Source organism: Pseudomonas inefficax (assembly GCF_032164165.1).
GTDB lineage: Bacteria > Pseudomonadota > Gammaproteobacteria > Pseudomonadales > Pseudomonadaceae > Aquipseudomonas > Aquipseudomonas inefficax.
Genome location: NZ_CP134401.1, coordinates 2,682,292 through 2,738,992, shown reverse-complemented (window position 1 = coordinate 2,738,992; position 56,701 = coordinate 2,682,292). Strand labels below are relative to the sequence as shown.

Below are 56,701 nucleotides of genomic sequence, written 5' to 3'. Positions count from 1 at the left end.
GGCGGCGAGTGGAACGCCTATACCAGCAGCGCCGACACCACCTTCGTCATCGAAGCCCCGGCGCGCAACCAGCGCAAGGTTCTCGACCTGCTGCTGGCAGTGATCCATGACACCCGCATCGATGCCAAGGCCCTGGCCACTGCCAAGCGCATCATCGAGCGTGAGGATGGCGGCCACTATGGCCATCTGCAGCGCTGGCTCGACCGCCAGGACATCGGCCACCCCGCCAGTGACCAGTTGGCCACCGAACTGGGCCTGAAATGCCCGGAGCGCTCCAACCTCGACGACATGACCCTGGAGCAGGTGAACACCTTGCGTGACCGCTGGTACGCGGCCAACAACATGACCCTGATCGTGGTCGGCGGACTCGACCGCCTGCTGCCGGCCTATCTGGAACGCACCTTTGGCGAACTGCCCGCCACCGAGCCGGAGGAACGCCGCACCCTGGAAAGCATCGGCCAGCAAGCTGAACAGCGCCGCGACCTGACCCGCGGCTGGTTAGGTGACAGCGTCAAGCTGCACTGGTTGTTCGTCGAGCCAGTGCTGGACAACGACCACCAGGCCACCCTCGACCTGCTGTCGCACTACCTGGACTGGGCGCTATACGACCAACTGCGCCTGCGCAACGGGTTGTCCTACGGCCCCTCGGCAAAACGCGAGAGCTTTGGCGACACCGGTCTGCTGAGCCTCAATGCCGACCTGGAGCGCGAGGACATCGACCAGGCGGTCGAGGTGATGCAGAAGTTGTTCGACCACCTGCGCAAGGAAGGACTCGACCCGGACATCTTCGAGCGCATCAAGTACGCCAGCGTCGCCAAGGAAAGCTGGAGCACCCAGGGCAACAGTGCCTTGGCCGACTACTACTGGGGCGCGTTGAACGACTATAGCGACGGGCGCTTCGCCAACCCGGTGCGCAAGTTGCGCCAGGTAAGCCTGGCGCAGGCCAACGAGGCGCTCAAGGAACTGCTCAAGGAAGATGGCTATGTGCGTATCGAAAAACCGTTCCTTGGCTATGATGAGCTCTACGGGCTGGTTGCCTTGCTGTTGGGGCTGATCCTGGCGGCGGGGCTGTTGCGCTGGCGGCGGCATGGTCCGGAAAAGCCGGGCGGTGCTACACGCTAGCGGTGAATCGGCGGTATCCTTTTGCCAGTACCGGCCCCTTCGCGGGTAAACCCGCTCCCACAGGGTTAGTGCAATTCCTGAAAGCTGCACTAACCCTGTGGGAGCGGGTTTACCCGCGAAGAGGCCGGCACAGCCACCCATCCTTTCTGTTGTAGCCCCCAATGCCCCAAATCCCCCACATCGTCCAGCGCATCATCGAACTGCTCAAACGCTACCCCGGCATCATCGCGCTCGGCGGTTTCCTATCCGGCATCGGCAGCTTCATCCTGGTCGACCGCCAGGCTGGCCTGGCCAGCTGGATAGCCGTGCTCATGCTGGTCAGCTGGCTCTGGCTGATGCTGGAAAACACCCTCACCGGCCTGTTCGCGCGCACCTTCAACCGCGAAATACCACAGCCATTGCTGCGCTACGCGACGCAGATGATCCACCAGGAATCATTGTTCTTCGTACTGCCGTTTTTCTTCATCACCACCACCTGGAACAGCGGCCAGCTGGTGTTCACCGGCCTGCTCGGTGCCGCCGGGCTGATTTCGATCATCGACCCGCTGTACTACAAATGGCTGGCACCGAGGCGCTGGCTGTTCCTGGCGCTGCATACCCTGACCCTGTTCGCCGCCCTGCTGACTGCACTGCCAATCATCCTGCACCTGACCACTGCGCAAAGCTTCAAGCTGGCCCTTATCGCAGCCATGGCCCTGTCGTTCCCCAGCCTTGTCAGCAGTTTCCCGATCAACAACTGGCGCCGCGCCGTGGCCCTGGTGGTGGTCACCCTGTCGGTCGGCGGCGGGGGCTGGCTGCTGCGCTCCTGGGTGCCACCAGCGACCTTGTGGATGACCGAAGTGGCGGTCAGCACCGAAGTACTGAACCGCCAGCCGGGCGACTCGCTGGACGAGATTGCCGCCAGCCGCATCCGTAGCAGCGGCCTGTACGCCTACACCGCGATCAACGCACCACGCGGCCTGAATGAGCGGATCTATCACGTGTGGCAAAAGGACGGCCAGGAAGTCGACCGTATTGCCCTGGACATCCACGGCGGGCGCAAGGAAGGCTACCGGGCCTGGACCCACAAGCAGAACTTCCCGCCGAACCCGGTGGGCAAGTGGCAGGTGAGGGTGCTGACCGAGGATGGCCAGGTCATCGGCGTGCTGCGCTTCAAGGTGGTCGACGAAGCGCCCGCGGGGTGAGTGAAAGGGGGCCGCTTTGCGGCCCCCAAGGTCCGTGAAGACAGCACATAATCACCAAACAGCCCATGCCCGCTGCGCTATGATCAGCCCCTAAGCCTTAGCGCCGAGTCAGTAGCATGGAGCCGATGACCACCCCCAGCGCCACCCTGGACACCAGTAGCCAACCGGCCTGCCTGCGCATTACCGGTGACTGGACCTTGGCGCATTACACCAGCCTCAAGCGTGAGAGCGAGCGCCTGCGCGCGCAATACGCTGCCGATACCGTCGCCGACCTCAGCCAACTGGGCCGCCTGGATACCGCCGGCGCCTCGCTGCTGGCCGAACTGCTCGGCTCCGAGCGCCTGTCTCGCTGCACCCACGAACTGCCCGAAGCCAGCCGCGCGCTACTAAAGAACGTCTACTGCTCTGTGCAGGACTACTGCATCCCGGTCAAGGAACCCGAGCGCAACGTGCTGCTGTTGCTGCTGGAACGCATCGGCTGCGCCGTCGGTACCCTGTGGCAAGACACCATGCAGGTACTCGGCTTCGTTGGCCTGATCCTCGAAACCCTGCTGCGCCGGGCCCTGCAACCCCATCGCTGGCGCTTCACCCCGGTCGTGGCGCACATCGAACAGACCGGCCTGGACGCCGCGCCAATCGTCGCCCTGCTGACCTTTCTGGTGGGCGCAGTGGTGGCCTTCCTCGGCGCCACGGTACTGGCCGATTTCGGCGCGACCATCTTCACCGTCGACCTGGTGGCATTCTCGTTCCTGCGCGAGTTCGCCGTGCTGCTGACCGCCATTCTCATGGCCGGCCGCACTGCCAGCGCGTTCACCGCGCAGATCGGCTCGATGAAAGCCAACGAGGAAATCGACGCCATACGCACCCTGGGCCTGAACCCCATGGAGCTGCTGGTGGTGCCGCGAGTACTGGCGCTGTTGATTTCGCTACCCTTGCTGACCTTCATCGCGATGATCTGCGGCATCGTTGGCGGCGCGGTGGTATGCGCGCTGACACTGGACATCTCGCCAGCCATGTTCCTGTCGCTGCTGCAAAGCGACATCGGCGTGCAGCATTTCCTGGTCGGCCTGGCCAAGGCACCGTTCTTCGCCTTCCTGATCGCCGCCATTGGCTGCCTGGAGGGCTTCAAGGTCAGCGGCAGCGCCGAATCGGTGGGCGCGCACACCACCTCGGCGGTGGTGCAGTCGATATTCGTGGTCATCGTGCTGGATGCGGTGGCTGCACTGTTCTTCATGGAGATGGGCTGGTGAATGGCCAGGAACGCGTGATCGAGGCCCGCGGCATCTGCAACCGCTTCGGCCGCCAGAGCGTGCACGAAAACCTCGACCTCGACCTGTATCGCGGCGAGATCCTCGCCGTGGTCGGTGGCTCGGGCAGCGGCAAGTCGGTGCTGCTGCGCAGCATCATTGGCCTGCGGCGGCCCGACGAAGGGCAGATCAAGGTGTTCGGCCAGGACTTGGCCGGCCTGCGCGAAGAGCAGCGTTCGCTGGTCGAACGGCGCTTCGGCGTACTGTTCCAGAAAGGCGCGCTGTTCTCTTCGCTTACCGTCACCGAAAACGTGGCATTGCCGCTGATCGAGCACGCCGGTCTGTCCCGTGCCGATGCCGAGCACCTGGCCGGAGTGAAGCTGGCCCTGGCCGGGCTGCCGATCTCGGCCGCCGACAAGTACCCGGCTTCGCTGTCTGGGGGCATGATCAAGCGCGCCGCGCTGGCCCGTGCCCTGGCGCTGGACCCGGACATCCTGTTCCTCGACGAACCCACCGCCGGCCTGGACCCGATCGGCGCCGCCGCCTTCGACCAGTTGATCCTGACCCTGCGTGACGCCTTGGGCCTGTCGGTGTTCCTCATCACCCACGACCTCGACACGCTGTACACCATTACCGACCGCATCGCCGTGCTGTCGCAGAAGAAGGTCCTGGTGGCCGGTCCGCTGGCAGAGGTCGAGCAGACCAACGACGCCTGGATTCAAGAATACTTTCATGGCCCACGCGGGCGCGCAGCCGAGCAGGCCGCCACCCGTGCCGGGCAGGAGCGCTGAGCAATGGAAACCCGAGCCCATCACGTTCTTATCGGCCTGGTCACCGTCCTGGTGGTGGCCGGCGCCATGCTGTTCGGCCTGTGGCTGGCCAAGTCGAGTGTCGACGACGCCTTCAAGGACTACGAAGTGGTGTTCAACGAAGCCGTCTCCGGTCTGTCCCGCGGCAGCCCGGTGCAGTACAACGGCATCAAGGTGGGTGATGTGTCCACCCTGCGCCTGGACCCGAAAGACCCGCGCCGGGTATTGGCCCGGGTGCGCCTGAGCGCCGACACCCCGGTGAAGGAAGACACCCAGGCCAAGTTGACCCTGGCCGGCGTGACCGGCAACTCGTTCATCCAGCTCAGCGGCGGCACCCCGCAAAGCCCTGAGCTGAAAGGCAAGGATGGCAAGCTGCCGGTGATCATCGCCTCGCCCTCGCCAATTTCGCGTCTGCTCAATGACAGCAGCGACCTGGTGACCAACATCAACCTGCTGCTGCACAACGCCAACCAGATGTTTTCCGAAGACAACATCGGCCACCTCAGCAACACCCTGTCCAACCTCGACAAGACCACTGGCGCCTTCGCTGGCCAGCACGGCAGCATCACCCAGGCCATCGAGCAACTGGTGCAGGTGGGCAAGCAGGCCAGCGCCACCCTGGCCGAAACCCAGGCACTGATGCGCAATGCCAACGGCCTGCTCGGCAGCGAAGGCAAGCAGGCAATCGGCAGCGCCGAGCAAGCCATGCAGTCACTTGCCGAGAGCACCGCCACCATCAACCGCCTGCTCGAGGACAACCGCGAAGCCATCGGCGACGGCGCACAGGGCCTGAACCAGCTGACCCCGGCGATTCGCGAGCTGCGCGAAACCCTCAACGCACTCAAAGGTATTTCCCGGCAACTGGAGGCCGACCCTAGCGGCTACCTGCTCGGCCGCGACAACAACAAGGAGTTCCAACCATGAAACCGTCGCTGCGCCTGCTGGCCCTGGCGGCCGCATTGAGCCTGGCCAGTGCCTGCTCGATCCTGCCACAGAGCGAGCCCGTCGACCTGTACCGCCTGCCGGTGAACCAGCCCGGCCGGACGGCGCCGGCGCTGGATTGGTCATTGCGCCTGAACAAGCCGCTGGCCAGCGAAGTGCTGGCCGGGCCACGGATTGCCGTGATTCCCCAGGGCGATGTGGTCAGCAGTTACAAAGGCGCGCGCTGGAGCGACGCAGTGCCGGTGCTGCTGCGCAACCGACTGCTTGACGGTTTCCAGCGTGACGGCCAGGTGCAGCGCCTGAGCGCCGATGACAGCAACCTGCAGGCCGACTACGAGCTGGCTGGCGAGCTGCAGGCATTCCAGACCGAGTACCGCACGGACGGGGCGGCGGAGGTGGTGATCCGCTATGACGCACGCCTGGTGCAGGGCCGCACTCAACGGATCCTGGCCAGCAAGCGCTTCGAAATCCGCCAGCCATTGGCCGATAAGCAGGTGTCAGCGGTGGTTGCCGGCTTTGGCAAGGCCTGTGACCAACTGACCGGGCAGGTGGTCAGTTGGACCATTGCGCAAGCAGCCAGCGTTCCTGCTCACTGAGGCCTGCCTGCTTTTTGTGGGGGCGTCAGGCGAAGAACCAGTAGCAGACGAAGATCGCTGCGACGACACCGGAGAATTCGGCCAGCAGCGCACACCCCACCGCATGCCGTACGCGCTGGATCCCCACCGCACCGAAGTAAACCGCCAGCACGTAGAAGGTAGTTTCGGTACTCCCCTGAATCGTCGCAGCGACCAGCGCCGGGAAGCTGTCCACGCCTTGGCTCTGCATGGTCTCGATCAGCATCGCCCGCGCCGCGCTGCCGGAGAACGGCTTGACCAGAGCAGTGGGCAGGCCCTCCACGAAGCGGGTGTCCAGGCCCATCCAGTTCACCGCATGGCGAATACCGTCCAGGGCCAGCTCCAGCGCGCCTGAAGCACGCAGCACTCCCACTGCCACCAGCATCGCCACCAGATAGGGCAACAGGTTCTTGGCCACATCGAAGCCTTCCTTGGCGCCTTCGACAAAGGCTTCATAAACCTTCACCCGCTTCAAGGCACCAATCACCAGGAAAAGGATGATCACGCCAAACAGCGTGAGGTTACCCAGAATCGACGACAGGCTGGCCAGCGCCGCTGCCGACAAGGTGCCAAGAAAAGCCATGAAGCCACCCAGCAGCAAGGCGCCGGGGATGAAGTAGGCGAGCACAACCGGGTCCCACAGGCGCAGGCGCTGCATCACCGCCACCGACAGCAGGCCGACCAGGGTCGAGACACTGGTGGCCAGCAGGATGGGCAGAAACACCATGGTCGGGTCCGCCGCGCCTTGCTGGGCCCGGTACATGAAGATGGTTACAGGCAGCAGCGTCAGCGACGAGGCGTTGAGCACCAGGAACAGGATCTGCGCGTTGCTCGCCGTGGTGCTGCTGGGGTTAAGCTCCTGCAGCGCGCGCATGGCCTTCAGGCCGATCGGCGTGGCGGCGTTGTCCAGGCCCAGCCCGTTGGCGGCAAAGTTCATGGTGATAAGGCCCAGCGCCGGGTGACCGGGTGGAACTTCCGGCATCAACCGGGCGAACAACGGGCCGAGCACCTTGGCCAGCCACTCGACGATGCCAGCCTTCTCGGCGATCTTGAGAAAGCCCAGCCACAGGGTCAGCGTGCCGAACAGCAGCACCATCACCTCGACCGACAGCTTGGCCATGGCGAATATGCTCTCGACCATCGCCGCGAAGATGCCGGCGTTGCCGCCTACCAGCCATTGGGCCAGGGCGGACACTGCCGCCACCAGGAAAAAGCCAAGCCAAAGGCCGTTGAGCATCCGAGTGTTCCCCCTGAAAAATGCCCGAATGATAGCGTATCGGGGCTCAAGGCTGGAGACCGCAGCCCGTACACAGGCCCCTGTGGGAGCGGGTTCACCCGCGAACACCGGCAAAGCCGGTGCCATACACCGTGTTGCCTGATTCGCGGGTGAACCCGCTCCCACAATGGCCACTGCTCGGCCCCAGGATCTCACAGGCAACAAAAAGCCCCGACAGGTCGGGGCTTCTTGTTCAGCTCATCAGGCTCAGCGCTTGGCAGCTTCGCCAACCATGGCCGCTTCCTGCTTGCCGGCCATCAGCGAGGCGTAGTACTTCTCGCCCTTGGCGGCGTCGTACATGCCTTCCCAGCGCGCGATGACCAAGGCTGCCAGAGCGTTGCCCACAACGTTCAAGGCAGTACGGGCCATGTCCATGATGCGGTCGACACCGGCGATGAAGGCCAGGCCTTCCAGCGGGATGCCAACGCTGCCCAGAGTGGCCAGCAGCACCACGAAGGAAACACCCGGTACGCCAGCGATACCCTTGGAAGTGACCATCAGGGTCAGCACCAGCAGCAGCTGCTGGCTCCACGACAGATCGATACCGTACAGCTGGGCAATGAAGATTGCCGCGATGCTCTGGTACAGGGTCGAACCGTCGAGGTTGAACGAGTAGCCGGTCGGTACCACGAACGAACAGATCGACTTCGGTGCACCGTACTTTTCCATCTTCTCGATCACGCGCGGCAGCACGGTTTCGGAACTGGAGGTGGAGTAGGCGAGGATCAGCTCATCTTTCATGATGCGCATGATCTTGATCACCGAGAAGCCGAACAGGCGGGCGACCAGGCCCAGCACCATGAAGGCGAAGAAGGCGATGGCGAAGTACACCAGCAGCACCAGCTTGGCCAGCGGCAGCAGCGAGCTGAAACCGAAGTTGGCGACGGTCACGGCGATCAGGGCGAACACGCCGATAGGGGCGTAGTTCATGATCATGTGGGTGACCTTGAACATGGTCTCGGAAACCGCCTGGAAGGTACGTACCAGCGGGTCGCGCAGCTCTGCCTGCAGGCTCGACAGGCCCAGGCCGAACATTACCGAGAAGAAGATGATCGGCAACATTTCGCCACGCATCAGCGCTGCGAAGATGTTCGACGGGATCAGGTTCAGCAGGGTTTCGATGAACGCGTGCTCATGCTGCACTTCGGCCGCGGTGGCTTGGTACTTGGAGATGTCCACGGTCCCCAGGGTGCTCATGTCGATGCCGGCGCCCGGGTGGAACAGGTTGGCCAACACCAGGCCGACGACGATGGCGATGGTGGTCACCACCTCGAAGTAGATGATGGTCTTCAGGCCGATGCTGCCCAGTTTCTTCGCGTCGCCAACCCCGGCGATACCCACGATCAGCGACGAAATCACGATCGGGACGACGATCATCTTGATCAGGCGAATGAAGATGTCACCAGCAGGCTGGAGAACATTGCTGATCCACCATGCCTTTTCTGCACTGAAATGATTCAGTAGCGCGCCGATTGCAACACCCAGGACCAGACCGATGACGATCTGCCAGGCGAGGCTCAGTTTTGCCTTCTTCATGTCTTTACCCTTTGTTCTAGTGGTCATGGGCACCCAACGGAAAGGCCCGTAACAGAGCCGTTGGCTAGGTCACGAGCAATAGCTGCTTCCGTCCGGCGACTTCATGTAAGGACACCGCAGGCGAGCGACAGGGCGCCCGGCCGGCGAAAAAGGCGGCAACTATTGCGATGGCAAAGGGGGAAATCTAATGCCGGAAGCGCATGACCCATGCCGTTTACGCATAACGTTTCTGACCGAAACTGGGGGTTCGCAAGTGCTTGATTTACAACGTTCGGAATCCCGAACAAGACCAAACCGCCATATTTAGGCAGATTTGGCAGGATAGAAAGGACGGGGAAGATGGCCTGTTCGACAATCCGAATGGCTGAAATGCCGCTTGAACAAGCGTCGGGGTGATCGAAAAAAAATGATGTGCGGTCGAGACAAAATGTGTCTCGAAGAGAAAATCGTGCAGGGAAGAGACGTTTCCTACATGGCTCCTCGGAAGCCAGGTCTGGTCAAGTGCCCCTATGACACCGCCGACCTGAAACTTCCGATTCCGCCTTTCCTGACCCGGCCCATTGCTGGAGGTACTCCCTGTACCCCTAGGCCACTCCGATCCTGCAACAATCAGAACGGCCCGGCCCCTTGGTCATGTGCAGCCCCTCCTCGGGGCGGCGCATCATAGAAGGCTGAAATATAGAAAGGTTCAGCTTCTATTATGTGACAGTGCATGACCTTTCATCCGTACCGGGTACAAACGCTCAGTACCAGTTCGGGTCACGCTTGAGCTGCTCCTGCAGCATCGCCTTCATGCCGTCGTCCGGTTCACCCAGCCAGCGGTACTGCGCATGGCGGGTGGGCGACTTGTCGTTCGGCAAACCTTCGGGTACCTCCACGAGCATCCCGTAGGCATCGTCCTTGTCCCAGCTGAACGCCACGATCAGGCGTTTGTAGGTGCAGTTGTCCGGGCCTTCGCATAATGGGCCGACCAGATACTTGTCGCCGTCTTCGGTAACGGCAGACATCTGCTGCTGGGCACTGCCGGTCAGATTGACCACCCAATCAGGCAGGCGTTCCTCGCCTTTGATCGTGTCCTGCCAGGTTTCCCGGTACTCAGGGTCCGAGCCGAGCAACTGGTCGACCCGGATCTGGCCGTCATTGGCCGCCATCGCCGCCGCACTGCCGCCCAGTAACAGGGCGGCAGCCAGGGATGTCCAACGCTTCCTGCCCATCTTCAACCTCGTCCACGTCCAAAGAAGAAGGAGGCTACGAACAGCACCAGGAAGACAATGAACAGAATCTTCGCGATACCGGTGGCAGCGCCCGCGATACCACCGAAGCCCAGTACGGCGGCGACAATGGCGATGATGAGGAAAGTGATAGCCCAACTCAGCATGGTGGTTCTCCTTTCTTTTTCAGAATCGGTCTGGTCGGCGGTCAGAACACCCAGCGGTCCTGGGGTACGACATTTTCCAGCGTGGCCGGTGAAGTAGTGGCCTGGCCGGTTGGCAGCGGGTCGACGGCCTTGACCAGGGTGTTGGCACGGGTTGCCTGAATCTGCGTCAACAGGGCGGTCTGCGCCGCCACTTGCTCGGCCAGGCGCGCGGTCTGCCAGCTGTAATAGAAGAGGCCAGCGGCCAAGGTCAGCAGCAACGCCAAGCCGAGTGACAGCATCTGGCGCAGGGGCAGTGCGGCGCTCTGCAAACGGTTGACGGATTGGCGGTTCATGCCGGCTCCTCCTGCTGTAATTCTTGTTCAAACCTGAACAGGTAATTGCAGCCTGCATGCCAGCCTTTTGATTCAGATAAAATTCAATTAAATCAATTAGTTATCCTAATCTACCGAAAACGGCAAGGACGTATCCTGCACGATGCGGTCCGTGCGGCCGTGCGAATTGCACGATCAGCCCTCGACCTTGGTCGCCACCTTGAGCAGGTCGGCATCCACCCCGCGCACGCCGATGATCTGCCGGGCGATCTCCACGGCGATGGTTTTCTGCTCGCTGCTGACCACTTCGCCCGAAAGCCGAACCAGCCCCTCTTCGCTGGCCACCTTCAGGTTCAGACCATCAAGGTTGCGGCTGAAGCGGTAGCTGTTCTGGATCTTGTCGATGATCCAGCTGTCGCTCGGCTGCGGGCCGGTCGGCACCCCCACCGGAGTTTCCCGGGCCTTGGCCATGGCGGCACTATCGAGGCTGACCAGGTTGTTGACCAGGTGCACGCCCTCGGTGGTACGCGCCACCACGCCAGCCAGCTCCTTGGCCTCGGCACTGTCGACCTTGCCGCGCAGGGTCACCACGCCTTCGCTGCTCTGCACATCTATAGGCGCCTTCTCGGTGGTACGGCTCCATAACAGCCGCGCACGGATCACCGCAGCCAGGGTGGCATCCTCCAGGCGCTGGGCGTAGGCACGCAACTCCAGCGGGCGCTCCACGAGCTGGGCATTGACCTGCAGCTGGTTGTCTACTTGCTCGATGCCACGGGTAGCCAGGGCCACATGCTCGGCCAGCTGGCGCTCGACGTCGTTCTCCACCTCCCCGGAAAGCCGCGCCTGCTTGCCGTCCACCTCGACCTGGATACGGAACGGGTCGAGCATGCGGTTCAGCGACAGGGCGGTTTGCAGCGCCCCCTCCAGGCGGGCGTCCTGTACCGGATCGGCGAATACCGGCGTGAACCCTGGTAGCAGGGTGGCTGCCAACATGGCGGCGCGGATGGAAAAGCGCATGACAGTGCCTCCTCTTGTAGGCAAAAACTGAAAATCCTCGCAACCAATGTGCCACCGTGACCCTCTAAGAAAATCATCTGAAAAGCGCGGCCTCCAAGCGCTGATTGGCCAGTGGCTAGCATGCAAAGGACAGGTTCCTTCACAATGGACCATGCAACTTGCCCGATTTTTCCCACACTAAATGAAGATCTTTCCTAAAGGAGCGCAGCACATGGAGTCAGCCCAGGACAACCAAGGCCGCATTCTGCTGGTGGATGACGAGTCCGCGATCCTGCGCACCTTCCGCTATTGCCTGGAAGACGAGGGCTACAATGTGGCAACGGCCAACAGCGCCGCCCAGGCCGAAGCCTTGTTGCAGCGCCAGGTCTTCGACCTTTGCTTCCTCGATTTGCGCCTGGGCGAGGACAACGGCCTCGATGTGCTGGCGCAGATGCGTATCCAGGCCCCTTGGATGCGGGTGGTGATCGTCACCGCGCACTCGGCGATCGATACGGCGGTAGACGCGATCCAGGCCGGTGCCGCCGATTACCTGGTCAAACCGTGCAGCCCCGACCAGCTGCGCCTGGCTACGTCCAAGCAGTTGGAGGTGCGTCAGCTTTCCGCTCGGCTGGAGGCCCTGGAAGGTGAAGTACGCAAACCCAAGGACGGCCTCGACTCGCACAGTCCAGCGATGATGGCAGTGCTGGAAACCGCCCGCCAGGTCGCTACCACCGATGCCAACATCCTCATCCTTGGCGAGTCGGGCACAGGTAAAGGTGAGCTGGCCCGGGCCATCCATGGCTGGAGCAAGCGCGCGCGCAAATCCTGCGTGACCATCAACTGCCCGTCACTGAACGCCGAGTTGATGGAAAGCGAGTTGTTCGGCCATACCCGCGGCGCCTTCACCGGCGCCAGCGAAAGCACCCTGGGGCGTGTCAGCCAGGCAGATGGGGGCACGCTGTTTCTCGACGAGATCGGCGATTTCCCACTGACCTTGCAGCCCAAACTGCTGCGTTTCATCCAGGACAAGGAATACGAGCGCGTCGGCGACCCAGTCACCCGTCGCGCCGATGTGCGTATCCTCGCCGCCACCAACCTCAACCTCGAAGAGATGGTGCGAGAGAGCCGCTTCCGCGAAGACCTGCTGTATCGCCTGAACGTCATCACCCTGCACCTGCCGCCGCTGCGCGAGCGCAGTGAAGACATCCTGACCTTGGCCGACCGCTTTCTCGCCCGCTTCGTCAAGGAATACTCCCGGCCTGCCCGCGGTTTCAGTGACGAAGCCCGCACAGCCCTGCTCAATTACCGCTGGCCCGGCAACATTCGCGAACTGCGCAACGTGGTAGAGCGGGCCAGCATCATCTGCCCGCAGGAACGTGTGGAAATCAGCCACCTGGGCATGGGCGAGCAGCCTGCAGGCAATGCTCCGCGCGTCGGCGCCGCACTGAGCCTCGATGAGCTGGAACGCGCCCATATCGGCGCGGTGCTGGCCGCCAGCGACACCCTTGACCAGGCGGCCAAGACCTTGGGGATCGATGCCTCCACCCTGTACCGCAAGCGCAAGCAGTACAACCTGTGAGGTGGCGTCCCATGAAGCTGCGCACGCGGCTTTTCCTCAGCATTTCGGCATTGGTCACCGTGGCCCTGCTCGGGCTGCTGCTGGGCCTGGTCAGCGTGCTGCAGATGGCCACGGTGCAGCAGAGACTGGTGCGCGATACCACCCACACCCTGGAAACAGGACTGAAGTTGCGCCAGAACCTTGGCGAACAGTTGACCCTGATCCTTGATGAAGACACCGCCCCGGAGAACCTGCGGCTGCTGCAGGAAAACTTCCAGAAACTGCTCGAGCAAGGGCTGGACCAAGGCGGCGAGCGCACCGGCTTCAGCAAGGCCAGCAGCAATTACCAGGCCTTCCTCCAGGCCTACCGCGATAGCCCGGCGCCCTCCCGCAGCATGGGGGTTGAGCAACCACTGGGGGCCGCGTTCAACCAGGTCCGCACCGACCTGATCGATTCCCACAAGCAGGCCCTGGAGTACATCACCCGCAGCGAGGAGCACACCCGCGACCACGCCCTGCTGGTCAGCGGTGTACTTGGCCTGATGGGCCTGGTGGTACTGGTACTGGGCTTCATCACCGCCCACAATATTGCCCGGCGCTTCGGCCAGCCGATCGAAGCCTTGGCCAAAGCAGCCGACCAACTCGGCAAGGGCGATTTCGACGTTACCCTGCCGGTCACACAAGCCACGGAACTGAACCAACTGACCCGACGCTTCGGCCTGATGGCCGATGCCTTGCGCAAGCACCAGGCCACCAACGTCGATGAACTGCTGGCCGGCCAGCAACGCTTGCAGGCCGTACTGGATAGCATTGACGATGGCCTGCTGATCATCGACCGCCAAGGCCGCCTGGAGCACCTCAACCCGGTGGCGCAGCGCCAGCTGGGCTGGACCGATAGCCGCGCTGGCAGCAGCCTGGCCGAAGCCCTGCAGCGCCCGGAGCTGGAACAGCAGCTACGCCAGGTACTGCGCGGCGGCAACCTCGACCGTCAGCCGGACGACCTGAACATGGACGTCGATGACGAAACGCGCCTGCTCGCCTACAGCCTGACCCCGGTCAGCCACCCGCAAGGACCGATACTTGGCGCAGTGATGGTGTTGCACGATGTAACCGAGCAGCGAGCCTTCGAACGCGTGCGCAGCGAATTCGTGCTGCGCGCTTCCCATGAGCTGCGTACGCCGGTAACCGGCATGCACATGGCCTTCGGCCTGTTGCGCGAGCGGCTCAAGTTCCCGCCCGAGTCGCGCGAGCATGACCTGCTGGAGACCATCGGCGAGGAAATGCAGCGCCTGACCCAGTTGATCAACGACCTGCTCAACTTCAGCCGCTACCAGAGTGGGATGCAGAAGCTCGATCTGGCTCCCTGCGCCATCGACGAACTGCTGGAGCGTGCACAACAGCGCTTTGCCGAACCGGCGGCGCACAAGCAGATCGAGCTGATCACGGAACTGGAGCCGCCGCTACCGCGTATCCAGGCAGACGTCACCCAACTTGACCGGGTGCTGGACAACCTGTTGCACAATGCCATCCGCCATACCGCCAGCGGCGGGCGTATCCGCCTGCACGCACGACGGCATGCGGAGCGGGTGATCATCAGTGTCGAAGATAACGGCGAAGGCATTGCCTATGGGCAACAAGGGCGCATCTTCGAGCCCTTCGTACAGGTAGGGCGCAAGAAAGGCGGCGCGGGGCTGGGGCTGGCGTTGTGCAAAGAGATCGTGCAGCTGCATGGCGGGCGCATGGGCGTGTTTTCCCGACCGGGGCAGGGGACCCAGTTCTACATGGCGCTGCCGGTCTGAATGTTGCCTGTCACGGCCCCATCGCCGGTGCAGGATCACTCAATGCTCAACCCGCCGCGGCAACCGTCCGCGGGTCACCAGTTCGGCAAACTGCCGGGCATTCAGTGGCCGGGCAAAAAGCCAGCCCTGGCCATAATTGACCCCTTCGCTGTTCAGCAGTACCGCTTGGTCTTCACACTCGATGCCTTCGGCAATCACCCGCAGGTGCAGGTCGTGGGCCATGCGGATGATATGCGGCGCAACACCGCTGCTGGCGGCGTCGTGCCCCAGGGCATCGATAAAAGCCTTGTCGATCTTCAAGCAGTCCACCGGCAGGGTTTGCAGGTAGGCCAGGCTGCAATAACCCGTACCAAAATCGTCGATCAGCACCTGATGCCCCACCGCGCGCAGCGCCTGCAGGTTGTCGCGCGCTACCACCACATCGATCAGGCCGCGCTCGGTCACCTCGAAGGCAATCTGGCTGGCCGCTACCCGGTGCATGGCCAGCAAGCGTGCCGCCACCCGTCCAATGCGCGGCACCATCACATCGCAAGCCGCCAGGTTCACCGATATGTACAAGTTGGGGTGCGAGCGCAGCAGTTGCCCTAACTGTTCCAGCACACGCTGCAGGACAAAGTCGGTGATCTGGCGGATCTGCCCGGTGTTTTCCGCCAACGGGATGAACAGGTCCGGGCTGGTCAGGGTGCCGTCCGGGCGACGCCAGCGCACCAGGGCCTCCGCCCCGACACAGCGCCGGCTGTCGAGCTCGAAGATCGGCTGGTAGAGCACCTGCAGTTCGCCGCGACGCAGGGCATTCTGCAATTCCGAGCTCATCGACCGCCGCTGCAGGATCAGTTGCAACACCAGCCAGCCGATGCAGCAGGCCGCCAGCACACTGCCGGGGAACAGAAGCCAGAGCATGCCGTTCATTCTCAACGGCAGGCTCGCCCTCGGGGCAATCAACACCAACTGGTAGTCCGGTGACTTGGTCGGCATTCGGTAGATCAGGCGATCGCTGAGTTCGAGCAGCGACTTGTGGCTGGTCGACCAGGCCGAGGGTGGCGGCCATACCTGCGGGGGGCCCAGCACGGGGATAGCCCGGGTGCCGTTGTCCAGCACCACGACCAGGCTACCGCCCGGGGGCAGGTCGACCACATCGGTCAGGTGCCCACGAGAGGTGGACACCACGAACTTGCCCCTCCCCAGCATCAATGCGGCCAGGTTCTCGTTCGGCTCGGTCGTGGTGTTCAGCCAGTAGCTGTAAGTCGGCCCCTGGATGTCGGGGATGCGCAAGGGTTCGAACGCCCGCTCATCACCGCGGTTCGAACAGGCGATATCACCATCCACGTATGCCGCTTCATATATGAAGCGTGAGCTCAGGCCTACCTGCTGCAATGCCGTCAGCATCGCCGGGCTGCAGCCGCGCAAGGGCTGCGCCTGCAACAGGTCGACCCCTTCGCGCAACTGGCCGAACACCTGCTCAAGGCGCTCGAGAAAGCGTTCGCCTTGGGCGTTCATCTGTGCACTCTCGCTTTGCTTCATCTGTTGCAGGGCAATGCCGATACTGGCAGAAAGCAACAGAGCCGCGCTGGCCAGTGCTGCCAATGTGGCCAGCATCCAGGGACGGTAAAAAATTTGGCGCAGCAAGGCGATGAAGGCTGACATCGAAGGCATCCAGTTGATAACTAAGGTATAGCAACTGGATCAGGAATCACCTTTGCCGTTTGGCGCTTCGTTTGCTTGTTGGGAGATGGCCATCTCCCAAGGTTGCGCTGTCGCGCAGAGAACTCGATTTGCAGGCGCTACGCGGACTCTGTGGGAGCGGGCGTGCCCGCGAAGAAGCAAACGCGGTGGCTGGCACCGCGTTGGATTCTTCGCGGCTAAAGCCGCTCCCACAGGGCACGAGGATCGCTTGCGAATTCAGTTATCTGTGCGACAGCGCAGCCCAAAGGGCTGGGCAATCTCCCACAGAACCTCGCTGGCGGCTCAACGCATCCGGTTAAGCACCTGCAGCATCGCCGCCGTCTGCGCATCCGGCATGCCATCGAAGCGCTGCGGGCGGAAACGCATCTGGAACGCGGCGATCACATGGCGGGTGGCAACATCCAGTACCCCGGTTTGCTCGATCGCATAGCCAAACCGGGCCAGCTCCTGCTGATACCAGCCAACGCTCGGCGGGTTGACGCTGAAATAGGCTTGCTGCCGTGCCACGGCATTGGCATCCGGCCAGACACCCAATCCGGCGTCGGCCAGGCGCTTCCACGGGAATAGCGGCCCCGGGTCAAGCTTGCGCAGCGGTGCGATATCGCTGTGGCCAATGATGTGCCGTGGTTCGATATTGTTACGTTTGACGATGTCCTTGAGCAGCGCGATCAGCGATTGGACCTGCGCTTCGCTGTAAGGATGCCAGACCCGGCCATTCGGCGTGTCGGTAAAACCCGGGTTGACGATTTCGATACCGATGGAGGAGGAGTTCAGCCAGGTCCGGCCCTGCCACTGGCTATCACCAGCATGCCAGGCGCGGCGGCTTTCATCCACCAGCTGGTACACCGTCGCCGGGCCGTCACCAATCAGGTAATGGCTGCTCACTTCGCCATGGGTGAGCAACGCCAGGGAACGCTCCAGCGAAGCATTGGTGTAATGCAGGACAACGAACTGGATGCGGTTGTCCTGGTTGACCGAAGGGTGGCTACGGTCGACGCGCAGGCCGGTCGAGCAACCGGCGACAGCCAACAGCAGGAAGGGAATCAGGGTTTTTTTAAGCGTGGAAAGCACGTCAGTGGCCTCAGCGTATGAGCGCTACAGTATAACGTGCTCCCCAAGGGCCGTGCTTGCCGCGAGTCAGCGGCTGCACATCAGCATGAACTCCAGCGCGTTGTCACCGCTTGCGCTTTCAACATCCACCAACTGGGTCATGACGGTCACATGGCTGGTTAGCGGAGCACCGATGACCTTGGCTTGGCCATGCAGTTGCCGCTCATAGCTACTGGCATCGATAGGTGAAGCCACACAGAAACGAGGGTTACCTGACACGGCGGAAGGCTTGAGCAGAATCTTGTACTGGTTGAAGTAGTTGGGCTGTGCCTGCAGTTCGATACTGCTGATCCATTGCGGCGACTGCTGCATCAGCGTGCCATCCGCAGCAATATGCGCTGTCAGGATGGTTTGCTTGGCGTGGGCGCTGGCCTGGAAAGCCAGCCCGATCATGAGCGGCACGTACCATGCTCGAATTTTCATGTTCCGGTTCCTTGTATGGAGCGACGAAGGCCGGCCACCTGCTGGCCAGCCTTGCCAGTTTCGATCCACACGCCACCATTAGCGCGGTAACTATCTACCCCTGCTCGACACGATTGCGCCCCAGTTCCTTGGCCCGGTACAGCGCCGCATCAGCGCGCTTGAGCACCTGGTCGCCGCGCTCGCCGGACCGGAATGCCCCCAGGCCGATGGAGGTGGTGATCACCACCCGTTCGCCCTTGAAGTGGAACGGGCACGCCTCGACCGTGGCTCGCAGCACCTCGGCTATCTGGGCAGCGGCGGCCGGCGAGGTCTGCGGCAGTAACAGGACAAACTCCTCGCCGCCAAAACGGGCGATGAAGTCACCGCTGCGCAGGCGCTTGCGCAACTGGTCGGCGACGATCTTCAGTACTTTGTCCCCAGCCAGGTGCCCATAGCTGTCGTTGATACGCTTGAAATGGTCCAGGTCGAGGATCGCCATCGCCAGATGGCCGCCATGTGCCTGCCATTCGAGCATTTCGCGCTCGACCCGCTCGCTCCAGGCCGCTCGGTTGGGCAAGCCGGTGAGGGGATCGAGCAAGGCCTTCTGGCGCTGTTCTTCGAGGTGCTCGCGGTAGCCGAGTGCCTCGTGCTCCATGCTCGCCACCCGCTCCGAAAGCCCTTGCAGGCGCCCAGCCAGCTCCTGCTCGCGGCGATCACGCTCATGCTTGTGCTCGTCCATGGTCACCAACAGGCCTTCCAGGCGGTTTTCCAGGATGTGCTTGAGGCTGTCGACGTCGGCGGCGCCTTGCACACTGCTCTGCAGCCCGTCGACGTGCTCACGCAGCTGGGTATCCAGCTCGCGGGCGGCCGAGCTGTTGTCGGCATGGCCGGCGCTGGCCTCGTGCAGGTGGCTCTGGAAACCTTCCAGGCGTTCGTTGAGCTGCTGCAGATAGGTTTCGAATTCGTGCTGGCCGCTGTCAGTGATTGCCAGCATGAGCACGGCCAGGTCATCCAGCACCGGGATCAGCTCATACCAGTTCAGGCCGCGGGCGACCCGTTCTCGCATCTCGAGCGCCTGGGCCTTGTGTCGCTCCGGCAGGCTGAGGTCATCGAGCAGGCCGATCAGGGTGTGCTCGATGTGCTCGGCAACCTGGCTGTAGGGCGGTTCCACAGCGTAAGGCAGGGCGTAGGTGCCATCTTCGCCGAAGGTTTCTTCGAGTGTTTGTGCCGGTTCTGCTTCAGCCGGAGACTCGCTGGTGACAGCTTCCGGTGCCGGCACATCGTCCGGTAGCGGCTGCGGTAGCGGGGCCGGTGCCAGTTCGGCCGTTTCGATCAGCGCCGGGCCAGGAGCCTCCAGCACGGGCTCCGACGCTACGGGTGCTTCGACAACAGAAGCTGAAGAGGCTGGCAGCGGCTGGAGCGCGTCCACATCGTCGGCCTGCGGGGCATCGACGGCGGCCGGTGCCACCAAGGGCTGCGCCTCGACAACCGGAAGCGCGAGCGGCACAAGCTCTGGCTCGCCTTGCAGATCATCCTCGCGGCTGCCGAACAAGCGCTGCAAGAAGCCGGGCCGGGCGTCCTCAGCCGACTTGCCCAAGGCTGACAGCGCGCGGCCCTGCAAGCCGCTCAACTCGCCCAGCAACGGTGGCAAGTCACGTGACTGGGCCACCCCGCCATCGAGCTTCTTCGCCAGCTTTTTCAACGGCCGCGACACATCGTTTGGCAATGGCAGGCCTTGTAGTTGGCCCACCAGTGCGGCCAGCGCATCGCTGACCTGGTTCATGCGGGCTTCCCGGCGCTGCTCGGAGTCCAGCACCGCCTTCTCAAGACGTGGAATCAACCCTGCAAGGCCGGCGTCCATGTTGTCGCTGCGGATGACCTCGCGCATTTCCTTCATGCACTGGTCCACCACCTTGTCGCTGCCTTCGGCAGCCAGGGTGCTGCGTACCAGGCCGCGACGCAGCAGGTCGAGACGGGCGTCCCAACGGCGCTCGAGCTTTTCCTGCTGCTCGATGCTTTTCAGGTATTTCTCTTTCCAGCGCTCAGCGTCTTCAGTCATGCCCGGGTCCGCAAACGGTGATGGCAATTAGCTCAGGACCGGCAGCGTATCCACAGTCAATGCATCAGGCAATCGAATCTCGACAGCAACGGGAAGGTGGTCGGAAATTGGCTGCGCCAGCACCTCGACACGCTCCAGCGTGAGGCTCGGGCTGAGCAGGATGTGGTCCAGGCACCGCTGTGGGCGCCAACTGGGGAAGGTGGCTTCCACTTGTGGGGCAACCAGGCCGAGGTCGCGCAACGGCGAGTGCTCCAGCAGGTCGGTTGCATGGGTATTCATGTCACCCATCAGCACTTGGTGGCGGTAGCCGCCAATCAGCTCGCGGATGTAGCCCAGCTGCAAGGCGCGGGTCTTGGCTCCCAGGGCCAGGTGCATCATCACCACGATCAGCGCATCTTCACCCTCGCCAAAGCGCACCAGGATCGCACCACGCCCAGACGGGCCGGGCAACGGGTGATCCTCCAGCAGCTGCGGCTTCAGACGGCTGAGCACGCCATTGCTGTGCTGGGCAAAACGCCCGAGGTTGCGGTTGAGTTGCTGGTACCAGTAGGGGAAGGCCCCCAGGTGGGCAAGGTGCTCGACCTGATTGACGTAGCCCGAGCGCAGGCTACCGCCATCGGCCTCCTGCAAGGCCACCAGGTCAAAGTCGCCCAGCAGTTGGCCAATTTTCTGCAGGTTGCCGGCACGCCCGTTGTGCGGCAGCAGGTGCTGCCAGCTGCGGGTCACGTAATGCCGGTAGCGCTCGGTGCTGATGCCCACCTGGATGTTGAAACTGAGCAGCCGCAGGCGACCATCCTCGGGCAGGCCAGGGGCCTGCAGGTGATGCTCGTTGACCTGCGGCTGGTGCAGGCCAATGCCACGCGCGGTTCTGAAGCGGCGCATGGGTTACGCCGCTTACTTAGCGGCGCGCTCCTTGGCGATCAGCTGGTCGGCAACGTTCAGTACGCCTTCCGGCCCGCCGGCAGTACCCAGGTCGAAGCGGTACTTGCCGTTGACCACCATGCTCGGTACGCCGGTGATCTCGTACTTCTTCGCCAGTTCCTTGGCCTGGTTGACCTGACCCTTGATGGCGAACGAGTTGAAGGTGGCGAGGAACTTGTCCTTGTCCACGCCTTGGGTGGCGAGGAAGTCGGCCATGTCCTGCGGGTCGGTCAGGCGCTTGCGCTGGTTTTGAATGGCATCGAACACCGCGGCGTGCACCTTCTGCTCGACGCCCATGGCTTCGAGGGTCAGGAACATCTGGCCGTGCGCGTCCCATGCGCCACCGAACATGGCCGGTACGCGCTTGAAGTTGACGTCCTTCGGCAGTTTTTCGACCCATGGGTTGATGGTCGGCTCGAAGTGGTAGCAGTGTGGGCAGCCGTACCAGAACAGCTCGACCACTTCGATCTTGCCAGGCACGGAAACCGCAACAGGGTTGCTCAGCTCGAGGTATTCCTTGCCGGCGACAGGCTCGGCGGCCTGGACGGCAGTCATACCGAATACGCTGGCAGCGACCAGCGCGGCGCTGAGAATCAGTTTACGCATGCTTTACTCCTGGACAGTCATTGGTCGCCACGACGCGACCTGCACTGAGACAAGCCGCGAAGGGGTCGAGTTCTGTAGTGTAACGGCTGCGGACGGAAAAAAGGGCGGTCCCGCCGCCCTTTAATCATTGGCCTACAACATTAACTGAAAGTTAATACGCCGCCTGTAATGGCCCATCGCCGGCTACCCAAGGCGTCAGTGCAGACCCTGGATGTAGCTGGCCAACGCCTCGATATCGTGGTTGCTCAACTTGCCGGCGATGGTGCGCATGGTCATGGCATCGCCATCGTTGGTGCGGTTGCCTTCGCGGAAGTCGGTAAGCTGCTTGGTCACATACTGCGCGTGCTGCCCGCCCAGGTGCGGGAAGCCGGCCAAGGCGATACCCGCGCCGTTAGGCGAGTGGCAACCGGTGCAGGCAGGCATGCCTTTTTCCAGGTCGCCGCCGTTGAACAGCGCCCGGCCACGTTCGACCAGCTTGGGATCGGCGGCACCCACGCTGCCTTTCTGGCTGGAGAAGTAGGCGGCGATATCGGCCAGGTCCTGGTCGCTGAACGCGGCCAGCATGCCGGTCATCTCCAGCACGGTACGCTTGCCCGACTTGATGTCGTGCAATTGTTTTTCGAGGTAGCGCTGGCCTTGGCCGGCCAGTTTCGGGAAGTTCGGTGCCAGGCTGTTGCCGTCGGGGTTGTGGCAGGCGCCACAGACGGCCGTCTTGGCCTGGCCGGCGGCGGCATCGCCTTTGACGGGTTGCGCAGCAGTGGCCGCACCTGCGACACCCAGGGTCAACAGCAGACTCACGACTAGTTTGTTCATCAGCTAATCCAACACGGCTAAGGGTGAAATGTTATGTATCGGGACTGCCGCTCATCCAAAGGATGACCAAACGGTAGTCCTCGGCACTGCAGTCCATGCACAATCCACGCGGCGGCATAGCCTTGAAACCCTGGGTAACGTGCTTCACCAGTACATCCATGCCTTGCGCCAGCCTTGGCTCCCATGCTGCCCGGTCACCCTGCCTGGGTGCCTGTGGCAACTGCCCGGTGTGACAGGCCGCACACGTGCGGTTGTACAACACCTCGGGATCCTGTGTAGCCTGTGCGCTGAAAAACGGCAGGAACATACCGACAGCAAGCAGCCATTTCGCCATGCGGAACGACCTTCAGGGTTGGGGGCCGCGCTGCGTTCTGTTGCGCGAGCTATTGTTCGACACCCCATGCCCGTTCTCCTTCGCTGGGAGAATGAGCACACAAAAACTGGGGCATTATATACTTCCGCCATCCAAACGGAAACGACACCGCTTGCCAGGCTCGGACCTGAAGAGTCAGGCAACACCCACATCGGATATCCCATGCAAGTCAAGAACCCCATCCTCGGCCTCTGCCAGAAAGCCAAATTCGCCCTCAGCGCTGCCAAGGTCGAACAATGCCCGGACGACCAGGGTTACGAGGTGGCTTTCGCCGGCCGCTCCAACGCCGGCAAATCCAGCGCCCTCAATACCCTGACTCATGCCAGCCTGGCACGCACCTCGAAAACCCCCGGGCGCACCCAGCTGTTGAATTTCTTCAGTCTGGACGATGAACGGCGTTTGGTCGACCTGCCGGGCTACGGTTATGCAAAAGTCCCGATTCCGCTCAAGCAACATTGGCAGAAACACCTGGAAGCCTATTTGGGCAGCCGGGAGTGCCTGCGTGGCGTGATCCTGATGATGGACGTTCGCCACCCGATGACCGACTTCGACAAGATGATGCTCGACTGGGCCAAGGCCAGCAGCATGCCGATGCACATCTTGCTGACCAAGGCCGACAAGCTGACCCACGGCGCGGGCAAGAACACCCTGCTCAAGGTGCAGTCGGAAATCCGCAAGGGCTGGGGCGACGGCGTGACCATCCAGCTGTTCTCGGCGCCCAAGCGCCTGGGCGTGGAAGATGCTTATCGCGTGTTGGCGGACTGGATGGAGCTGGAAGACAAGCCAGTCATTTGAAGGCTTGCTCGTAACCTGTGGGAGCGGGTTTACCCGCGAATGCGGCGGTGCATCCGACATCGCATTCGCGGGTAAACCCGCTCCCACAGGGCTCTCCACTAGCCATAAGTCAAATTCCGGGCAAAAAAAACCCCGGACTTCGTATGGGGAGGGGGAAGTTCGGGGTCCAAGTCCGGACCGCTAGGGCGGGGTCCAGATATCTGCCAACACTTAACACAACATAGGAGCATCGAAAGGCTTCACCAGCCATTCAGTTACTCTGAGTTCCGCTTCACCGGTTTAGTTCCAAAGCCCTGAAAACTATTTGCGATAGTTTCATGAAACCTCAGCACCACTGGCACTGAGCAGTGCCAGGATCCGCATCCCTATGTCACGGATCCTACACAGCTTTCCCCGTCGGATCAGTGAGCTTCGTCCCAATTCGCACCAATTCCTGCCTCGACCAGCAGCGGCACATCCAGTTGCGCGGCCTTGCTCATGTGCAGGCGAATTTCATCTTTAACCTGCTCAACCAGGTCCTCGCGCACTTCAAGTACCAGTTCGTCGTGTACCTGCAGGATCACCCGGGCATCCAGCCCGCTCTCGCTCAGCCAGTTATCCACATTGACCATGGCCCGCTTGATGATGTCGGCCGCAGTGCCCTGCATGGGGGCGTTGATCGCCGTGCGTTCGGCGCCTTTGCGCAGAGCCGGGTTCTTGGCATTGATGTCAGGCAGGTACAAGCGGCGGCCGAACAAGGTTTCAACAAAGCCTTGCTCCGCAGCCTGGGCACGGGTGCGCTCCATATAGGCCAGCACGCCCGGGTAACGGGCAAAGTAGCGGTCAATGTAATCCTGCGACTGTTTGCGGTCGACACCGATCTGCTTGGCCAGGCCAAAGGCGCTCATGCCGTAGATCAGGCCGAAGTTGATGGCCTTGGCACTGCGACGCTGGTCGGTGGTGACGTCTTCCAGAGCTACGCCGAATACCTCCGCGGCCGTGGCGCGGTGCACATCCAGGTCGTTACGGAAGGCATGCAGCAAGCCTTCGTCCTTGGCCAGGTGGGCCATGATGCGCAACTCGATCTGCGAGTAGTCCGCCGCCAGCAGCTTGTAGCCCGGGCTGGCGACGAAGGCCTGGCGGATGCGCCGGCCTTCGGCAGTACGGATAGGGATGTTCTGCAGGTTAGGGTCGCTGGACGAAAGCCGGCCGGTGGCCGCAACCGCCTGCTGGTAGGAGGTGTGGATACGCCCGGTGCGCGGGTTGATCTGCCCCGGCAGCTTGTCGGTGTAGGTGCTCTTGAGCTTGCTCAGGCTGCGGTACTGCATCAGTACCTCAGGCAGCGGGTAGCCTTGCTCGGCCAGCTCATCGAGCACTGCTTCTGCCGTGGATGGCTGGCCCTTGGTGGTCTTGCTCAGCACCGGCATGCCCAGTTTGTCGTAGAGAATCGCACCCAGCTGCTTGGGCGAGCCGAGGTTGAACTCCTCACCGGCCAGCTCATAGGCGCGCTGCTCCAGCTCAGCCATCTTCACCCCCAGCTCACCGCTCTGCACCTTCAGCAGCGCGGCATCGACCAGCGCACCCTGGCGCTCGATCCTGGCCAGCACCGGCACCAGCGGCATCTCGATGTCCATCAGTACCGGCTGCACGCTCGGTGTCTGCGCCAGGCGTGCCTGCAGCGCGTGATGCAGGCGCAGGGTGATGTCGGCGTCTTCGGCGGCGTAGGGGCCGGCCTTGTCCAGGTGGATCTGGTTGAAGGTCAGTTGCTTGGCGCCCTTGCCGGCGATGTCCTCGAAGGCGATGGTGGTGTGGTCGAGGTACTTCTGCGCCAGGCTGTCCATGTCGTGACGGGTGGCGGTAGAGTTCAGCACGTACGACTCGAGCATGGTGTCATAGGCCACGCCGCGCATTTCGATGGCGGGTGAGCCGTTGGCGAGGATGTTGATATCGTACTTGGCGTTCTGCCCGACCTTGGCCTTGGCCGGGTCTTCCAGCAGCGGCTTCAGCGCCAGTAGTACGGCTGCGCGGTCCAGCTGAACCGGCGCCCCCTCATAGTCATGGGCCAGCGGCACATAGGCCGCTTCATGCGGCTCGACAGCGAACGACACACCAACCAGTTGCGCCTGCTGGGCGTCCAGGCTGGTGGTTTCGGTGTCGAAGGCGAACAGTGGCGCCTGGCGCAGCTTCTCCAGCCAGAAGTCGAGACGGTCCTGGTCGAGGATGGTTTCATACCTGGGCTCGGCCTTGGCCGCTTGCTCCACGATCGGCGCGATGTCGTCACCGGCCTTGGCCGCGTCACGCTGCACCTCGGCGACCCAGCTCTTGAACTCCATCTCGGTGTACAGCGCCAGCAACGCTTCACGGTCCGGCTCGCCGCACACCAGGGCATCTACTTCGATATCCAGGGGCACATCGACCTTGATGGTAGCCAGCTCATAAGACAGGAACGCGGCGTCGCGGTGCTCTTCCAGCTTGGCCGGCAGGGTCTTGGCGCCGCGAATGGCCAGCGCCGGGACCTTGTCCAGGTTGGCGTACAAGTCGCTGAGGCCACCGCCGATGCCGGTCAGCAAGCCCACTGCGGTTTTTTCGCCCACACCTGGCACGCCGGGAATGTTGTCGACCTTGTCGCCCATCAGGGCCAGGAAATCGATGATGTGTTCCGGGCCGACGCCAAATTTCTCGTGCACGCCAGCTACGTCCAGCACGCTTCCGGTCATGGTGTTGACCAAGGTAATGTGCCCGTCCACCAACTGCGCCATGTCCTTGTCACCGGTCGAGATGATTACCGGCCGGCCCAGGGCTGCACTGCTGCGCGCCAGGGTGCCGATCACGTCATCAGCCTCGACCCCTTCCACGCACAGCAGCGGGTAGCCCAGCGCCTTGACGCTGGCATGCAGCGGCTCGATCTGTACCCGCAGGTCGTCCGGCATGCTCGGGCGGTTGGCCTTGTATTCGGCGAACATGGCATCGCGGAAGGTACCGCCCTTGGCGTCGAACACCACCGCGAACAGGCTGTCGGGGTATTGCTTGCGCAGGCTCTTGAGCATGTTCAGCACCCCCTTCACCGCGCCGGTCGGCATGCCCTTGGAGGTGGTCAGCGGCGGCAGCGCGTGAAAGGCGCGGTACAGGTAGGAGGAACCGTCCACCAGGACGAGGGGCGCTTGGCTCATGAGCAGAATCAACCTTTTCGACGGGTCCGGCGCTAGAATAGCCAGAATCATTGACGACAAAGGGACAAGGTTATCATGCGTACACTCAATCGCCTGTTACTGCTCGGTCTGTTGGCAACCATGCCTGTCGTCACCCTGGCGGCGGACGACGCCCCCTCGGCCGATCCCGAGGTGACCATTCGCACGGAAGGCGACAAAACCATCCAGGAGTACCGGCAGAACGGGTTCCTGTATGCAATCAAGATCACGCCGAAAAACGGCAAGCCTTATTTCCTGGTACGCGCCGATGGCTCTGATGGCAATTTCATTCGATCCGACCAGCCGGACATGCTGATTCCGTCCTGGAAGATCTTCGAGTGGTAATCTGACGCGCACCGTTCACATCAACCCGGCACTTCCCGGCGGAAGTGCCCGTATGGGCAATTCTTCATCATGTCAGTCTTCACCCCCGTGACCCGGCCTGAGCTGGAAACCTTTCTGGCACCGTACGCGCTGGGCCGTCTGCTCGACTTCCAGGGCATCGCCGCCGGCACCGAAAACAGCAATTTCTTCGTCAGCCTCGAACAGGGGGAGTTCGTCCTGACGCTTATCGAGCGCGGGCCCAGCGAGGACATGCCGTTCTTCATCGAGCTGCTGGACACCCTGCACGCGGCCGACATGCCGGTGCCCTATGCGATTCGTGACCGCGACGGCAACGGCCTGCGCGAGCTGTGCGGCAAGCCGGCGCTGCTGCAGCCACGGCTGTCGGGCAAGCACATCAAGGCACCGAACGCCCAGCACTGCGCCCAGGTCGGCGAGCTGCTGGCCCATATTCACCTGGCCACCCGCGAGCACATCATCGAGCGCCGCACCGACCGCGGCCTGGACTGGATGCTGGCCTCGGGTGCCGAGTTGCTGCCGCGCCTCAGCGCCGAGCAAGCCGCGCTGCTGCAGCCGGCGCTGGACGAAATCAGCGCGCACAAGGCTCAGATCCTGGCGCTGCCACGGGCCAACCTGCACGCCGACCTGTTCCGCGACAACGTGATGTTCGAAGGCACACACCTGACCGGTGTGATCGACTTCTACAACGCCTGTTCCGGGCCGATGCTGTATGACATCGCCATCACCGTGAATGACTGGTGCCTGGATGAACACGGCGCGATCGATGTGCCACGCGCCCAGGCGTTGCTGGCAGCCTATGCGGCGCTGCGGCCGTTCACCGCAGCCGAAGCCGAGCTGTGGCCGGAGATGTTGCGGGTAGGCTGCGTGCGCTTCTGGCTGTCGCGCCTGATTGCAGCAGAATCGTTTGCCGGGATGGATGTGATGATCCATGACCCGAGCGAGTTCGAAGTGCGTTTGGCGCAGCGTCAGCAGGTGGCCTTGCACCTGCCGTTTGCCCTCTAGACCGCGTTTGCTTCTTCGCGGGTAAACCCGCTCCCACAGGTATGGTGACAGGCTTGAGATTTGTGCTGTCCCTGTGGGAGCGGGCGTGCCCGCGAAGAGGCCGGCACAGGCTTACAGCTGCTCCAGGCACCCAACCAGGTCGCCACCCAGTTTCTCCAGCAAGCGCTCATAGCCCTTGCCATCCACCGGGTCATTGCCGCCCAGCGCATCCAGCTCGGCCAGACGCACCGGCAAGCCGGCAGTCAAGGTCTCGGCCAGGCGCGGCCGCAACGGCGGCTCGCTGAACACACAGGTCTTGCCCACTTCCTGCAGGCGCTTGCGCATGGCTGCCACGTGCTGCGCGCCGGGCTGCACTTCGGCTGCCACGGTGAACACCCCGGTGTGCTTCAGGCCATACTCGGCCTCGAAATAGTCGAACGCTTCGTGGAACACGAAGTACGGCTTGCCGGCAATCCCGGCCACCCGCGCCTTGATCCGTCCATCCAGCGCGTCCAGGCGTGCGTCGAAGGCCTTGAGATTGCTTTGGTAGCGTGCCGCATTCACCGGATCGACCTGCGCCAGGTCAGCGGCCATTTTCGCTGCAATCACCCGCGCGTTGACCGACGATAGCCACAAATGAGCATCAAGGCTGCCTGGGCGGTGGTCGTGGTCATGGTCGTCGTGGTCTTCCTCTTCATGGGACTGGCTGTCCTCGCCAAAATGGCGCAGCTTCATGCCCGGCAGCGACTGCACGGCCACCGTGGGCTTGCTGCGATTGCTCAGCAACCGTGGCAGAAAGTTCTCCATGTCCGGGCCGATCCAGTACAGCAGGTCGGCGTCCGCCACCCGCCGCACGTCGGACGGGCGCAGCGCATAGTGGTGCGGCGAAGCACCCGGCGGCAGCAATACCTCTGGATTGCCGACACCATCCTGGACGGCGGCGGCGATCTGCTGCAGGGGTTTGATACTGGTCAGCACACGCACGTCAGCCTGGGCGGAAAATGCGATGAAAGCGACAAAAAGGACTAGGAATCGGGACACGGTGAATACTCGAGTCGTCAGAAACAGGTAACATAATAACGTCTCCATCCAGAACCGTCGCTGCCCATGTCCATCACGCCGCTGGCAAACCGTCCTCACGACCATTCCCATTGCGTACACAGCGCACTGGCTGAAGCCGATGCCTTGTGCACCCGCCAGGGCCTGCGCCTGACCGCACTGCGCCGCCGTGTGCTGGAACTGGTGTGGCAAAGCCACAAGCCGCTGGGTGCCTACGACATCCTCGCCGTACTCAGCGAGCAGGACGGCCGCCGCGCTGCACCACCGACGGTGTACCGGGCACTGGACTTCCTGCTGGAAAACGGCCTGGTGCACCGCATCGCCTCGCTCAACGCCTTCATCGGCTGTAGCCACCCCGAGCACGTGCATCAAGGGCAGTTCCTGATCTGCCGGGCCTGCCATGTGGCCATCGAGCTGGAACAGGACAGCATCAGCGAGGCCATCATCAGCAGCGCCAAGGGCGTGGGCTTCACGGTCGAGACCCAGACCGTGGAGGTGGTCGGCCTGTGCAGCAACTGCCGGAGCGCGGCATGAGCGACGCACTGATCCGCCTGGAGCAGGTCGGCGTCACCTTCGGTGGCGAGGCGGTGCTCGACAGCATCGACCTATCGGTCGCACCCGGCCAGATCGTTACCCTGATTGGCCCGAACGGCGCGGGCAAGACTACCCTGGTGCGCGCCGTGCTCGGTCTGCTCAAGCCGCACCGCGGCAGGGTATGGCGCAAGCCGAAACTGCGCATTGGCTACATGCCGCAAAAAATCCAGGTAGATGCCACGCTGCCGCTGTCGGTGCTGCGCTTCTTGCGCCTGGTGCCCGGTGTAGACCGCGCGGCAGCCTTGTCGGCGTTGCAGGAAGTGGGCGCCGAGCAGGTCATCGACAGCCCGATACAGACCATTTCCGGCGGCGAGATGCAGCGCGTGCTGCTGGCCCGCGCCCTGCTGCGCGAACCCCAGTTGCTGGTGCTCGACGAGCCGGTGCAAGGCGTAGACGTGGTCGGCCAGACCGAGCTGTACAACCTCATTACCCGCCTGCGCGACCGCCACGGTTGCGGCGTGCTGATGGTTTCCCACGACCTGCACCTGGTGATGAGTGCAACCGACCAGGTGGTGTGCCTGAACCGCCACGTGTGCTGTTCGGGCCACCCAGAGCAGGTCAGCGGTGACCCGGCATTCGTCGAGCTGTTCGGCCAGACCGCCGCCCCCAGCCTGGCCATCTACCACCACCATCACGACCACAGTCACGACCTGCACGGTTCGGTGGTCGCCCCTGGCACCCATGTTCACGGAGCGCACTGCAAGCATGGCTGATTTTCTTCTCTACGCCTTGCTTGCCGGCTTGTCCCTGGCGCTGGTGGCCGGCCCACTGGGCTCCTTCGTGGTGTGGCGGCGCATGGCCTATTTTGGCGACACCCTGTCCCACGCCGCCCTGCTCGGCGTTGCCCTGGGCTTTGCCCTGGACGTCAGCCCGGCACTGGCGGTAACCGTAGGCTGCCTGTTGCTGGCGATCTTGCTGGTGACCTTGCAGCAACGCCAGCCACTGGCCTCCGACACCCTGCTCGGCATCCTCGCACCCAGTACCTTGTCGCTGGGCCTGGTGGTGCTGAGCTTCATGCACGATGTGCGCATCGACCTGATGGCCTATCTGTTCGGCGATCTGTTGGCCATCAGCACCACCGACCTGGCCTGGATAATTGGCGGCAGCGTGCTGGTGTTGCTGCTGCTCGCTGCGTTGTGGCGGCCGTTGCTGGCAGTCACCGTGCACGAAGAGTTGGCAATGGTCGAAGGCCTGCCGGTGGCCGGGCTGCGCATGGCGCTGATGCTGCTGATCGCGGTGGTGATTGCCGTGGCCATGAAGATCGTCGGCGTGCTGCTGATCACCTCGCTGCTGATCATTCCTGCCGCTGCGGCGCAACGTCACGCCCGCTCTCCCGAGCAGATGGCCCTGGGCGCCAGCCTGCTGGGCGTGACCGCGGTATGCGGCGGCCTGGCCATGTCCTGGTTCAAGGACACCCCCGCCGGCCCGTCGATCGTGGTCTGCGCGGCAGTGCTATTCTTGCTGAGCCTGGCCCTGCCGAAACGCTGAAAAACAGGGCGCGTGAAGGCGCGCCCTGCAACCTTTTCGCACGTAAAGGGTCTGTAAGACTTGTTTTCGAGCGTGCGCACCTGGGTGTAGACTTGCTCGCTTTTTGCGCAAATAGAGAGTCGCAGGAATGAAGCCGTTCGCCTCCCGTTATCTGCTTGTTGCCGCGTTTTCCCTGTTCCTGGCTGCGTGTTCCAACGCGCCGGTCGAACAGGCCACCGCACCTGCTCAAGCCGATGCCTGGCAGCAGTTGCAACAAAACATCGCCAGCAACGAGCTGGCCACCGCCGAAGACCAGCTGGCTGCCCTGCAGGGCCAGGCGCCGGATGACGCGCGCCTGGAGCAATACCAGCGCCAGCTTGCCGAAGCCTACCTGCAACGTAGCCAGATCTTCCTGCAGAAGGGTGATGTGAACGCTGCTGCAACCGCCCTGGCCCGTGCCCGCGCGCTGATGCCACAGGCCCCGGCGGTGACTGGTGGCGACGCCGTGACCCAGGCGCGCAAGGCCGAGCTGGAAAAGGCTGAAGCGGCGTTGAAAGCGGCCGAGGCCAAGCCCAAGGCGCGCATCATCGACCCGGCTGCACCGAGCACCGTCGTGGCCTTGAAGACCACCGATAGCCGCGCCATGCGGCGCCAGCTGGATGACATTGCCGCCGATGTAGTGAGCTATCAATGCGATGTTGTGTTCCAGGTGCCGCGCACCGAGGATGCGCCTTGGCTGAAGACCTTGCTGGAGAAGCGCGTGCGCAAGATCGACAGCGGGTTCGAGCTGAAGCAGAAGCATGAAATCCAGCGGTCGCTGCCGGCGCAGGTAGTTCTGGTTCCGCATCAGCGTTAAGAATCTGGGGGCGCTGCGCGCCCCTTTCGCGACACAAGGCCGCTCCTACAAGGGAATGCGATCTCCTGTAGGAGGGGCCTTGTGTCGCGATGGGCTGCAAAGCAGCCCCTTAGGCCGGCACAGCCTCCGCAGCCGCCTCCCGCTCCCACACCCGATGCCCCTCTACCGCTTTGACGAAGGCATCCACGGTCTTCTGCTCATCTCCCAGCAGCAACCCCTTGTCTTCTTTCAGCCCCAGGCTGCCCAAAAGCTCTTTGGTCAACACCATCGCTTTCAGGTGCTTGTAGCCCTCCAGCAGGAAATGCCTGGCCAACCCGCTGGCCGCCAGCGCATCGGTCGACGCCTTGCCACCCGGCACGACAATTCCGTCGAACATGATCGATGGCATTCCCTCCATGGAAGCATCCACCGGCAGTTGCTTGCCGTCCGCAGCCTTCACCGGTGCTGAGGTTGGCCCCAGAAGCAATGGCCGGGCACTGTGTGCTTCCAGGGCCTTGACCAACTTGTCCACGCTGGCAGCGTCTACGCCATCTGCCACCAGCACGGCAATCTTGCGCCCCTTGATGCCCACCGAACCAGGGTGGTTCATCTGGCTGAGGGCAGGCGACTGCGCAAGCTGGCTACCCTTCACTTGCACTGTGCCCGCGCTCGGCGCTGGCAAGCCCAGGTTGGCAGCCACCGCAGCCGCCAGCTTCAGGTCGATGTTGGCAAGAATTTCATTCACTTCCCGAGCACGGATCGTCTCCCGCTCCACCTTGCCCAATTCAAAGCTGTAAGCCTTGATGATGTGCTGCTGCTCGGTCGGGCTCATGCTCTGGAAGAACAACCGCGCTTGCGAGAAATGGTCGCCGAACGACTCGCTGCGCTGGCGGATCTTGTGCGCATCGATACGCTCCTGGTAACTCTCGAAGCCGCCATCCTGCGCGGCAGGTGGCGTTTCCTTAGGCCAGCCGCCGTCGATGGAATTGGGCTCGTAGGATGCACGGCCCCTGTGCACCACATGCTGATGCAGGGCGTCGCGCTGGTTGTTGTGGTTGGGCGCGACGGGGCGGTTGATCGGGATCTGGTGGAAGTTTGGCCCGCCCAGGCGGCTAAGCTGCGTGTCGGTGTAGGAGAACAGCCGGCCCTGCAGCAAAGGGTCGTTGGTAAAGTCGATACCAGGCACGATATGACCCGGGCAGAACGCCACCTGTTCTACTTCGGCAAAGAAGTTGTCCGGGTTGCGATTCAGGACCATCTTGCCCAAAGGTGTAACCGGCACCAGCTCTTCCGGGATTATCTTGGTCGGGTCCAGCAGGTCGAAATCGAATTTGTGCTCGTCGGCTTCCGGCACGATCTGCACGCCCAGTTCCCACTCCGGGTAATCGCCGGTCTCGATAGCCTCCCACAAGTCGCGACGCTGGAAGTCAGCGTCCTTGCCTGCCAGTTTCTGCGCTTCGTCCCATAGCAGGGAGTGCACACCCTGGCGTGGTTTCCAGTGGAATTTGACGAAGCTGGCTACGCCCTGGGCGTTGATCAGGCGGAAGGTATGCACCCCGAACCCTTCCATCATCCGCAAGCTGCGCGGGATCGCACGGTCCGACATCGCCCACATCACCATATGAGCCGACTCCGGTACCAGCGAGACGAAATCCCAAAAGGTGTCATGGGCCGAGGCGCCGGTCGGGATCTCGTTGTGCGGCTCCGGCTTTACGGCGTGAACGAAATCCGGGAATTTGATCGCATCCTGAATGAAGAACACCGGCATGTTGTTGCCCACCAGGTCGAAGTTGCCTTCGTCGGTGTAGAACTTGACCGCAAAACCCCTCACGTCACGCACGGTGTCGGCAGAGCCGCGCGGGCCCTGTACCGTGGAAAACCGCACAAAGACGGGCGTGACTTTTTCCGGGTCCTGCAGGAAGCCAGCCTTGGTCAGCTCGGCGTGGTTGCCGTAGCTCTGGAAGAAACCATGCGCCCCGGTCCCTCGCGCATGCACGATGCGCTCAGGGATGCGCTCGTGGTCAAAGTGCGTGATCTTCTCGCGCATGATGAAATCTTCGAGCAGCGAGGGGCCTCGATCACCGGCCTTCAGCGTGTTCTGGTTGTCAGCGATGCGCACCCCCTGGTTGGTACGCAGCGCCCGGCCCGTGGCATCGCTGCGGTCAGCCTCCAGGCTCTGCAACTTGGCGTTGGTATTGGCCCGGTCCGGGGTCTGGGTGCCAGCGGCCTCGCTGTGCTTTGGCGCATCCGTGTTCTTGCTGGGCATGGTCGGCTCTCCTCATCACTCTACAGGCGTGCCCGTTCGGGCTTGTTCAGGTAGTGACCGGAGCGCTTTGCCGAGCGTTCAATCAGAATTACCGGTTGTCGCCATATGCCCGAAGGATTGGAGCATTACGAAATAAATGCTAAGAACAGCTATGGGAAAAGGCTAAAATGCGCGACCCCAGCTAACCGCTGACCCAAATTCCATGCGCCCCACAAGGTTCGCTACGTGATCGAGTTCCAACAGGTACACAAGACCTACCGCGTCGCCGGTAGGGAAATCCCCGCACTGAATCCGACCAGCCTGACCATCGAAGATGGCCAGGTGTTCGGCCTGATCGGCCATTCCGGCGCCGGCAAGAGCACCATGCTGCGCCTGATCAACCGCCTGGAAGAACCTTCCGGCGGCAAGATCATCGTCGATGGCGAAGACGTTACCGCGTTCAATGCCAGCCAGCTGCGCGGTTTCCGCCAGCAGGTCGGGATGATTTTCCAGCACTTCAACCTGCTGGCCTCCAAGACCGTCGCCGACAACGTCGCCCTGCCACTGACCCTGGCCGGCGAGTTGTCGCGCAGCGAAATCGACAAGCGCGTGACCGAGCTCCTGGCCCGCGTCGGCCTTTCCGACCATGCCAAAAAGTACCCGGCGCAGCTGTCCGGTGGCCAGAAGCAGCGCGTCGGCATCGCCCGAGCCCTGTCCACCAACCCGAAGATCCTGCTGTGCGACGAGGCCACCAGCGCCCTCGACCCGCAAACCACCGCCTCGGTCTTGCAATTGCTGGCCGAAATCAACCGTGAGCTGAAGCTGACCATCGTCCTGATCACCCACGAAATGGATGTGATCCGCCGGGTCTGCGACCGCGTGGCAGTGATGGACGCCGGCCAGATCGTCGAGCAGGGCTCGGTGGCCAAGGTGTTCCTGCACCCGCAGCACCCCACCACCAAGCGCTTTGTCCAGGAAGACGAGCAGGTCGACGAAGGCGAGCAGCGTGACGACTTCGCCCATGTGCCAGGCCGTATCGTGCGCCTGACCTTCCAGGGCGACGCCACCTACGCGCCACTGCTGGGCACCGTTGCCCGCGAAACCGGCGTGGACTACAGCATCCTTGCCGGGCGTATCGACCGCATCAAGGATGTCCCCTATGGCCAGCTCACCCTCGCCCTGATCGGCGGTGACATGGAAGCGGCGTTCGCCCGCTTCAAGGCAGCTGACGTACATATGGAGGTACTGCGTTGATGGACGCCCTGAGTTTCTTTGCCAACGTCGACTGGGCCGAAATCTGGCTGGCCAGCGTCGATACCATGATCATGCTGTTCGGCTCGCTGTTCTTCACCGTGCTGCTCGGTTTGCCGCTGGGCGTGCTGCTGTTCCTCTGCGGGCCGAAGCAGATGTTCGAGCAGAAGGGTGTGTATGCGCTGCTGTCGCTGATCGTCAACATCCTGCGCTCGCTGCCGTTCATCATCCTGCTGATCGTGATGATTCCGATCACCGTGCTGATCACCGGCACTTCGCTGGGCGTAGCCGGCGCCATTCCGCCGCTGGTGGTGGGTGCCACGCCGTTCTTCGCGCGCCTGGTGGAAACCGCCCTGCGTGAAGTGGACCGCGGCATCATCGAGGCCACCCAGTCGATGGGCGCCACCACCCGTCAGATCATCACCAGCGCACTGCTGCCAGAGGCCCGCCCGGGCATCTTCGCCGCCATTACCGTGACCGCCATCACCCTGGTGTCGTACACCGCCATGGCCGGTGTGGTCGGTGCAGGCGGCCTGGGCGACCTGGCCATTCGCTTCGGCTACCAGCGTTTCCAGACCGATGTGATGGTCGTCACCGTGGTGCTGTTGCTGGTACTGGTTCAAGTCCTGCAAAGCGTGGGCGACAAACTGGTCGTACATTTTTCCCGTAAGTAACCCCAATGGGGTCGGCCCGTCCGACCCGTTCGGGGGCCGTCGCGGCCCTCACAAGGAGTGATCAATGAAGAAGCTGCTTGCTGTTGTCGCCGCTGTCGCGGCCTTCTCGGCCCACGCCGAGTCCCTGACCGTCGCCGCTACCCCGGTGCCGCACGCCGAGATCCTCAACTTCGTCAAACCTGCACTGGCGAAAGAGGGCGTGGAGCTGAAGGTCAAGGAATTCACCGACTACATCCAGCCGAACGTGCAGGTTGCCGAAAAGCGCCTGGACGCCAACTTCTTCCAGCACCAGCCTTACCTGGATGAGTTCAACAAGGCCAAGGGCACCAACCTGGTGAGTGTTGCCGGCGTGCACATCGAACCGCTGGGCGTTTACTCGGCCAAGATCAAGAAGCTGGACGAGCTGTCCTCCGGTGCCACCGTGGTCATCCCCAACGACGCCACCAACGGCGGCCGCGCGCTGCTGCTGCTGGACAAGGCCGGCGTGATCAAGCTGAAGGACAACAAGAACATCCTGTCCACCGTGAAGGATGTTGCCGAGAACCCGAAAAGCCTGAAGTTCCGTGAGCTGGAAGCAGCCACCATCCCGCGCGTGCTGACCCAGGTCGATGCTGCCCTGATCAACACCAACTACGCGCTGGAAGCCAAGCTGAACCCAGAGAAAGACGCCCTGGCCATCGAAGGCAGCGACTCGCCTTACGTGAACATCCTGGTTGCCCGCCCGGACAACAAGGACTCGGATGCCATGAAAAAACTGGCTGCTGCACTGCACTCGCCTGAGGTGAAGCAGTTCATCAACGAGAAGTACAAAGGCGCTGTGGTTCCGGCGTTCTAAGCCGAATAATCGCGCTGGGTTCTTCGCGGGTAAACCCGCTCCCACAGGTACAGCGTAAGCCGTGAGTCTGGCGCTATCCCTGTGGGAGCGGGTTTACCCGCGAAGCTTTTGTGGCTAACTCAATCCCGCTTCACAAGCCCCGGCAACTGCGCCACCAGCTTCTGGTTGTTGAACGGCGCCCGAATGAACCCGCGCTGACGCCCATCCGGCCCCACAACCGCCAGGTTGCCGCTGTGATCCACGGTATACCCCGGCTTGCTGGTATCGGCCGGAATGAACGGAATGCTCAAGGCATTGGCCAGCTTCTGGGTATCCTCGATCGACCCCGCCACCCCGACGAAATCCTTGTCGAAATAACCCAGGTACTGCTTCAGCTGGTTCGGTGTGTCGCGGTTCGGATCCACGCTCACCAGCACCACCTGCAGCCGGTCGACGGCTTCCTTGGGCAGCTCGCTCTTCACCTGGCGCAGCTGGGCCAGGGTGGTCGGGCAGATGTCCGGGCAGTAGGTGTAGCCGAAGAACAGCAGCGACCATTTGCCCTTCAGGTCATCCAGTTGCACCGGTTGGCCGTCCTGGTTGGTCATGGTCACGTCGGCCACCGTACGGCTCTGCGGCAGCAGGATGATGCCGGCATCGATCAGCTCGGCGGGGTTCGGCTGGTCGCGGCCATTGAGCACCTTGTTTACGGTCAGGCCCAGGATCAACGCGACCAGGGCAACGAGGATGAAGACGGTTTTCTGGGTTCGGGTCATAGGTTCAGCAACAGGTAATGGTCGAGAAGTAGCGCGATGAACAGCGCGAACAGGTAGCCGATAGAGTACTTGAAGGTACCGATCGCCGCGTGCGGCCGGCTGCCACGGTACAACACCCAGGCCCATTGCAGGAAGCGCAGGCCCAGTACCAGGGCGCAGGCCAGGTACAGCAGGCCGCTCATGTGGATGGTATAGGGCAGCAGGCTTACCGCCAGCAATACCAAGGTGTACAGCAGGATATGCAGCTTGGTGTAGCGCTCGCCGTGGGTCACCGGCAGCATCGGGATATCGGCCTTGGCGTATTCCTCCTTGCGGTGGATGGCCAAGGCCCAGAAGTGGGGTGGGGTCCAGGCGAAGATGATCAGCACCAGCAGCAGGGGCTCGGCGCTGACATGGCCACTGACCGCCACCCAGCCCAGCAATGGCGGGGCGGCGCCAGCCAAGCCACCGATGACGATGTTCTGCGGTGTGGCACGCTTGAGAAAGCCGGTGTAGAGCACCGCATAGCCGAGCAGGGAAGCCAGCGTCAGCCAGGCGGTGAGGGGGTTTGTGAACACCAGCAGCAAGGCCATGCCCAGCAGCGCCAGCACCAGGGCGAACAGCAACGCAGGCAGCGGCCCGACCCGGCCCTGGGCCAGCGGGCGCTTGTGGGTACGCGCCATCAACGCGTCGATGCGTCGGTCCACCACATGGTTGACCACCGCCGCGCCGCCTGCACACAAGCCGATACCCAAGTTACCGAACAGCAGCACGCTCCAGCTGACGCCAGCACGGGTGGCAAGGAACATGCCCGCCAGCGAGGTGATCAGCATGAGCACCACCACCTTGGGTTTGGTCAGCTCCAGGTAATCACGCCAACTTGCCCTCTGTGCGCTCAGAAGCGTCGCCACGAATCATTCCTCATGTGGTGGGAGATACCCACGCCTGCCACAGGCCGCAGGCGCCAGCCATGGCCAACACCCACGCGAACCTTGTCGACCACGCGGATGCGGTAGTTCACAAGCACCATGCTCAGCAGCAACAGCGCACCACCAGCGTTGTGCGCCACGGCCACGGCCAGCGGCAGGTGCAGCAGCACATTGCTGATGCCCAGGCCGACTTGCACCACCAGTACCAGCAGCACCAGCCGCGCCAGGCCAGGGAGCCCGCAACGGTGCAGCTTCCAGCTGAGCATCAGCAGCACGCAGGTCACCAGCAATGCACCCAGGCGGTGGCTGATGTGGATGGCCGTGCGCGCATCACTGTCCAGTTGCCCGCCCAGATAGTTGGGCCCGACGTGCTGGGTCAGGTGGAAACCATTGCTGAAGTCCGCCGCCGGCCACCACTGGCCGTGGCAGGTGGGCAGGTCGACGCAGGCGACGGCCGCGTAATTGGCACTGACCCAGCCGCCCAGGGCGATCTGGCCGATTACCACCAACAAGGCCAGCGCGGCGATCCGGCGCAGGCTCAATGGCAGTTTTGGCAAGGGCGCAAAGGCCCGGGACAGACGCAGGGACAACAGGAACAACAAGCTCAGGGTAGTGAAACCACCGAGTAGATGCGCGGTGACCACCTGCGGCCACAGCTTGAGGGTGACCGTCCACATGCCGAAGGCTGCCTGGGCCAGCACCACGCCCAGCAACAGCAGGGGCAGGCGATAAGGCTGGCCATCGCGGGCATGCAGGCGCAGCGCCTGCAAGGCGAGCAGGGCGATCACCATCGCCAGGGTGCCGGCGAAGTAGCGGTGGACCATCTCGGCCCAGCCCTTGGCGGCTTCCACCGGGTGTTCGGGGAAATGCAGCTCGGCATGAGCCAGCTGCGCTTCACTCTTGGGCACGCTGATGAAGCCGTAGCAACCCGGCCAGTCCGGGCAGCCGAGGCCGGCGTGGGTCAGGCGGGTATAGGCACCAAGCAGGACGACCAGCAGTGCCAGCAGGGTGGCGAACACAGCAAGGCGGAATCCGGGTCTGGCCATGGCAGGCTCCTAGCCGATGTTGGACAGCTTGAGCAGGTGGCGCAGGTCGTCCAGCACATGCTTGCCGTCGACCTTGGCGTCGTAGCGCAGCACCAGGTTGCCGTGCGGGTCGACGATCCACAGCTGCGGGCCGGCCTCGCCGACCTTTTGCAGGTAGCGTTGCGCATCCAGCGGGTAGCGCTGCAACTGTGGGTATTCGCGACCGAGCAACGCCTGGTAGTCGGCACTTGCCGGCTGGGCGGCTGCCAGGGCATGGCTGGCACGGCTGGCATCACGGCCCAGGCCGACCTGGATCTGCCGGGCCAGGTACACCAGCCGCTGGCAGTCCTCGGCGCAGGCTGTAGGTGTGCTCACCAGCAGCTGCCAGCGCTCGTCCTGGCCCGCAACGCCGAGATCGGAAAGGTTCTCACCGTTGCCAATCATCACGCCGTGGTAGCTGCGGCCGTCCGGCACCCAGAATTTGAGCTTGTACATGCTGGTGGCCAGAACCATCGGCCCGAGCACCACCAGCAGAATCAGCAGCAGCTGCAAACGCCCGCGGGCTCTGGTTTTGCTACGTTCAGGCACTTCCAGTGGAGTGGCGGTGGCCATGGCGTTTCTCCTTGTTGTGGTGCCAGCCGAAGTAGAGGTAGAGCAGTACCAAAGTGGTCGCCAGGGCAAACCACTGCACGGCGTAACCCAGGTGTTTTTCCGGGCCCATGGCAACGACCGGCCAGTCCAGGCGATAGGTCGCCGGGCCGGGTTCCAGGCGCAATTCATGGGCGAAGCCTTCGCGATCGAGCTGCTGCCACAGCTGTGTGGCATCCACGGCGGTCAGCAGGTGCGGCCACTGGCCGCCTGCAGGGTCGGGATGCAGCTGAAAGGTGCTGCCAGGCGCGACATACACCGAAGCGTCCAGCGCCAACGCCTGGGCAGGGGTATCGAATTGCACCGGCGTGCGGCGGTCCGGCCAGGGCAGCCAGCCGCGGTTGACCAGCAACCACACGCCGCTGGCCTGATCATGGAAGGGTTGCAGCAGCTCGACACCGGCCAGGCCATCACGCATGCGATTGTCCAGCAGCAGGCTGTGCTCGGCGTCGAAGCGGCCATAGAGATGCACGCGGCGGAAGGCATTGTCCTGGTTCGCCGTCAGTTGGGCCGTGGCCACTGGCGTTTCGACCCGCCGCTCGGCATACGCGGCCAGCAGCACGCGTTTTTCCTCAGCCCGGCCGAGCTGCCAGCAGCCAAGCGCGATCAGCCCCGGCAGCAGCGCAAGCACCACCAGGGTTGGTACCCAGCCCGGACGAAACGGCCTCATCGGAGCCTCGCCGGGCCGATCGCTATACTTATCCACATCACCGCATCCCCCCGGAGTATCGCCATGCTCAAGGCCGCGATTGTCCTGATGCTGTTGGCCACGATTGCCAGCCTGTTCAGTGGCCTGGTGTTTCTGGTCAAGGACGATGAAAACTCGACCCGTTTGCTGAAAGCGCTGACCGTGCGGGTGACCCTGGCGGCCCTGACCATCGGCCTTGTCGCCTGGGGCTTCATCAGTGGTCAGCTCGTATCTCACGCCCCTTTCTGAAGTTTTCAGCTGACCCTGTGGGGCGGGCATGCCCGCGAATGCGATGTTGAATGTACCGACGCATTCGCGGGCGCGCCCGCTCCCACAGGGTTCTCTATTCACAGCACATAGACAAAGATGAACAACCCCACCCACACCACATCGACGAAGTGCCAGTACCAACTGGCCGCCTCGAAACCAAAGTGTTTCTCCGGGTTGAAATGCCCGCGCAAGATGCGCACGAACATCACGATCAGGATGATCGTGCCCAGGGTCACGTGGGCGCCATGGAAGCCGGTGAGCATGAAGAACGTCGCGCCATATATCCCCGACCCCAGCGTCAGCCCCAGCTTGGTATAGGCCTCGTGGTACTCGTAGGCCTGCAACGCGATGAAGCTGGCGCCCAGGACGATGGTCAGCGCCATCCAGAATTTCAGCGGGCCACGGTGGTCACGGCGCAGGGCATGGTGGGCGATGGTGATGGTCACGCTGGAGCTGACCAGCAAGATGGTGTTGATCAGTGGCAGGTGCCACGGGTCGATCACTTCCTTGGGCGGCGGGAACAGTTTCGGGTCGGGCGTGTGCAGCAGCGGCCAGGTGAATTCGAAGGTCGGCCACAACATGTGCGCAACACCCTTGGCCCCATCACCGCCCAGCCACGGCCCGGCCAGCACGCGCACGTAGAACAGCGCACCGAAAAACGCCAGGAAGAACATCACCTCGGAAAAGATGAACCAGCTCATGCCCCAGCGGAACGAGCGGTCAAGCTGCGGGCTGTACAGCCCCGCGCGGCTTTCCCGCACCACCGAACCGAACCAGCCAAACAACATGTAGGCCAGGAACAACGCGCCGATGAAGAAAATCAGCGGCCCGTGCGAGTCGGGGTGGCCAGCCTTCATGTCGTTGAACCAGGTGCCCAGGCCGAACACCGTGATGAACATGCCGATGGTGGCGATGATCGGCCACTTGCTCTGCGCCGGAACGTAGTAGTGCTCATGACTTGCCATTGCTGTTCTCCTTCCCTTAACGGGCGCCCTGGACGTCCTGGGCCGCGACATGCGCGACCGGCGGGTGGCGAGCGGTGATGTCGAACAAGGTGTAGGCCAGTGTCAGGTGCTTCACGCTGGCCGGCAGGTCGCGGTCGACGATGAAGCGCACCGGCATCTCGATGCGTTCACCGGGCTGCAGCGCCTGCTGGGTGAAGCAGAAGCACTCGGTCTTGTGGAAGTACGCCGCGGCCTCGGCCGGGGTGATGCTGGGAATGGCTTGCGCACTCATCGGCCGATCGGTCGGGTTGTGGGCAATGAAGATCATCTGGTTCACCGCGCCCGGGTTGACCTCCAGCTGATCTGCGGTGGAGTAGAAGTCCCAGACCATGTCGCTGGCATTGGTCGACATGAACTGCACCCGCACCGAACGCGTCGTGTCGCTGACCTGGCTGCCTTCATACTGCCCACCGGTCTTGCCGTTGATGCCGAAGGCCTTGCACATCACGTCATAGATAGGCACCAGGGCGAAGCCGAAGGCGAACATCACCACCGTCAGCATCAACAGGCGCAACACCAGGCGTTTCAGCGAAAGGCCATTCATGGCACGGTTCCTATTTCACTTCCGGTGGCGTCTGGAAGGTGTGATACGGCGCAGGCGAAGGGATCGACCACTCCAGGCCCTCGGCGCCATCCCATGGCTTGGCCGGTGCCGGCGCACCGCCGCGGATGCACTTGATGACGATGAACAGGAAGAAGATCTGCGTGGCGCCGAACATGAACGCGCCGATCGACGACACCATGTTGAAGTCGGCGAATTGCAGGTTGTAGTCGGGAATTCGCCGTGGCATGCCGGCCAGCCCCACGAAGTGCATGGGGAAAAAGGCCATGTTCATGCCGATGAACGATAGCCAGAAGTGCAGCTTGCCGAGGGTTTCGTCGTACATGTGGCCGGTCCATTTCGGCAGCCAGTAGTAGGCCGAGGCGAAGATGCCGAAGATCGCCCCAGGCACCAGCACATAGTGGAAGTGCGCCACCACGAAGTAGGTGTCGTGGTACTGGAAGTCCGCCGGGGCGATGGCAAGCATCAGCCCGCTGAAACCGCCGATGGTGAACAGGATGACGAAGGCGATGGCGAACAGCATCGGCGTCTCGAAGGTCAGCGAGCCTTCCCACATGGTGCTGACCCAGTTGAACACCTTCACCCCGGTAGGCACGGCGATCAGCATGGTGGCGTACATGAAGAACAGTTCGCCAACCACCGGGATACCGACCACGAACATGTGGTGGGCCCAGACGATGAACGACAGGAAGGCGATGGCGCCGGTGGCGTAAACCATGGAGGTGTAGCCGAACAGCGGCTTGCGCGAGAACGCCGGGATGATCGAACTGACCGCGCCAAAGGCCGGCAGGATCATGATGTATACCTCGGGGTGGCCGAAGAACCAGAACACGTGCTGGAACAGCACCGGGTCACCGCCACCGGCGGCACTGAAGAAGCTGGTGCCGAAATGGATGTCCATCAGCATCATGGTCACCACACCGGCCAGCACCGGCATCACCGCAATCAGCAGGAACGCGGTAATCAACCAGGTCCAGACGAACAGTGGCATCTTCATCAGGGTCATGCCCGGGGCGCGCAGGTTGAGGATGGTGGCGATCACGTTGATCGCGCCCATGATCGAGCTGATACCCATCAGGTGGATGGCGAAGATGAAGAAGGTGACACTGGCCGGCGCGTAGGTGGTGGACAGCGGAGCGTAGAAGGTCCAGCCAAAGTTGGGCCCGCCGCCCGGGCTGAACAGGGTCGAGACCAGCAACAGGAAAGCCGCCGGCAGCAGCCAGAAGCTGAAGTTGTTCATCCGCGGCAGGGCCATGTCGGGCGCGCCGATCATCAGCGGGATCATCCAGTTGGCGAGGCCGACGAAGGCCGGCATCACCGCACCGAACACCATGATCAGGCCGTGCATGGTGGTCATCTGGTTGAAGAATTCCGGCTGGACGATCTGCAGCCCTGGCTGGAACAGCTCGGCGCGGATCACCATGGCGAACGAGCCACCGAGCAGGAACATGATGAAGCTGAACCACAGGTACATCGTGCCGATGTCCTTGTGGTTGGTGGTCAGTACCCAGCGCATCAGGCCCTTGGCCGGGCCGTGCGCGTGGTCATGGCCGTGGGCGTGGTCGTCGATCACTGCACTCATGTCCTGCCTCCTGCAACCCATTGATTGCCGCGAGTAACCCGGTTCATTGCGCTTCTGCCTGCTTCAGCGCCAGCACGTCCTTCGGCGTGACCATGTCACCCTTGTTGTTGCCCCAGGCGTTGCGCTCGTAGGTGACCACGGCGGCGATGTCGACTTCCGAGAGCTGCTTGCCGAACGCGGCCATGGCAGTACCGGGCTTGCCGTGGAAGACGATGCCCAGGTGGGCTTCCTTCGGCCCGGTGGCGATCTTCGAACCCTTGAGCGCCGGGAACATCGGCGGCAGGCCCTGGCCTTCAGCCTGGTGACAGGCCACGCAGGTGGTGTGGTAGACCTTGTCACCACGTTCCACCAGTTCCTCCAGGGTCCATTCCTTGCTGGTCAGCTCCTTGAGCTTGGCAGCTTCGGCCTTGCGCTCGCCCAGCCAGGTGTCGTAGTCGGCCTTGGACTTGACCTCGACGACCACCGGCATGAAGCCGTGATCCTTGCCGCACAGCTCGGTGCACTGGCCGCGGTAGATGCCGGGTTTCTCGATACGGGTCCAGGCTTCGTTGACGAAGCCGGGGATGGCATCACGCTTGACCGCGAAGGCCGGCACCCACCAGGAGTGGATGACATCGGCAGCAGTCACCAGGAAGCGCACCTTGGCGCCCACCGGCAGCACCAGCGGTTGGTCGACTTCGAGCAGGTAGTGCTCGTCCTTGGGTGCCTTGTTGTGGATCTGCTCTGTGGGGGTGGCCAGGTTGCTGAAGAACTCCACATCCTGGCCCAGGTATTTGTAGTGCCACTTCCACTGGTAGCCGGTAACCTGGATATCGATGTCCGACTCGCTGGCATCGTAGATGTCGATCAGGGTCTTGGTGGCCGGAATGGCCATGGCCACCAGGATCAGGAAGGGGACCACGGTCCAGAGGATTTCCACCCAGGTGTGCTCGTGGAAATGCGCAGCCTGCTGGCCGGTTGAGCGGCGGTGGATGACCATGGACCAGAACATCGCGCCAAAGACAACGATGCCGATGATCACGCAGATCCAGAAGATGGTCATGTGCAGGTCGAAGACGGCGTTGGAGACTTCCGTCGCCCCTGGGTGCATGTTCACGGTCCAGGCGGCGTTGGCCTGACCAAAAACCGACCACAACAGGAGGCCCATCCAGACATGTGGATGTCGCATCATTGCGGGTTCCCCTTCTCGTTCTTGTAGTCCCGGAGGCGTGGCCTGCGGCAAGAGGGAACGGTGGTCAAGACTGCCTGGCTTCGACGACCGAGCCCCTGCTAAAAGCAGTCGGGCCTCATCAACGAATCACGTTCACCGGGAGTATAGACAGCGACCAACGGCACGCAACGAAGGCCGTGAAATGAACTTCATTGAAATGGCTGAACGGCCTGAAAACCGCGCGCTTGACACGGCATGGCGCAATAATGGCATTTCGATATGCCTGAGCATGCACACGTTTTCGCGACTTATAACAAATACGTCTTAGGTATTCTGTATACCGAGCTAATTTAGTGTCTTCCGTTTGAAACGTAATGTCCCTGGAGTTGTCATGAACATCGCTGCTGTACGCGAGCAGGTAAGCCAAGCCCATCAACACGAAGGCCGGACCGGCCAATTGAAACAGCGTCTCGAGCTGCAACTGCCCCATCTGCACCCCTCGATCCAACTGCCTGAGCAGGACGCCCAGGGTACTTTGGCGCGCTTCGTCAGCGCCTACATCGACCAGGTTCCGGAACTGCTGGAGGCCGCCCATGAGGTCGCCCGCGAGGCCGGGATCGAATCGCAGATCAAACCTGTACTGAAAATTGCCGAAGCCTACTTCCTGCAGCCGCCCAGCGTGATGCAAGGCCATGTGGGCCTGGACTGCCTGCTGGATGAGGCCTACCTGGCGCACCGCCTGGTGGAAGAGGTGAACGACCTGTACATCCGTCACTTCCAGCAGCCATTGATCCCGGTCGACACCACCGTCGCCAACCTGATTGCCCACCAGTTGATCGGCGAGGCGTTTGCCAACCAGCTGGATGAAGTGGTGCACCACTCGGTGGATGAAATGTTGAATGACGAAAGCTTCGCGGTGGAGTCGGTAGAGGCTTACCGCGAGAAATTGAGCAGCCCGGAAACTGGCGAGGCCTGGAAGCGCTGGCCTTGCCTGTCACGGCAGCTGGGCGTGGAGCTGGGCCAGCCGGCCTGATCCATTTGTAAAAACTGTTCCGGCCTCTTCGCGGGTAAACCCGCTCCCACAGGTACTGCACAGGGTTCAAAGCCTGCGCAGTACCTGTGGGAGCGGGCGTGCCCGCGAAGAGGCCGGTTCAGGCGGCTTTCAGCTTCAGGCCCCAACCCCCGCCGTAGTCCGCATCCGCCCCTCGATCCGCCGCTTCAACCGTCGCTGCTCGATCAGCAACCGCGAGCCATTCGCCGAATTGCTCCGGCCCCAGTCCTCAAGCAGCTCGAGGCACGAGTGGTCGATATAGCTCAGGTTACCCAGCGGCACATGCAGCGTGGTCCCCGCCGGCACGCTATCCAGTACCTGGGTCAGCGCCGGCACTTTGAGGAAAGTGGCCGCGCCACTCAACCGCAGCTCCATGTGCCCAGCTTTCTCCAGGCTGACCAGGTTGATCTTCAACCGCGCCGCCTTCAGCGCCAGCTTCAGCAAGGTCAGCGCAAACCCCAGCAGCACGCCAGTAAGCAGGTCGGTAAAGATGATCGCCAGCGCCGTCGCCGCGTAGGTGAACATCGGCATGCGGCCATAGCGGCCAAGCCCACGAAACGCCTTGAAATCCACCAGCTTGACCCCGGTGAATACCAGCACACCGGCCAGGCTCGCCACCGGGATCTGCTGCAGCACGCTGCTCAGCGCCACCACGAACGCCAGCAGCCACAAGCCATGGAAGATCGCCGAAGCCCGAGTCTGCGCACCCGCCTGCACGTTGGCCGAGCTACGCACGATTACCCCGGTCATCGGCAACGCGCCGAGCACCCCGCACAGCATGTTGCCGATGCCCTGGGCTGACAGCTCACGGTCGAAGTCCGAGCGCTGGCCGCTGTGCATGCGGTCAACCGCTGCAGCCGACAACAAGGTTTCGGCGCTGGCGATGAAGGCCAGGGCAAAAGCGGCGACCAACAGGGTAGGGTCGGCCAGTTGCATCAGGTCACCAGGGCGGATCCAGTCGATGGCCTCGGACAGGTCGGCCGGCACCTGTACGCGGTTCACCGGCAAAGCCAGCCACATGCTTATGGCCGTCATGGCCGATACGCCCAGCAGGGCACCCGGCACGAAGCGCAGCCGCTGCGGTCGCAGGCGCTCCCAGCCCCACATGATGGCAATGGTGCCCAGGCCCAGTGTGCCAGCCATCCAACCGGAGCCAGCGCTTTCCTGCGGCAGGGCCGCGGCCACGGTCGCCGGGAACTCCAGCAGGTTCTGCATGCCGGATGGCTGCGGCGCAGTGTCGAACATCACATGCAGCTGCGACAGCACGATCAGCACGCCAATCCCCGCCAGCATGCCGTACACCACCGCCGGAGCGGTAACCCGAAACCAGCAGCCCAGGCGCAAGCGCCCGGCCAGCAACTGCAGCAAGCCGGCCAGCAGCAGGATCGGCCCGAGCATGGCTATACCATGCTGGCGTACCAGCTCGAACACCAATACTGCCAGGCCGGCGGCCGGGCCACTGACCTGCAGCGGCGAACCGGCAAGGAAACCTACGACAATACCGCCGATTATGCCGGTAACCAGGCCTTTGGCCGGCGGCATGCCCGAGGCGATCGCAATGCCCATGCACAACGGCAGGGCCACCAGGAAGACCACCACCGACGCCAGCAACTCACGCGGCAGGGCCGCTTTCAACTGTGTAATGTTCACCGTGTTTCTCCTTTCTTTGTCACACAGCCATTCCTCTGGCCGTGGGCACGTTTGTCCCCGACGAGCGCGCAGGCGCGGGCCGCCAGCGGGCGTGCCGGCAGGCAGTCAGGGAATTCAGGGCAGCCGAAGGCCGCGCCACACCCCTACAGGGTGCAGCCGGCTATCAAGGTTTCAGCGGGTGGACGGGTCGCTTAGTAGCGGCCTCTCGGAGTAGCGCAGGGGACCGGCTCGCCAGCAGCCAGGGGCAGGAAGCTGTCGCTGGCGGCGTCGTAGGCTTCGATCTTGCTGGTCTCGATATCGTAGACCCAACCATGAATGAACAGCTCACCGGCTGCCAGGCGCGAAGCCACCGAAGGGTGTGTGCGCAGGTGATGCAGCTGGGCGATGACGTTTTCCTTGGTCAGCACCTGCATCGTTTCGTGTTCGCTACCGCACGAACAGTTGTTCTCGACCACGGTGCGGGCCACTTCGGCGTGGCGCAACCAGGCGGACACGGTCGGCATCTTGGTCAGCGATTGCGGGTTGAGCACCGCACGCATGGCGCCGCAGTCGGAGTGGCCACAGACGATGATGTGGTGCACTTTCAACGCCAGCACGGCGTATTCGATGGCGCTGGAAACGCCGCCGTTCATCTGGCCATAAGGCGGTACCACGTTACCGACGTTACGAGTCACGAACAGGTCGCCAGGCGAACTCTGGGTGATCAGCTCGGGAACGATGCGCGAGTCGGCGCAGGTAATGAACATGGCGCGCGGGGTTTGCGCGGTGGCGAGCTTCTTGAACAGCTCTTGCTGCTCGGGGAAAACGTCATGGTGAAAACGCAGGAAGCCGTCGACGATGTGCTTAAGGGCGGCATCGGCGCTCTCCGCGGGGACCTGCGGTACGACCTTGGATGGGTCCTTGACGGGCATGATTCATCCTCTTGACGGTGTGTAGGTAAATCCATTTTACCGGTGAAAGATTCTGGCTATGCGGAGATTTAGATGACACGCACGGGCCATAGATCACAGTCTTCGTGGACTGGTTGCCTACGCTAGCGGGGAAAACTTAACTGAAACTTAATTCGAAGGCTCTAGAACGGGTGTTCCAGATAGGAAAGGCGGGTATTGGATAATAGCAAAAAAACATCAACTGCCAATATGTATTAGCCTGATTATTGGTTGTCATTAGTAGAATTCTGAGCAGAGCACGGCCTCTGTGGGAGCGGGTTTACCCGCGAATGCGTCATTGAAGCCACCGATGCATTCGCGGGTAAACCCGCTCCCACAGAGACCGTCCAATGGCTCGAACATCAGAACAGCGCCATCTGCCCACCCGGTGGGCAGAACGCCGAACAATCCAGCGCCTGCGCTTCTCGCCCTTCAAACTCCAACCGTTTCATCGCCTTGGCGAAGCGCTGCGCCAGCAACTCGGCAAACACGCCTTCACCGCGCATCCGTGAACCAAACCGGCTGTCATACAGTTCGCCACCGCGGCTCTGGCGAATCAGGCTCAACACATGCGCCGCCCGCTGCGGGTAATGATCCTGAAGCCATTGCTCGAACAACGGTGCCACTTCCAGCGGCAGGCGCAACATCATGTAGGCAGCGCTCTGCGCACCGGCCTCCCTGGCCGCCTCCAGCAGCCGTTCCAGTTCACTGTCGTTGATCATCGGGATCATCGGCGCACACAACACCCCCACCGGCACTCCCGCCTCGCGCAGCACGCGGATCGCCCGCAAACGCGCCTTGGGTGACGCCGCACGCGGCTCCAGCACCCGTTTCAGGTCATCGTCCAGCGTGGTCAAGCTGATCATCACCCGTGCCAGGCGCTGGCGCGCCATCTCGGCCAGCAAGTCGAGGTCGCGAAGCACCAGTGAACCCTTGGTAACGATGGTCACCGGGTGGCGAAAACGCAGCAGCACTTCGAGCAGGCGCCGAGTCAGCAATTGTTCACGCTCGATCGGCTGATACGGGTCGGTATTGCTACCCAGGTTGATCGGTGCGCATACGTAACCCGGTTTGCTCAGTTGTTGCGCAAGCACCTCGGCGGCGTTGGTCTTGGCAATCAGCTTGGTCTCGAAATCCAGACCGGGGGAAAGGTCCCAGTAGGCGTGGGAAGGGCGGGCATAGCAGTAGATGCATCCGTGCTCGCAGCCACGGTAAGGGTTGATGGAGCGGTCGAAGGGCAGGTCGGGTGAGGTGTTGCGGCTGATCATCGACTTGGCCGTCTCTGCCCGCACCTCGGTGCCCTGGGTTTGCGGCACCTCCTGATACCAGCCGTCATCCTCCACCACCGAATGGCTGGAAGCAAAGCGGTTGTGCGGATTGTGCGCCGTGCCACGGCCCTTTTGCGGTGCTGGAGGAATCATGGCTTACCTCGAATACTGTATTCATATACAGTATCGTGTGCGCCTGATGCTTTCCAGCACCTCCGGTCAGCACATCCTCACTTCAAGCCATGCCAACGCAGGTAAGGCAACTGGCTGGCCTTCCGGCCAAGGAACTCCTCGATGCCGTCACGTAACGGGCGCGATGCCCCCGGGGCAAGCAATGCCTCCTGCAGCGCCCGTCCTGTGGCCCGGTTCAGCAAGCCTTGGGCCTCGAAGCGGGTGAACAGGTCGAAGGCGTGCACATCCGACCACAGATAGGCGTAATAGCCGGCATCGTAGCCGTTCACCAGATGGTCGAAGGCATGCGCCGGGTGCTCGAAATCGGCCAGGGGCCAGTAGCCACACTGCTCACGGGCATCGTGCAGGCGCTGCTCAAGGGACCGGCCATCATTCGGCGTGCCATGCAGGTCCAGGTCGAACAGCGCCATGCTCAGATCGCGCGCGGTTTCTTCCACGCCTTGTTGCCGCAAGCGGCGCAGGCACTCGTCGACCCGGGTCCGTGAAAGCTTGCTGCCATCCTGGCGGGGCGAAGAAATCGCCACCAGGTAGTCCGCGTCCCAGACCCAGCGCTCGAACAGCTTGCCGAACAGCTCCACGCCATCTGTACCGAGTTCGGTGACGTTGGACATCACGTGGTTGGTAGTGCGCACCAGCAAATGGTGCAAGGCATGGCCAAACTCATGGAACAGCTTGCGCAGTGACAGATGGTCCAGCAACGGCTGGCTACCCGGAAGCGCTGCTGGCACGTCGCTGTAGACCACAACCGAGGCCGCCTGGAAGATTCCCTCGGCATCGACCCGGCGGTTGCGAATGTAGGTGGTGAACACCGAGTCAGGCTGTTTGCCGGCATGCTGTACGGCGTCCAGGTACAGGAAACCGATCAAGGCGTTGTCCTGCCACACCTCGAACGGTTGCACGCTGTCATCCCAGGTCGCCAGCGGTCTGGCCTGCAGCGTCACGCCAAACAGCTTATCCGCCAATTGCTTCAAAGCGCTGACAACGGCGTTCAGCGGGAAGTGTTCGCGCAAGGCTTCGGTGGAAAGCACCTCGCGCGACGAGGCCTGCAGGTAGGCAATGTCCCAAGGTTGGACACTCCCCAGCCCTTCGGCGGCGGCCTGGCGCTGCATATCTGCACGCCACTGCAGCACGGCCGGACTCACATGGCCAGCCAGGTCATGCAGAAAGCTGCGCACCTGGGCGACCGAACCCGCGCTCTTCGTATGCAGGCTCTGCTCCAGATGGCTGGCAAAGCCGAGCAGGTGGGCCTTTTCTTCCAGCAACTTCGCCACTTGCTCCAGGTGCGAGCGATTATCCTGCTGTTGGCCAAGACCGACGCCTCTGGTGTTGTAAGCCCGGTACACGCGCTCACGCAGTTGCCGGTTGTCGGCATGTTTGAGCACGGCGTCGGTGGTAACGCTTTCACAAGCAATCAACCATCCCGGTTCACCCGCTTCCTGTGCCCTTGTAGCCAGCTCGTCACGGATGCGCTGAGGTACACCGCTCAGTTCGGACTCATCCGTGATGCTCAGCCCTGGCCGGTTGATGTTGCTGCGAAACGCCTCACGCGCGGCTCCAATCTGTTTCAGCAGTTCGGCCAGGCGCATCTTGCCGGCTGGGTCGAGCGATGCACCACTGGAGATAAACTTTTGCAGATGCCAGCGCAAAGTGGCGCGTTTCTGTGCATCCAGCTGCTTGCCGATATCGCTGTTGGCCAAGCGCTCATACAGGGCGTGCAGTGCGGAGTTGGTGAATTTCTGTTCGAACCGCTCCGTGGCCTTGGCGAAGAAGTCGAAGATGGCACCAGCCCAGGCTTCATCCCGACCAACCAATGGCGAGGCGGCATACAACACTGCCAGTAGCTGGCTATCCAGCCCGTCCACCGCCAGCACCATGTCATCCCAGGTTGGCAATGCCTGCTGGTCGCGGATGATGCGCTCGATACCTTGCTCGTGCGCCAACAGCACGTAGTCGAAAGCAGCCTGCATGTTTTGAAGCGTGATCGACGGATAATCGATGGGGGTATGGCTGTTTTGCAGAAGGGGGTTGTCCATGGGTGCAACACCTTGCTCGTAGGGAAGAGCAGGCGAGTTTGCATGGCCAGCGTGCGGCAGGCGGCCTGAATATCTACCACCCGGGCATGCAAGCCCGGGTGGCACGACTGCGTTATTCAGCCGGTTTCTTCAGCTTCGGGTTGGGGAAGAACTGCACCGTCTGTACCTTGGCCAGCGCGGCTTTCGGCTCCAGATGGTTGACCCGGGTGCCGAGCTCCTTCGGCACCGACAAGCCCTGCTCGTTGAGGGTGTCGGTAAAGCCGCAGGCCACACACTCGCGGTGCGGTACGCCGTCTTCGTTCCACATCATCAGCTTGTCGGTCTCGCTGCATGCCGGGCATACCGCCCCGGCAATGAAGCGCTTCTTGGTCTTGTTCACGGCTCCCTCACTCATGCCGCAGCGTCCTCGCTCAGGCCACTGTGGCGCAGCAATGCATCAATGGAAGGTTCACGGCCACGGAAGTCGACGAACAGCTCCATCGGCTCGCGCGAACCACCGCGTGCCAGGATCGCCTCGCGGAAGGCACGGCCGGTATCGGCGTTCAACACGCCTTCTTCCTCGAAGCGCGAGAAGGCGTCAGCCGACAGCACTTCGGCCCATTTGTAGCTGTAGTAGCCCGCCGCATAACCGCCAGCGAAGATGTGCGCAAAGCTGTTGGGGAAGCGGTTGTACGCCGGTGGGCGCATGACCGACACCTCGTCGCGCACGCCTTCGAGCACCTGCAGCACGCTACGGCCGTCGCCATGGGTGGCGTGCAGCTCGAAGTCGAACAGCGAGAACTCCAGTTGGCGCACCATCATCATGCCCGACTGGAAGTTCTTCGCCGCCAGCATCTTGTCCAGCAGGTCCTGGGGCAGGGGGGCACCGGTTTCGTAGTGGGCGGAGATCAATGCCAGGCCTTCCGGCTCCCAGCACCAGTTTTCCATGAACTGGCTCGGCAGTTCGACCGCGTCCCAGGCCACGCCATTGATGCCGGATACACCGGCATGCTCGATGCGGGTCAGCATGTGGTGCAGGCCATGGCCGAACTCGTGGAACAACGTGGTGACTTCATCGTGGGTCAACAGCGCCGGCTTGCCGGGCGCGGCCGGGGTAAAGTTGCACACCAGGTTGGCCACCGGGCTCTGCAACTGGCCAGCAGCTGTGCGGCGACGGTCACGCGCGCCATCCATCCAGGCACCGCCACGCTTGTTGGCGCGGGCGTAGAGGTCGAAGAAGAAGCGGCCGACGTGCTGGCCGTTTTCCTTGATCTCGAACAGGCGCACATCCGGATGCCAGCTGTCGAAGCCCTTGAGCTCGGCGATTTCGATACCGTACAGGCGCTGCACGATGCTGAACAAGCCGCCCAGCACCTTGTCGATCGGGAAGTAGGCGCGCAGGGCTTCCTGCGACACGCTGTAACGCTGCTCGCGCAGCTTCTCGCCGAAGTAGCCGGCGTCCCAGCTGGCCAGCTCAGGGCAGCCCTGCTCGGCGGCATAGGCCTTGAGTTGCAGCAGGTCCTGAGCGGCGAACGGCTTGGAACGCTTGGCCAGGTCACGCAGGAAGCTCAGCACCTGGTCGCTGGACTCGGCCATCTTGGTGGCAAGGCTCAGCTCGGCGTAGTTCTTGTAGCCCAGCAGTTCGGCCAGCTCCTGGCGCAGGCCGAGGATTTCCTGCATCACCGGGCCGTTGTCGAACTGGCCGGCATTCGGGCCCTGGTCCGAGGCACGGGTGCAGTAGGCGGCGTACAGCTCTTCGCGCAGGGCGCGGTCGCTGGCGTAGGTCATCACCGCGTAGTAGCTGGGGAATTCCAGGGTGATCAGCCAGCCGTCAAGGCCCTTGGCCTGGGCGGCGGCGGCCATCTGGGCCTTGGCCGAATCGGTCAGGCCAGCCAGCGCGGCTTCGTCGGTAACGTGCTTGGTCCAGGCCTGGGTGGCATCGAGCAGCTGGTTGGAGAAACGGCTGCCCAGCTCGCTGAGCTTGCTCTGCACTTCGGCGTAGCGCTGCTGTTTATCCGCCGGCAGGTCAATACCCGACAGGCGGAAGTCACGCAGGGCGTGCTCGAGGATAGTCTTTTGCGCCACGTCGAAGCCGGCGGCTTCGGGGCTGTCGATCAGCGCCTGGTAGGCTTCGAACAGCGCGCGGTTCTGGCCCAGTTCGGTAGAGTAGGCGCTTAGCGCCGGCAGGCACGACTCGTAGGCTTCGCGCAGCTGCGCGCTGTTGCACACCGCATTGAGGTGGCTGACCGGGCTCCAGGCGGCGCCCAGGCGGTCGTTCAATTCGTCCATGGCCAGCACCAGGCCAGCCCAGGTAGGGTTCTTGCCCTGCTTTTCGAGGATCTCGGCAATGGCTTTACGGTTGTCGGCCAGGATCGCTTCGATCGCCGGCAACACGTGTTCGGCACGGATTTGCGAGAAGGGCGGCAGATCGTAGGACTGCAGAAGCGGGTTGTTCGCACTCACGGTTTGGATACCTTGGCAGAAGAAACACTGCCCCATCTTAATTACAATCGACGCCGACCGCAGCAGGCAGCCTGCCTATCGGCACAGATGAGAGACGCTATCATGGCCATCCGAAGCTTCCAGCAACACACTCCGAAAGTTGGGCCCAGGGCCTTCGTCGACCGATCGGCGGTAGTGCTGGGCGACGTGGAAATCGGTGAAGACAGCTCGGTCTGGCCATTGACCGTGATACGCGGCGACATGCACCGCATCCGCATAGGCGCGCGTACCAGCGTGCAGGACGGCAGCGTGCTGCACATCACCCATGCCGGCCCGTTCAACCCGGACGGCTTCCCGCTGATCATCGGCGACGAAGTGACCATCGGTCACAAGGTCATGCTGCATGGCTGCACCCTGGGCAATCGCATCCTGGTCGGCATGGGCAGTACCATCATGGACGGCGCCATCGTCGAGGACGAAGTGATTATCGGCGCCGGCAGCCTGGTGCCGCCGGGCAAGCGTCTGGTCAGTGGCTACCTGTACATGGGCAGCCCGGTGAAACAGGCCCGGCTGCTGAACGAGCAGGAACACGCGTTTTTTTCCTATAGCGCCAGCAACTATGTGAAGCTAAAGGACCAGCACCTGGCCGAAGGCTACGACCAACCTGAATGATCGCATTCGCGGGTAAACCCGCTCCCACAGGTACGGCGCCGGCCTCAGGCCCTGTGATACCCCTGTGGGAGCGGGTTTACCCGCGAAGAAGACCACGCAGCACTCAAAGTGGACCCCCGCAAATGCACCAGCAGAACATCCTATTCGACCTCGACGGCACCCTGACCGACCCGCGCCAGGGCATCACCCGCTCGATCCAGTACGCCTTGGCCAAGCTGGGCATCGACGAGCCGGACCTGACCCGCCTCGAGCACTTCATCGGCCCACCCCTGCTGCAGGCTTTCATGCAGTTCTACAGCTTCGACGAAGCCAAGGCCTGGGAGGCGGTGAATTTCTATCGGGAACGCTTCAAGGTCACCGGCCTGTACGAAAACCTGGTGTTCGAAGGTGTACCGGAGCTGCTCGAAGCCCTGACCGGCCAAGGCCGCACGCTGTACATCGCCACCTCAAAGCCGTGGGAGTTCGCCCGTGAAATCGCCCGGCACTTCGCCTTCGACCACCACTTCAAGGTGATCTACGGCAGTGAACTGGACGGCACGCGCACCAACAAGGTGGAGCTGATTCGCCACCTGCTGGATGAAGAAGGGCTGGACCCGGCGCAGACGCTGATGATCGGCGACCGCAAGCATGACCTGATCGGTGCGCGCAGCAATGGCTTGCAGGCGGTGGCGGTGGGGTACGGGTTTGGTAGCCAGGAAGAGTTGATGGCGGAAGAACCGGCCTTCCACTTTGCTACCTTGGCCGAGATGTATCAGGCATTTCTCAGGGCTTGAGGGCCATTGGGGCTGCTTTGCAGCCCATCGCGACGCAAGGCCGCTCCCACATTGATCTACGTATGCAAGACCTTTGTGGGAGCGGCCTTGCGTCGCGATGGGCCGCAAAGGCCCCAAA

53 protein-coding genes and 1 pseudogene (1 of these 54 cut by a window edge) are annotated in these 56,701 nt (G+C 62.7%); 22 read left to right on the top strand and 32 right to left on the bottom strand.

Going from position 1 to position 56,701, the window contains the following annotated elements; all coding sequences use genetic code 11:
- From RIN61_RS12310 to RIN61_RS12285, 6 genes are all read left to right on the top strand, one after another.
- Window positions 1-1,122 carry the 3' portion of a M16 family metallopeptidase gene (locus RIN61_RS12310; protein ID WP_112251745.1) on the top strand. The gene continues 279 nt to the left of window position 1, outside the view, so the window shows 1,122 of its 1,401 coding nt (coding positions 280-1,401); the start codon falls outside the window, past its left edge; its stop codon occupies window positions 1,120-1,122.
- A 161-nt stretch (window positions 1,123-1,283) separates the two neighbouring features.
- Window positions 1,284-2,306, top strand: a complete 1,023-nt coding sequence (locus RIN61_RS12305; RefSeq protein WP_112251744.1) for a DUF5924 family protein — start codon at window positions 1,284-1,286, stop codon at window positions 2,304-2,306.
- Between the two features lie 116 nt (window positions 2,307-2,422).
- Window positions 2,423-3,556, top strand: coding sequence for an ABC transporter permease (locus RIN61_RS12300; protein ID WP_112251743.1), 1,134 nt, complete (start codon window positions 2,423-2,425; stop codon window positions 3,554-3,556).
- Window positions 3,553-4,344: an ABC transporter ATP-binding protein gene (locus RIN61_RS12295; protein WP_112251742.1), complete on the top strand. Its 792-nt coding sequence runs from the start codon at window positions 3,553-3,555 to the stop codon at window positions 4,342-4,344. The genes RIN61_RS12300 and RIN61_RS12295 overlap by 4 nt, the downstream gene beginning before the upstream one ends.
- A 3-nt stretch (window positions 4,345-4,347) precedes the next feature.
- On the top strand, window positions 4,348-5,286 hold the full coding sequence (locus RIN61_RS12290; RefSeq protein WP_046616914.1) for an MlaD family protein: 939 nt from the start codon (window positions 4,348-4,350) through the stop codon (window positions 5,284-5,286).
- Window positions 5,283-5,900: an ABC-type transport auxiliary lipoprotein family protein gene (locus RIN61_RS12285; RefSeq protein WP_112251741.1), complete on the top strand. Its 618-nt coding sequence runs from the start codon at window positions 5,283-5,285 to the stop codon at window positions 5,898-5,900. The genes RIN61_RS12290 and RIN61_RS12285 overlap by 4 nt, the downstream gene beginning before the upstream one ends.
- Window positions 5,901-5,925: 25 nt before the next feature.
- On the opposite strand, the gene RIN61_RS12280 is transcribed toward RIN61_RS12285, so the two are convergent.
- The 6 genes from RIN61_RS12280 to RIN61_RS12255 form a co-directional block, all read right to left on the bottom strand.
- On the bottom strand, window positions 5,926-7,155 hold the full coding sequence (locus RIN61_RS12280; protein ID WP_133969854.1) for a nucleoside recognition domain-containing protein: 1,230 nt from the start codon (window positions 7,153-7,155) through the stop codon (window positions 5,926-5,928).
- 246 nt (window positions 7,156-7,401) lie between these two features.
- On the bottom strand, window positions 7,402-8,730 hold the full coding sequence (gene gltP / locus RIN61_RS12275; protein ID WP_025337235.1) for a glutamate/aspartate:proton symporter GltP: 1,329 nt from the start codon (window positions 8,728-8,730) through the stop codon (window positions 7,402-7,404).
- 743 nt (window positions 8,731-9,473) lie between these two features.
- On the bottom strand, window positions 9,474-9,944 hold the full coding sequence (locus RIN61_RS12270; protein ID WP_215521519.1) for an inhibitor of vertebrate lysozyme family protein: 471 nt from the start codon (window positions 9,942-9,944) through the stop codon (window positions 9,474-9,476).
- 2 nt (window positions 9,945-9,946) lie between these two features.
- Window positions 9,947-10,108, bottom strand: coding sequence for a DUF1328 domain-containing protein (locus tag RIN61_RS12265; protein ID WP_003252966.1), 162 nt, complete (start codon window positions 10,106-10,108; stop codon window positions 9,947-9,949).
- 41 nt (window positions 10,109-10,149) lie between these two features.
- A complete protein-coding gene (locus tag RIN61_RS12260; protein ID WP_112251738.1) occupies window positions 10,150-10,440 on the bottom strand; it encodes a hypothetical protein in 291 nt (96 codons plus the stop codon).
- Between the two features lie 174 nt (window positions 10,441-10,614).
- Entirely contained in the window at window positions 10,615-11,436 is an 822-nt protein-coding gene (locus RIN61_RS12255; RefSeq protein ID WP_207878737.1) for a BON domain-containing protein, read from the bottom strand.
- 211 nt (window positions 11,437-11,647) lie between these two features.
- On the opposite strand from RIN61_RS12255, the gene algB reads away from it, so the two are divergent.
- Both algB and RIN61_RS12245 read left to right on the top strand, forming a co-directional pair.
- A complete protein-coding gene (gene algB, locus RIN61_RS12250) occupies window positions 11,648-12,994 on the top strand; it encodes a sigma-54-dependent response regulator transcription factor AlgB (protein ID WP_112251736.1) in 1,347 nt (448 codons plus the stop codon).
- Window positions 12,995-13,005: 11 nt separating this feature from the next.
- Entirely contained in the window at window positions 13,006-14,772 is a 1,767-nt protein-coding gene (locus RIN61_RS12245; RefSeq protein WP_112251735.1) for a KinB sensor domain-containing domain, read from the top strand.
- Window positions 14,773-14,811: 39 nt separating this feature from the next.
- Here RIN61_RS12245 and RIN61_RS12240 read toward each other — a convergent pair whose 3' ends face one another.
- The 8 genes and pseudogenes from RIN61_RS12240 to RIN61_RS12205 form a co-directional block, all read right to left on the bottom strand.
- Window positions 14,812-16,416, bottom strand: coding sequence for an EAL domain-containing protein (locus tag RIN61_RS12240; RefSeq protein WP_215521518.1), 1,605 nt, complete (start codon window positions 16,414-16,416; stop codon window positions 14,812-14,814).
- A gap of 321 nt (window positions 16,417-16,737) precedes the next feature.
- A complete protein-coding gene (locus RIN61_RS12235; RefSeq protein WP_112251733.1) occupies window positions 16,738-17,526 on the bottom strand; it encodes an N-acetylmuramoyl-L-alanine amidase in 789 nt (262 codons plus the stop codon).
- 66 nt (window positions 17,527-17,592) lie between these two features.
- A complete protein-coding gene (locus RIN61_RS12230; RefSeq protein WP_112251732.1) occupies window positions 17,593-17,988 on the bottom strand; it encodes a hypothetical protein in 396 nt (131 codons plus the stop codon).
- A gap of 94 nt (window positions 17,989-18,082) precedes the next feature.
- Window positions 18,083-20,026, bottom strand: coding sequence for a GGDEF domain-containing protein (locus RIN61_RS12225; protein WP_112251731.1), 1,944 nt, complete (start codon window positions 20,024-20,026; stop codon window positions 18,083-18,085).
- A 27-nt stretch (window positions 20,027-20,053) separates the two neighbouring features.
- A pseudogene (locus RIN61_RS12220) lies at window positions 20,054-20,886 on the bottom strand (endonuclease/exonuclease/phosphatase family protein).
- A gap of 34 nt (window positions 20,887-20,920) precedes the next feature.
- On the bottom strand, window positions 20,921-21,553 hold the full coding sequence (gene dsbA / locus RIN61_RS12215) for a thiol:disulfide interchange protein DsbA (protein ID WP_112251729.1): 633 nt from the start codon (window positions 21,551-21,553) through the stop codon (window positions 20,921-20,923).
- 195 nt (window positions 21,554-21,748) lie between these two features.
- A complete protein-coding gene (locus RIN61_RS12210; protein WP_003256951.1) occupies window positions 21,749-22,366 on the bottom strand; it encodes a c-type cytochrome in 618 nt (205 codons plus the stop codon).
- A 31-nt stretch (window positions 22,367-22,397) separates the two neighbouring features.
- The gene (locus tag RIN61_RS12205) at window positions 22,398-22,700 is read right to left on the bottom strand and encodes a c-type cytochrome (protein WP_015268479.1); all 303 of its coding nucleotides are present in this window, start codon (window positions 22,698-22,700) and stop codon (window positions 22,398-22,400) included.
- Between the two features lie 201 nt (window positions 22,701-22,901).
- Between RIN61_RS12205 and yihA the strand changes: the two genes are divergently transcribed.
- Window positions 22,902-23,534, top strand: coding sequence for a ribosome biogenesis GTP-binding protein YihA/YsxC (yihA, locus tag RIN61_RS12200; RefSeq protein ID WP_003252993.1), 633 nt, complete (start codon window positions 22,902-22,904; stop codon window positions 23,532-23,534).
- A 401-nt stretch (window positions 23,535-23,935) separates the two neighbouring features.
- On the opposite strand, the gene polA is transcribed toward yihA, so the two are convergent.
- Window positions 23,936-26,683: a DNA polymerase I gene (gene polA, locus RIN61_RS12195; RefSeq protein WP_207878743.1), complete on the bottom strand. Its 2,748-nt coding sequence runs from the start codon at window positions 26,681-26,683 to the stop codon at window positions 23,936-23,938.
- A 75-nt stretch (window positions 26,684-26,758) separates the two neighbouring features.
- Here polA and RIN61_RS12190 point away from each other — a divergent pair, with 75 nt between their 5' ends.
- Window positions 26,759-27,046 (top strand): DUF2782 domain-containing protein, encoded by a 288-nt coding sequence (locus RIN61_RS12190; RefSeq protein ID WP_013970316.1) that lies wholly within the window; start codon window positions 26,759-26,761, stop codon window positions 27,044-27,046.
- A gap of 69 nt (window positions 27,047-27,115) precedes the next feature.
- Complete coding sequence (locus tag RIN61_RS12185) at window positions 27,116-28,066, top strand: homoserine kinase (protein ID WP_112251726.1); 951 nt, start codon at window positions 27,116-27,118, stop codon at window positions 28,064-28,066.
- 111 nt (window positions 28,067-28,177) lie between these two features.
- Here the strand turns inward: RIN61_RS12185 and RIN61_RS12180 are convergent, their stop codons facing one another.
- Window positions 28,178-29,134, bottom strand: coding sequence for a zinc ABC transporter substrate-binding protein (locus RIN61_RS12180; protein ID WP_207878744.1), 957 nt, complete (start codon window positions 29,132-29,134; stop codon window positions 28,178-28,180).
- A gap of 18 nt (window positions 29,135-29,152) precedes the next feature.
- Here RIN61_RS12180 and zur point away from each other — a divergent pair, with 18 nt between their 5' ends.
- From zur to RIN61_RS12160, 4 genes are all read left to right on the top strand, one after another.
- The gene (zur, locus tag RIN61_RS12175) at window positions 29,153-29,638 is read left to right on the top strand and encodes a zinc uptake transcriptional repressor Zur (protein WP_112251724.1); all 486 of its coding nucleotides are present in this window, start codon (window positions 29,153-29,155) and stop codon (window positions 29,636-29,638) included.
- A complete protein-coding gene (gene znuC, locus RIN61_RS12170; protein ID WP_133969843.1) occupies window positions 29,635-30,411 on the top strand; it encodes a zinc ABC transporter ATP-binding protein ZnuC in 777 nt (258 codons plus the stop codon). The genes zur and znuC overlap by 4 nt, the downstream gene beginning before the upstream one ends.
- A complete protein-coding gene (znuB, locus tag RIN61_RS12165; RefSeq protein WP_112251722.1) occupies window positions 30,404-31,186 on the top strand; it encodes a zinc ABC transporter permease subunit ZnuB in 783 nt (260 codons plus the stop codon). Before znuC ends, znuB begins: the two co-directional genes overlap by 8 nt.
- Before the next feature lie 127 nt (window positions 31,187-31,313).
- Window positions 31,314-32,021: a PA5502 family lipoprotein gene (locus RIN61_RS12160; protein WP_112251721.1), complete on the top strand. Its 708-nt coding sequence runs from the start codon at window positions 31,314-31,316 to the stop codon at window positions 32,019-32,021.
- Window positions 32,022-32,130: 109 nt separating this feature from the next.
- Here RIN61_RS12160 and katE read toward each other — a convergent pair whose 3' ends face one another.
- A complete protein-coding gene (katE, locus tag RIN61_RS12155) occupies window positions 32,131-34,266 on the bottom strand; it encodes a catalase HPII (RefSeq protein WP_112251720.1) in 2,136 nt (711 codons plus the stop codon).
- 225 nt (window positions 34,267-34,491) lie between these two features.
- Here katE and RIN61_RS12150 point away from each other — a divergent pair, with 225 nt between their 5' ends.
- From RIN61_RS12150 to RIN61_RS12140, 3 genes are all read left to right on the top strand, one after another.
- Window positions 34,492-35,499, top strand: a complete 1,008-nt coding sequence (locus tag RIN61_RS12150; protein WP_112251719.1) for a methionine ABC transporter ATP-binding protein — start codon at window positions 34,492-34,494, stop codon at window positions 35,497-35,499.
- Complete coding sequence (locus tag RIN61_RS12145) at window positions 35,499-36,170, top strand: methionine ABC transporter permease (RefSeq protein WP_085621373.1); 672 nt, start codon at window positions 35,499-35,501, stop codon at window positions 36,168-36,170. The genes RIN61_RS12150 and RIN61_RS12145 overlap by 1 nt, the downstream gene beginning before the upstream one ends.
- A gap of 64 nt (window positions 36,171-36,234) precedes the next feature.
- Window positions 36,235-37,005, top strand: a complete 771-nt coding sequence (locus tag RIN61_RS12140) for a MetQ/NlpA family ABC transporter substrate-binding protein (RefSeq protein WP_112251718.1) — start codon at window positions 36,235-36,237, stop codon at window positions 37,003-37,005.
- A gap of 119 nt (window positions 37,006-37,124) precedes the next feature.
- On the opposite strand, the gene RIN61_RS12135 is transcribed toward RIN61_RS12140, so the two are convergent.
- From RIN61_RS12135 to RIN61_RS12115, 5 genes are read right to left on the bottom strand one after another with little or no spacing between them, the layout of a single operon-like run.
- Entirely contained in the window at window positions 37,125-37,757 is a 633-nt protein-coding gene (locus RIN61_RS12135) for an SCO family protein (protein ID WP_049275720.1), read from the bottom strand.
- Window positions 37,754-38,647: a heme o synthase gene (cyoE, locus tag RIN61_RS12130; RefSeq protein ID WP_112251717.1), complete on the bottom strand. Its 894-nt coding sequence runs from the start codon at window positions 38,645-38,647 to the stop codon at window positions 37,754-37,756. The genes RIN61_RS12135 and cyoE overlap by 4 nt, the downstream gene beginning before the upstream one ends.
- A complete protein-coding gene (locus RIN61_RS12125) occupies window positions 38,632-39,711 on the bottom strand; it encodes a COX15/CtaA family protein (RefSeq protein ID WP_313857339.1) in 1,080 nt (359 codons plus the stop codon). Before RIN61_RS12125 ends, cyoE begins: the two co-directional genes overlap by 16 nt.
- A gap of 9 nt (window positions 39,712-39,720) precedes the next feature.
- Complete coding sequence (locus tag RIN61_RS12120; RefSeq protein ID WP_112251715.1) at window positions 39,721-40,302, bottom strand: PA_0111/PP_0108 family redox-active disulfide protein; 582 nt, start codon at window positions 40,300-40,302, stop codon at window positions 39,721-39,723.
- Complete coding sequence (locus tag RIN61_RS12115) at window positions 40,271-41,008, bottom strand: SURF1 family protein (protein WP_112251714.1); 738 nt, start codon at window positions 41,006-41,008, stop codon at window positions 40,271-40,273. The genes RIN61_RS12120 and RIN61_RS12115 overlap by 32 nt, the downstream gene beginning before the upstream one ends.
- Window positions 41,009-41,071: 63 nt before the next feature.
- Here RIN61_RS12115 and RIN61_RS12110 point away from each other — a divergent pair, with 63 nt between their 5' ends.
- On the top strand, window positions 41,072-41,275 hold the full coding sequence (locus RIN61_RS12110) for a twin transmembrane helix small protein (protein ID WP_003258925.1): 204 nt from the start codon (window positions 41,072-41,074) through the stop codon (window positions 41,273-41,275).
- Window positions 41,276-41,373: 98 nt separating this feature from the next.
- On the opposite strand, the gene RIN61_RS12105 is transcribed toward RIN61_RS12110, so the two are convergent.
- From RIN61_RS12105 to coxB, 4 genes are read right to left on the bottom strand one after another with little or no spacing between them, the layout of a single operon-like run.
- A complete protein-coding gene (locus RIN61_RS12105) occupies window positions 41,374-42,261 on the bottom strand; it encodes a cytochrome c oxidase subunit 3 (RefSeq protein WP_112251713.1) in 888 nt (295 codons plus the stop codon).
- A 16-nt stretch (window positions 42,262-42,277) separates the two neighbouring features.
- Entirely contained in the window at window positions 42,278-42,844 is a 567-nt protein-coding gene (locus RIN61_RS12100; protein WP_313857335.1) for a cytochrome c oxidase assembly protein, read from the bottom strand.
- 10 nt (window positions 42,845-42,854) lie between these two features.
- The gene (gene ctaD, locus RIN61_RS12095; protein ID WP_013970300.1) at window positions 42,855-44,444 is read right to left on the bottom strand and encodes a cytochrome c oxidase subunit I; all 1,590 of its coding nucleotides are present in this window, start codon (window positions 44,442-44,444) and stop codon (window positions 42,855-42,857) included.
- Window positions 44,445-44,487: 43 nt separating this feature from the next.
- Window positions 44,488-45,615, bottom strand: coding sequence for a cytochrome c oxidase subunit II (gene coxB, locus RIN61_RS12090; RefSeq protein WP_015268462.1), 1,128 nt, complete (start codon window positions 45,613-45,615; stop codon window positions 44,488-44,490).
- Between the two features lie 370 nt (window positions 45,616-45,985).
- Here coxB and RIN61_RS12085 point away from each other — a divergent pair, with 370 nt between their 5' ends.
- Entirely contained in the window at window positions 45,986-46,627 is a 642-nt protein-coding gene (locus tag RIN61_RS12085; protein ID WP_112251711.1) for a hypothetical protein, read from the top strand.
- A gap of 135 nt (window positions 46,628-46,762) precedes the next feature.
- Here the strand turns inward: RIN61_RS12085 and RIN61_RS12080 are convergent, their stop codons facing one another.
- From RIN61_RS12080 to prlC, 6 genes are all read right to left on the bottom strand, one after another.
- Window positions 46,763-48,295, bottom strand: a complete 1,533-nt coding sequence (locus tag RIN61_RS12080) for a SulP family inorganic anion transporter (RefSeq protein ID WP_112251709.1) — start codon at window positions 48,293-48,295, stop codon at window positions 46,763-46,765.
- Window positions 48,296-48,486: 191 nt separating this feature from the next.
- The gene (locus tag RIN61_RS12075) at window positions 48,487-49,206 is read right to left on the bottom strand and encodes a carbonic anhydrase (protein ID WP_085621386.1); all 720 of its coding nucleotides are present in this window, start codon (window positions 49,204-49,206) and stop codon (window positions 48,487-48,489) included.
- Between the two features lie 380 nt (window positions 49,207-49,586).
- A complete protein-coding gene (locus RIN61_RS12070; protein ID WP_112251708.1) occupies window positions 49,587-50,645 on the bottom strand; it encodes a PA0069 family radical SAM protein in 1,059 nt (352 codons plus the stop codon).
- A gap of 77 nt (window positions 50,646-50,722) precedes the next feature.
- Window positions 50,723-52,717: a M3 family metallopeptidase gene (locus RIN61_RS12065; RefSeq protein ID WP_112251707.1), complete on the bottom strand. Its 1,995-nt coding sequence runs from the start codon at window positions 52,715-52,717 to the stop codon at window positions 50,723-50,725.
- 112 nt (window positions 52,718-52,829) lie between these two features.
- Window positions 52,830-53,111 (bottom strand): YheV family putative zinc ribbon protein, encoded by a 282-nt coding sequence (locus tag RIN61_RS12060; RefSeq protein WP_313857330.1) that lies wholly within the window; start codon window positions 53,109-53,111, stop codon window positions 52,830-52,832.
- Window positions 53,108-55,195 (bottom strand): oligopeptidase A, encoded by a 2,088-nt coding sequence (gene prlC, locus RIN61_RS12055; RefSeq protein ID WP_112251705.1) that lies wholly within the window; start codon window positions 55,193-55,195, stop codon window positions 53,108-53,110. Before prlC ends, RIN61_RS12060 begins: the two co-directional genes overlap by 4 nt.
- A gap of 66 nt (window positions 55,196-55,261) precedes the next feature.
- On the opposite strand from prlC, the gene RIN61_RS12050 reads away from it, so the two are divergent.
- Both RIN61_RS12050 and RIN61_RS12045 read left to right on the top strand, forming a co-directional pair.
- The gene (locus tag RIN61_RS12050; protein ID WP_112251704.1) at window positions 55,262-55,810 is read left to right on the top strand and encodes a gamma carbonic anhydrase family protein; all 549 of its coding nucleotides are present in this window, start codon (window positions 55,262-55,264) and stop codon (window positions 55,808-55,810) included.
- Window positions 55,811-55,932: 122 nt separating this feature from the next.
- Window positions 55,933-56,583: an HAD family hydrolase gene (locus tag RIN61_RS12045; protein ID WP_112251703.1), complete on the top strand. Its 651-nt coding sequence runs from the start codon at window positions 55,933-55,935 to the stop codon at window positions 56,581-56,583.
- Window positions 56,584-56,701: the final 118 nt, after the last annotated feature.

Bases quoted from the DNA above. Each gene is read 5' to 3' on its own strand.
- RIN61_RS12125 (WP_313857339.1), bottom strand. From the start codon at position 39,711: ATGGCCAGACCCGGATTCCGCCTTGCTGTGTTCGCCACCCTGCTGGCA.
- RIN61_RS12110 (WP_003258925.1), top strand. From the start codon at position 41,072: ATGCTCAAGGCCGCGATTGTCCTGATGCTGTTGGCCACGATTGCCAGC.
- RIN61_RS12265 (WP_003252966.1), bottom strand. From the start codon at position 10,108: ATGCTGAGTTGGGCTATCACTTTCCTCATCATCGCCATTGTCGCCGCC.
- znuB (WP_112251722.1), top strand. From the start codon at position 30,404: ATGGCTGATTTTCTTCTCTACGCCTTGCTTGCCGGCTTGTCCCTGGCG.
- RIN61_RS12050 (WP_112251704.1), top strand. From the start codon at position 55,262: ATGGCCATCCGAAGCTTCCAGCAACACACTCCGAAAGTTGGGCCCAGG.
- RIN61_RS12145 (WP_085621373.1), top strand. From the start codon at position 35,499: ATGGACGCCCTGAGTTTCTTTGCCAACGTCGACTGGGCCGAAATCTGG.
- RIN61_RS12180 (WP_207878744.1), bottom strand. From the start codon at position 29,134: ATGGAGACGTTATTATGTTACCTGTTTCTGACGACTCGAGTATTCACC.
- RIN61_RS12185 (WP_112251726.1), top strand. From the start codon at position 27,116: ATGTCAGTCTTCACCCCCGTGACCCGGCCTGAGCTGGAAACCTTTCTG.
- RIN61_RS12085 (WP_112251711.1), top strand. From the start codon at position 45,986: ATGAACATCGCTGCTGTACGCGAGCAGGTAAGCCAAGCCCATCAACAC.
- RIN61_RS12305 (WP_112251744.1), top strand. From the start codon at position 1,284: ATGCCCCAAATCCCCCACATCGTCCAGCGCATCATCGAACTGCTCAAA.
- RIN61_RS12190 (WP_013970316.1), top strand. From the start codon at position 26,759: ATGCGTACACTCAATCGCCTGTTACTGCTCGGTCTGTTGGCAACCATG.
- RIN61_RS12225 (WP_112251731.1), bottom strand. From the start codon at position 20,026: ATGACTGAAGACGCTGAGCGCTGGAAAGAGAAATACCTGAAAAGCATC.
- RIN61_RS12140 (WP_112251718.1), top strand. From the start codon at position 36,235: ATGAAGAAGCTGCTTGCTGTTGTCGCCGCTGTCGCGGCCTTCTCGGCC.
- RIN61_RS12075 (WP_085621386.1), bottom strand. From the start codon at position 49,206: ATGCCCGTCAAGGACCCATCCAAGGTCGTACCGCAGGTCCCCGCGGAG.
- RIN61_RS12135 (WP_049275720.1), bottom strand. From the start codon at position 37,757: ATGACCCGAACCCAGAAAACCGTCTTCATCCTCGTTGCCCTGGTCGCG.
- RIN61_RS12065 (WP_112251707.1), bottom strand. From the start codon at position 52,717: ATGGACAACCCCCTTCTGCAAAACAGCCATACCCCCATCGATTATCCG.
- RIN61_RS12300 (WP_112251743.1), top strand. From the start codon at position 2,423: ATGGAGCCGATGACCACCCCCAGCGCCACCCTGGACACCAGTAGCCAA.
- RIN61_RS12210 (WP_003256951.1), bottom strand. From the start codon at position 22,366: ATGAACAAACTAGTCGTGAGTCTGCTGTTGACCCTGGGTGTCGCAGGT.
- RIN61_RS12240 (WP_215521518.1), bottom strand. From the start codon at position 16,416: ATGTCAGCCTTCATCGCCTTGCTGCGCCAAATTTTTTACCGTCCCTGG.
- zur (WP_112251724.1), top strand. From the start codon at position 29,153: ATGTCCATCACGCCGCTGGCAAACCGTCCTCACGACCATTCCCATTGC.
- RIN61_RS12160 (WP_112251721.1), top strand. From the start codon at position 31,314: ATGAAGCCGTTCGCCTCCCGTTATCTGCTTGTTGCCGCGTTTTCCCTG.
- katE (WP_112251720.1), bottom strand. From the start codon at position 34,266: ATGCCCAGCAAGAACACGGATGCGCCAAAGCACAGCGAGGCCGCTGGC.
- RIN61_RS12260 (WP_112251738.1), bottom strand. From the start codon at position 10,440: ATGAACCGCCAATCCGTCAACCGTTTGCAGAGCGCCGCACTGCCCCTG.
- RIN61_RS12205 (WP_015268479.1), bottom strand. From the start codon at position 22,700: ATGGCGAAATGGCTGCTTGCTGTCGGTATGTTCCTGCCGTTTTTCAGC.
- prlC (WP_112251705.1), bottom strand. From the start codon at position 55,195: ATGGGGCAGTGTTTCTTCTGCCAAGGTATCCAAACCGTGAGTGCGAAC.
- RIN61_RS12280 (WP_133969854.1), bottom strand. From the start codon at position 7,155: ATGCTCAACGGCCTTTGGCTTGGCTTTTTCCTGGTGGCGGCAGTGTCC.
- RIN61_RS12290 (WP_046616914.1), top strand. From the start codon at position 4,348: ATGGAAACCCGAGCCCATCACGTTCTTATCGGCCTGGTCACCGTCCTG.
- coxB (WP_015268462.1), bottom strand. From the start codon at position 45,615: ATGATGCGACATCCACATGTCTGGATGGGCCTCCTGTTGTGGTCGGTT.
- RIN61_RS12115 (WP_112251714.1), bottom strand. From the start codon at position 41,008: ATGAGGCCGTTTCGTCCGGGCTGGGTACCAACCCTGGTGGTGCTTGCG.
- RIN61_RS12255 (WP_207878737.1), bottom strand. From the start codon at position 11,436: ATGCGCTTTTCCATCCGCGCCGCCATGTTGGCAGCCACCCTGCTACCA.
- RIN61_RS12245 (WP_112251735.1), top strand. From the start codon at position 13,006: ATGAAGCTGCGCACGCGGCTTTTCCTCAGCATTTCGGCATTGGTCACC.
- algB (WP_112251736.1), top strand. From the start codon at position 11,648: ATGGAGTCAGCCCAGGACAACCAAGGCCGCATTCTGCTGGTGGATGAC.
- RIN61_RS12060 (WP_313857330.1), bottom strand. From the start codon at position 53,111: ATGAGTGAGGGAGCCGTGAACAAGACCAAGAAGCGCTTCATTGCCGGG.
- znuC (WP_133969843.1), top strand. From the start codon at position 29,635: ATGAGCGACGCACTGATCCGCCTGGAGCAGGTCGGCGTCACCTTCGGT.
- RIN61_RS12270 (WP_215521519.1), bottom strand. From the start codon at position 9,944: ATGGGCAGGAAGCGTTGGACATCCCTGGCTGCCGCCCTGTTACTGGGC.
- RIN61_RS12285 (WP_112251741.1), top strand. From the start codon at position 5,283: ATGAAACCGTCGCTGCGCCTGCTGGCCCTGGCGGCCGCATTGAGCCTG.
- polA (WP_207878743.1), bottom strand. From the start codon at position 26,683: ATGAGCCAAGCGCCCCTCGTCCTGGTGGACGGTTCCTCCTACCTGTAC.
- RIN61_RS12120 (WP_112251715.1), bottom strand. From the start codon at position 40,302: ATGGCCACCGCCACTCCACTGGAAGTGCCTGAACGTAGCAAAACCAGA.
- yihA (WP_003252993.1), top strand. From the start codon at position 22,902: ATGCAAGTCAAGAACCCCATCCTCGGCCTCTGCCAGAAAGCCAAATTC.
- RIN61_RS12070 (WP_112251708.1), bottom strand. From the start codon at position 50,645: ATGATTCCTCCAGCACCGCAAAAGGGCCGTGGCACGGCGCACAATCCG.
- RIN61_RS12100 (WP_313857335.1), bottom strand. From the start codon at position 42,844: ATGAATGGCCTTTCGCTGAAACGCCTGGTGTTGCGCCTGTTGATGCTG.
- gltP (WP_025337235.1), bottom strand. From the start codon at position 8,730: ATGAAGAAGGCAAAACTGAGCCTCGCCTGGCAGATCGTCATCGGTCTG.
- RIN61_RS12230 (WP_112251732.1), bottom strand. From the start codon at position 17,988: ATGAAAATTCGAGCATGGTACGTGCCGCTCATGATCGGGCTGGCTTTC.
- ctaD (WP_013970300.1), bottom strand. From the start codon at position 44,444: ATGAGTGCAGTGATCGACGACCACGCCCACGGCCATGACCACGCGCAC.
- RIN61_RS12045 (WP_112251703.1), top strand. From the start codon at position 55,933: ATGCACCAGCAGAACATCCTATTCGACCTCGACGGCACCCTGACCGAC.
- dsbA (WP_112251729.1), bottom strand. From the start codon at position 21,553: ATGCGTAAACTGATTCTCAGCGCCGCGCTGGTCGCTGCCAGCGTATTC.
- RIN61_RS12105 (WP_112251713.1), bottom strand. From the start codon at position 42,261: ATGGCAAGTCATGAGCACTACTACGTTCCGGCGCAGAGCAAGTGGCCG.